Raw genomic sequence first — 56,981 nt, forward strand, 5'->3', positions numbered from 1 at the left:
CAACCCCTTCCGGGCGTACAAGATCGCGGACGCAGGGCTTGACGCGTTCGCCGTGGACGAGGACACCCACACGCTCGACCTCGTGCAGGCCGCCCTCGTGTTCAACAGCGCGCGCGGCAGCGGAGCGGTCACCGGCACCCCGCCGATCGCGAGCATGAACTACCGCGTTGGCGGCCAGTCGACCGTCCTGCTCGACCCCGACACGATCGACTCCTTCTGGGACAAGATCGCGAACGGCGAGTTCGAGGCCGGCAGCGAGGTCGGCGGCGTCGAGTAGGTCCTCGTGGGTGGCCGCCGGTCGGTACGATCGTCGGGTCCACTTCGACACGTGGCCAGCGAGCCTGATCCGAGAGGACCCTCCACGACGATGACAGCCGACGCTTCGCGCGGATGGCGCGCGAGCCCCGTCTACCTCGTGGTCTCCGTCCTGCTGATCGCGTCCACGCTCAGGGCCCCCATCACCTCGGTGGGCCCCGTGATCGATCGGATCGGCGAGTCCACGGGGCTCGGCACGTCCGCGCTCGGCCTGCTCGGGACTCTGCCGCTCATCGCGTTCGCGGTCGTCTCCCCGTTCGTGAGCCGCATGGCGCGCAGGTGGGGCGCGGCGCGGGTCGTGCTCGTGGCCCTCGTGACGCTCGTCGCGGCGACGCTGCTGCGCTCGTCTCCTCTCGGCGTGGGCGCGCTGTGGGTCGGCACGCTCGCGATCGGCGCCGCGATCGCGGTGGGCAATGTGCTCGTGCCCGCGCTCGTCAAGCGGGACTTCCCTCGCGAGATCCCGCTCATGACGGGCGCGTACACGACCGTCCTGGGTGGCTTCGCCGCGATCGCGTCGGGGCTCGCCGTGCCGATCACGGTCGCCTATGGATGGCGCGTCGGGATCGGCTGCTGGGCGCTGTTCGGTCTGCTTGCGATCGCCGCGTGGGCGCCGCGTGTCGGACGCGAGGACGCGGGGCGACAGGACGTCACGGCTGCTGAGCCGAACGAACCGCGCTCGGGAGCGTCAGCCGTGCCGTCACGGCTGTGGACGTCACGCGACGCGTGGTGGGTCACCGCGTTCATGGGGTGCCAGTCGCTGACGTTCTACGTGCTGGTCACGTGGCTGCCGTCTATCGACGTCTCGTACGGCGCGAGCTCCGTCACGGCGGGATGGCACCAGTTCGGCTTCCAGCTCGTCGGCGTCGTCGCAGGCTTCGGCATCACCGCGTTCATGCGAGGCCGCGCGGACCAGCGGCTCGTCGCCGCCACGGCGAGCCTCGGTCTCGCGGTGGGCATGCTGGGCCTGGTGCTCGCGCCGTCCTTCGCGCTCGCGTGGATCCTGCTCGCGGGCGCGAGCGGCGGTGCCGCCTTCGTGATCTCGCTGACGCTCGTCGCGCAACGTGCGCGCACGGCCTACACCGCGGCGCGGCTGTCCGGGATGGCGCAGGGCGTCGGCTACACGGTCGCGGCCGTGGGCCCGCTGCTCGCGGGCATCGTGTTCGATCGCGCGGGCACCTGGATGCCGGTCGTGGTCGGCGTCGCCGCGGTCGCCGGCGTGCAGCTGGTCGTCGGGCTGTTCGCGGGGCGCGATCGGTACGTCGACGAGCCCACCGCTGAGGCGCCCGCAGTCGTCGCCTAGGGCCGAGCCTGCTCGACGAAGGCGAACTCGTACGGCGCGAGCGTCATCCGCTCCACCTCGACCCCCGTGATCAGGTTCGTGCCGCTCACTGCGACCACCGCATCGTCCTCGCCGAAGTTGACGAGCGTCACCACGTCCCCCCGACGCGACGCGTCGACGGTGGACGGCGCATCGGGGAGGACGGGCTCGACGCCCGTGGTCTCCGCCAGGTGACGGACGAGGGAGTCGCAGCCGTCATCGTCGAGCACGGTCGCCATGTACCAGGCACTTCCCTTGCCCGCCTGAGCCCGCGTGACCGCGGGGTTGCCGAGTCGCCTACCTGAGGAGAAGGTCGCGACCGCCTCGGCGCCGTCGAGCCAGATCTCCTCCGCGAAGAGCTCGCCGACGGCGTCGCCGAACGCGCCCTCGACGCGGGCCTCGCGCTCGCCGGGCTCGTCGGCGTCGCGGGGAACGAGGGCGCCGAAGTCCTCGAGGGTGATGCCGAGCATCGTCCCGAGGCGCTGGAGGAAGCCGCCGTCCAGGAAGTGGTCGCGCGAGTCGACGATGTCGCTGAACGGGCCCGTCAGCAGGGTGCCGCCGGCCTCGACGAAGCCCTCGAGCGCCGCGGCGCCCTCGTCGCGCATGAGGTAGAGCAGCGGAGCGATCGCGAGGCGGTGCTCACCGCCGACCTTCTCCGGCGGGACGATGTCCACCTGGATGTGCGCCCGCTGCAGCGCCGCGTGCCACCGCATGATGACCGCGAGGTAGTCGAGCCGGTTCTGCGGGTGGTCGGGGTTGTCGAGCGCCCACCAGTTCTCCCAGTCGAAGACCAGGGCGACCTGCGCGGGGGAGCCGGGCTCGAGCGTCGGCAGGGAGTCCAGCATGCCTCCGAGCCGCACGATCTCGCGCCACGTGCGCGTGCCGGTGCCCGCGTGAGGAAGCATCGCGGAGTGGAACTTCTCCGAGCCAGCCTTCGACTGGCGCCACTGGAAGAACAGGATGCCGTCGGCCCCGCGTCCGACGCACTGGGCGGAGAGCGCCTCCATCTGCCCGGGAGCCTTGGGAGCGTTGGACGGTCGCCAGTTGAGCGCGTTCGAGGACTGCTCCATGAGCAGCCACGGCGTGCGGGGCTTGAGCGAGCGCATGAGATCCCGCTGGAACGCCGCGGCGCGGAACGACTGCGGGTCGTTGGGGTCCGGGTAGGCGTCGTCGGAGACGACGTCCAGGTGCGGGGCCCACGCGGAGTAGTCGACGGCGGGCCACGCGCCCATGAAGTTCGTGGTGATCGGCTGGGTCGCGCCGGCGGAGCGGATGATCTCCTTCTCCATGAGCGCGCACTGGAGCAGGGCGTCGTTCGTGAAGCGTCGGAAGTCGAGCATCTGGCAGGGGTTCGAGGACGCGGGCGCGATCCGCGGGGGGAGCACCTGGTCGAACGACGAGTAGCGCTGGGACCAGAAGCTCGTGCCCCACGCGGCGTTGAGCGCCTCGACGGTGCCGTAGCGGTCCTCGAGCCACGCGCGGAAGGCGTCGCGCGCGTTGTCCGAGTAGTCCGCGTGCACATGGCACGCGTACTCGTTGTTGAGGTGCCACATCTGCACGGCTGGGTGGTCCTTGTAGCGCTCGACCATCGCGGTCACGAGCTCCGCGGCGAGGCGCCGATAGACCGGGGAGGACGGCGCGTAGTGCTGGCGGCCGCCCGGGCTCAGCGTGACGCCGTCGCGTGTGACCGGCAGGATCTCGGGGTACCTCTCGTGCATCCACGGCGGGGGCGAGGCGGTCGCGGTCGCGAGATCCACGCCGATGCCGCCCTCGTGCAGCAGGTCGATGATCCGGTCGAGCCAGTCGAAGTCGAACACGCCCTCGGCCGGCTGGATCCGGCTCCACGAGAACACCGCGAGGGTCACGATGTTGACACCGGCCTCGCGCATGCGCGCGACGTCGTCGTGCCAGACCTCCTCGGGCCATTGCTCAGGGTTGTAGTCGCCGCCGTAGTACATCGTTGTGCCTCCTGCTCCCGAGCGTAGTGCCGAGAGGGGGGTGCCCCTTGCGGGACCTTCGGCGGGGGTCGCCACGACCGGGAGCGTTCGCGTGCCCAGGCGTGACCCAGGCCTGGCGCAGGCGAGCCTAAGCCGGGCGAGCGCGCCGATGCTTCATCCGCGTCGTGCGTGGGAGGGATGAGGGTCGTCGACGTTGCTCGCGCGCCTCTCCGCAGAGCCCATCATCCAGCGGATCCCGTGGGTGGCCACGGCGCCCGCGGTCGGGCCGAGGACGCGCGTGGTCCAGCGATCGAGGCCGAGCTCGGCGCGCGCCCAGTCGGGCAGCAGCGCCACCGATCCCGCGGCGAGCAGCGCGTACGGCGGCCGTGTGAACCAGGGCAGGGGCGGCTCCCTGAGAAGGAAGGCGGCGGTGTCGAGGGCTGCGGGAGTTGCGCGCAGCTCGGGCCGGTACCTCGTGAAGGCCTCGGCGAGCTCCGCCGTCGTCCGGGGGACGTCGACCGCGCCGAGCCTCCTGGCGACCTCGCCGGACTGGGCGACGTACTCGTCGGCGCGCTCAGGGGTGAGCGGACGCTCGCCGTAGCGCTGATGCGCGGCGAGGAACGAGTCGGCCTCGGCGATGTGGACCCACGTGAGCAGGTGGGGGTCGGATGCCGCATACGGGCGGCCGTCGGGCGCGGTGCCGCGCACCTTCTCGTGCGCGTCGCGGACCATCTGGACCATGCGCTCGGCGTCGGCCTCCGCACCGAAGGTCGTGAACGCGAGGAACGTCGAGGTTCGCGCGAGGCGACCCCACGGGTCCCCGCGGTAGCCCGAGTGGCCCGCGACGCCGGCCATGGCGAGCGGGTGCAGCGACTGGAGCAGGAGCGCCCTGAGGCCGCCGACGAACGTGGTGACGTCGGCGTGCACGCGGCGGATCGGGGTGCCTGGAGGGAACCAGCGCGGGCCCGGTGTCTCGTGCACGCGGACCCGGGCCGCGTCGCCGTCGGGGCCCGCGATCTTGAGGAACACGGCGTGACCGGCGTTCCTGCGAAGCCGAGCGACAGGACTGGGTGACGGGGGCATGGTGATCGGTGAACGCTGGAGGGAGGGCGGGGGATTCCCCCGTCAGCCCCGCCCGGCGAGCCGTCCGAGCAGCCCGTTGCGCGCCGCCGGCCACTCGTAGTCGAGGATCGAGAAGACGACGGTGTCCCTGCGGGAACCGTTGGGAAGCAGCATGTGGCTGCGCAGCACGCCGTCCTGCTTGGCGCCGAGCCGGGCGATCGCTGCCCGCGACTGGTGGTTGTGCCAGTGCGTGCGGAACTCGACGGCGACGCAGCCGAGCTCGTCGAATGCCCGCGTGAGCAGGAGCAGCTTCGCGGCGGGGTTGATGCCGGTGCCGTGTGCCTCCTTCCCGAGCCAGGTGGAGCCGATCTCCAGCCGACGGTTGGGCTCGTCGAGGTTCATGTACGTCGTCATCCCGAGCGCCTTGCCCGACTCGGTGGAGACCACCGCCCACGGTGCCATGAGGCCCTCGAACTGGAGGGACAGCCGACGCTCGATCTCCTGCTCCATCGCGTGGGGGGCGGGGATCGAGGTGTACCAGGTGCGCCACAGGTCGCCGGCCGAGACGGCCTCGCACAGGTCGTCGTGGTGGCTCAAGGCGAGAGGCTCGAGCCGCACCAGTTCGTGGGTGAGCCGGGGGGTGTCGGCGAAGGTCATGACTTGAGCGTATCGCCGGAGTCGGGATTGACGAATGCAATAACGCGATATATCGTCACTGTGTCGCGATACGCCGCACGGTGCGGCGTCAGGTGCGACGTGAGAGGAGTTCATGATGAGAGATCACGACGACATGGCAGACGAGGGTTCACCCCGGCGCGGACGAGGCCCTGGACGAGGCGGGAGCCGCCAGCGTCACGGAGGCTTCGGCGATCACGGTGGCCCTGGACCCGGTGGCGAGTGGCCCGGACGACGCGGGTACGGGGGCCGACACGGCGGGGGCGGTCGCGGCGGTCGCCGCGGGCCCGGCGGCCGACCGCGCGGCGACGTGCGTGCCGCGATCCTGGTGCTGCTCGCCGAGCAGCCTCGTCACGGCTATGACCTGATCCACGAGATCGAGGAGCGCAGCGGTGGCGCGTGGACCCCGAGCCCCGGCTCGATCTACCCGACGCTCCAGGCGCTCGAGGACGAGGGCCTCGTCGCCATCGCCACCGTTGACGGACGCAAGACGGCCTCGCTCACGGACCTGGGAGAGGCCTGGGTCGGCGAGCACGGCGAGGAGCACGCGCGCCTGTTCGAGGTCAGCGCGGCGGAGGAGAGCGCGGGCGCCCTGCGGGGCGAGCTGCGCGCCCTGCACGAGGCCGCGATCCACGTCGCCCGCGTGCCCGGCGCGGATCTCACGCCTCAGGTGGTCGAGGTCCTGGCCGACGCGCGCAAGCGCCTGTATCGGCTGCTCGCCGACCAGGACTGACGCGACCCGGCACGCTGAGAAGCGTCCCGCGAAGACGGACGAAGGCCGTGACCCCGCACGGGGTCACGGCCTTCGTGTCGTCCGGAGTCCTTACGGAAGCGGCACCTCGGCGAGGTCGGACTCGGGCTCCGAGGTCTCGTCGTCCGCCGATGCGCGGTCGTAGTCGATGTCCTTGGTCTCGCGCGTGAGCACGAGCGCGATGAACGTCAGCGCGCCGGCGGCCGCCAGGTACAGGCCGACGGGCCACGTGCTGTCGGCAGCGGACCAGAGCGCGACCGCGATGATCGGCGCGAGCGCCGCACCGAGGATCGAGGACAGGTTGTAGGCGACCGCGGACCCGGTGTAGCGGACGTTGGTCGGGAACAGCTCGGGCAGCAGGGCCCCCATGGGGCCGAAGGTGAGGCCCATGAGGGTGAAGCCGATGATGAGGCCCGACTGCACCATCGCGCCGGTGAACGACGAATCGGTCTGCGCGCTGAAGAAGAACGGCAGCGCGAGCCCGAACACCACGATGGCGCCCGTGGTCCACAGCAGGGTGAGCCTGCGGCCGATCGCATCGGCGAGTGGGCCCGCGATCGCGGTGAAGATGCCGAAGAAGACGACGGCGATGATCTGCATGAGGACGAAGCTCTTGTAGGTCATGCCGAGGCCCGCAGGGGCGCCGTCGGCGGCGTGGGTGCCGTAGCTGAGCGTGAAGCTCGTCATCAGGTAGAAGAGCACGTAGGTCGCGAGCATGATGAACGTGCCGAGGATGACCTCGCGCCAGTGGTGCTTGAAGGTGTCGCCGATCGGGAGCTTGCGGATCTTCCCGCGCTTCTCGGCCTCGGTGAACGCCGACGACTCGACGAGCCTGAGACGGACCCACAGGCCGATGATGACCATGACGGCCGAGAACAGGAACGGGATCCGCCATCCCCAGCTGAGGAACGCGTCGGACGCGAGGAGCGAGTCCTCGGGGTGGGGCAGCAGCGCGTTGATCGTGAGGAACAGGCCGTTGGCGATGATGAAGCCGATCGGGGCGCCGAGCTGAGGGAACGTGCCGTAGAGGGCGCGCTTGCCCGCGGGGGCGTTCTCGGTCGCGACCAGGGCCGCGCCCGACCACTCGCCGCCGAGCGCGAAGCCCTGCGTCAGGCGCAGCACGAGCAGCAGGAACGGGGCCATGAGCCCGATGTGCTCGTAGGTGGGCAGCAGGCCGATCGCGAACGTCGCGATGCCCATCGTGAGCAGGGAGACGACGAGCGTGGCCTTGCGACCGCGGCGGTCGCCCATGTGACCGAAGACGAGCGCGCCGACGGGGCGCGCGACCATGGCGGCCCCGAACACGGCGAATGACGCGAGCAGCGCCGTGGTGTCGTTGTCGGAGGGGAAGAACAGCTTCGGGAACACGAGCACGGCCGCGGTCGCGTAGACGTAGAAGTCGTAGAACTCGATGGTCGTGCCGACGAGGCTCGCGGTGATGACGCGGCCTGGGCTGTTCAGATTGGTCTGGTTCGTGGATGACATGCGACCTCCATGCATGTGGTCTGGCGTTCGGCGATGGCAATGTGCTGAACGACTGCTCAACACCCTAGCGAGAATCCCACGGATTGAAATCGACGTCTCAACATGCGAGATGCGGCGGGGGTGGGGACGATGCGGTGGCAGGGACGCCATGGGGATGGAGACGATGCTGGGGCAGGGACGACGCGGGGGCAGGGACGATGCGGGGTGGGGACCGCGTGTGCGCGGTCCCAGCGGTCAGCGCACCCCGCCGTAGATGCTCGCGATCACGTCGGCGAAATGGGCTTCGACCTGCGCCCTGCGTACCTTGAGCGAGGCCGAGAGCTCATCGCGCTTCTCGCTCAGCTCGCGCGGGAGAACGCGCCACTCGCGGATGGCCTCGGCGCGCGAGACGAGCAGGTTCGCCTGGTCGACGATGTGCTGGAGGTGCTCCTTCACGAACGGGTGCTCCGCGGCCTCCGCGACCGACATCGACGGCAGGCCCTTCGTCTTGAGCCAGGCGGGAAGCATCGTCTCGTCGAGCGACAGCAGTGCCCCGATGAACGGCTTGCCGTCGCCGACCACGACCACCTCCTGGACGAGCGGGTAGGGCCGGATCGCGTCCTCGAGCGCGGCGGGCTGGACGTTCTTCCCTCCGGCCGTCACGAGGATCTCCTTCTTGCGTCCCGTGATGGTCAGGTGGCCGTCCTCGTCGATCGACCCGAGATCGCCGGTGCGGAACCAGCCGTCCTCCATGGCCTCGGCCGTCGCCTGAGGGTTGCGGTAGTAGCCCACGAACATGTTGGAGCCCTGCGCGAGGATCTCGCCGTCCTCTGCGATCCTCACCGCACCGCCGGGGTAGGGCCGGCCGACGGTGCCGACCTTGACGTGCGACGGCGGATTGCAGGTCATCGGGCCCGCGAGCTCCGTGGCGCCGTAGCCCTCCATCACGTGGATCGCGAGCCCGCCGTAGAAGTGCGCGATCTTCTCCGACAGCTTCGCGCCGCCGCACACGATGTACTTGAGCCTGCCGCCGAGCGCGGCCTGGACCTTGTTCAGCACGAGCCGCTTCGCGATCCAGGCCTTCACGTGCAGGCCGAGGGTGCGATGGCCGGTCTGTCGCGTGCGGTCGATGTCCCGCGAGACCTCGGCCGCCCACCGGAACAGTCGCTGGCGGATCGGCCCGCCGGCGCGTGAGTCGACCACGTTGTAGAACGTCTCGAGCACGCGCGGCACGGCCATGATCCAGGTCGGCTTGAAGGTCGTGAGGTCCTGCGCGAGCGTCTTGGGGCTCGGCGCGAGGCCGAGCACGGCTCCGCAGTGCAGCGCGAGCGTCTCGACGTGTCGCGCGAGCACGTGCGCGAGCGGCAGGAACAGCAGCAGGCGAGCCCCGTCATGCGCGAGCGTCCCGAAGTCGTCATCGGCGGCGCCGTTGATGGTCCACTCGACGAAGGCCCGATGCGGGAGCGCGACGCCCTTGGGCCGCCCTGTCGTGCCCGACGTGTAGACGATCGTGGCGATGTCATCCTTGGTGATGCCGTCGGCGCGGGCGGCGAGCTCGTCGTCCGACACGTGATCGCCCGCGGCCTTGAGGAGGTCGACCGCGGGGGAGTCGGCGTCGTCGATCACGAGGACCCGAGGGCCGCCCTCGATCGCGCGCGCGATCGAGCCGTGACCGTCGTTCTCGACCACGATCAGCGACAGCTCGGCGTCGTCGTTGATGCCCTGGACCTGGTGCTGCGACGACGTGGGGTAGATCGGCACCGTGATGGCGCCTGCGGCCTGGATCGCGAAGTCGACGAGCACCCACTCGTAGCGGGTGTTGCACTGCAGGGCGACGGTGGACCCCTTCTCGACGCCCAGCATCATGAGGCCCTTCGCGACCTGCTCGACCTCCGCGAGGAAGTCGGCGATCGTGACGCCGGTCCATGCCCCCGCATCGTCCTTGTACTCGCAGTACACGTGCGCGGGCGCCTCGGCGGCGCGCGTGCGCAGGAGCGCGATGAAGGTGTGGTCGCGAGGGGTGTCGACTGCGAGCGGGATCGTCGTCGAAGGTGCAGTCAGTGCCATGAAGCGAGTCTAGACCCGTACCTACGGGACCGTAACCTACGCGGACGTAGGCGTGGCGCGCGTCGTCGGGAGGGCGATCAGCCCCGGTCCGAGGCCTTCTCGCCTCGCTTGGCGGCCTTCTTCGCGTTCCTCTCGGCCAGCTTCGCGTTCTCCTTGGCGCGGGCCTTCTCCTTCACGCACTCGGCGTGCGCGGCGGCCGCGGCGCCCACGATGCCGGCGCCGTTGAGCAGCTCTGCCGGCACGATCGGGGCGCGGAGCGTCAGGTGCGGCAGGAACATGTGGCTCTTCTTGGACACGCCGCCGCCGACGATGATCATGTCCGGCCAGAACAGCCGCTCGATCTCCGAGTAGTACTTCTGCAGCTCCGCGATCCAGCCGTCCCAGTCGAGGCCCAGGCGCGTTCGCGCGGACTCGGCGGCGTACTCCTCGGCGTCGTGGCCATCGATGATGATGTGCCCGAGCTCGAGATTCGGGACCAGGGTGCCGTCGACGATCATCGCCGTGCCGATGCCCGTGCCGAGCGTCGACATGAAGATCGACCCGTCGCGGCCGTGCGCGGCGCCGTAGCGGTACTCGCCGAATCCCGCGGCGTCCGCGTCGTTGAGGACGTGCACGTCGTGACCCGCGTAGTCACGGATGAGCTCGCGCAGATTCACGCCGATCCACGAGTCCTCGACGTTCGCCGCGGTCTTGACGACACCGTGCTGGATCACGCCGGGGAAGGCGACCCCGATGGGTGTCTTGCGAGACGGCTCGAACTTGGCGATGCACTTGGCGACGGTCTTGCCCACGGCCTCGGGCGTCGACGGCTGCGGCGTCGGGATCCGATAGCGCTCGTCGGCGAACTCGCCGGTCTTGAGGTTCACGGGCGCGGCCTTGATGCCCGAGCCGCCGATGTCGACGCCGATCGCGATGTGCTTGCTCATGGTGCTGTCAGTACCTCCGGGCCGTCCTCGGTGATGAGGATCGTGTTCTCGAACTGGGCCACCCAGCCGCCGTCGTCCGTGACGACCGTCCAGCCGTCGTTCCACTCGTGGTTCTCCTCCGAACCGTCCACGAGCATGGGCTCGACCGTGAAGACCATGCCGACCTCGATGACGTCGTCGTGGTACGGCGCCGCGTCGTAATGGGGGATCACGAGCCCCGTGTGGAAGGCGGGTCCCACACCATGCCCGGTGTAGCTGCGGACGGACTCGTAGCCGAAGCGTGCGGCGTACTTCTCGATCACCCGCCCGATGACGTTGACCTGACGCCCGGGCACCGCCGCCTTGATCCCACGCATCATCGCCTCGTGCGTCACCTCCACGAGCTGCTTCGCGCGGTCCGAGCCCTCGCCTGCGATGAACGACGCGCAGTTGTCGCCGTGCACGCCGTTCTTGTACGCGGTGAGGTCGACCTTCACGATGTCCCCCTCCTCGATCACGGTCGAGTCAGGGATCCCGTGGCAGATGACCTCGTTGATCGAGGTGCACAGCGACTTGGGGAACGGCGGCCGGCCCGCGGCGCCCGGATAGCCGAGCGTCGAGGGGTACGCGCCATGGTCGAGACAGAACTCGTGCCCGATGCGGTCGAGCTCGTCGGTCGTCACGCCAGGGCGCACCGCCTTGCCGATCTCCACGAGGGCCTGCGCTGCGATCCGGCCGCTCTCGCGGATGTGCTCGACGGTCTCGGCGTCGTAGACGTCACCACCGCTCCACCGAGGGGCGCGCTTGCGGCCCACGTACGGAGGGCGGCCGATGTCCTTGGGCACGTCGCGCAACGGCGACACGACCCCCTTGACGATGCTCTCGCGGGCATGGCTCATACCTGGCAGTCTATTCATGGAGGCGAGGCCGATGCCGTACGAGGGTCCCGAACGCGTGGAGTACTACTTCAACGCCCGCACGGGTGAGGTCGAGGAGGGGCGCCAGAGCTCCTGGGACGACCTGATGGGTCCCTACGCGACGCGCGAGGACGCCGCCCAGGCCTTCGAGATCGCCCGCAAGCGCAGCGCCGCGTGGGACGACGACGACGCCGACTGGGGCGGCAGCAAGGACTGATCCGCCGGCGCGCTCGTGCGCCGATCCCTCCCGCTGGCGAGTCGCCCGTTCCGGGCGGACGATGGAATGACAGGGCCAGCAAGGAGGCCGCGTCATGAGCGTCCACGTCAACATCGACAACTTCGTGAGGGCCGAGAGCGACCGCATGCTCGTCGCGCTCCAACGGCAGGCGGGCGGCGTCAACCGACTCCATCACAACCGGGTGCCGACGCCGGTCGAGTCGCAGCCGGTGATCCGCATGAACCGCGACACCCTGTACAGCTCCGCGGTCGTGGATCTCGCCAAGCCCGTCGAGCTGGTGCTGCCGCAGGCGGGCGACCGCTACCTGTCCGCGATGGTGGTCAACAACGATCACTACATCCCGCTCGTCCTGCACTCCGCAGGCAAGTACTGGCTGAGCGTCACCGAGGCGGGCACCCGTTACGCGATGATCGGCATCCGCATCCTCGTGGATCCCTCCGACCCGAAGGACGTCGAGGCCGTGCAGGCGCTGCAGGACGCGATCGAGGTCGTCGCCGACGGGGGAGAGGACCTCGTCGCGCCGAACTACGACCTCGCCGATCTCGACGCGACCCGCAAGGCTCTCGAGGTGCTCGGCGCAGGGCTCGACAGCTTCGACGGCGCGTTCGGGGCCAAGGGCAAGGTCGACCCGATGCGTCATCTGATCGGCACGGCGACCGGGTGGGGAGGGCTGCCGACGTCGGAGGCGGTCTACGTGAGCGCCCGCCCTGACGATCCCTCCGTGGACTGCCAGCTGACCATGGTCGATGTGCCCGTCGACGCGTTCTGGTCCGTCTCCGTGTACAACGAGGACGGCTTCTTCGAGCCGCATCCGTCGGGTCGCTACTCCGTCAACAGCGTCACCGCGGTGCCCGACGCGGATGGCGCCGTCGTGGTGCGCTTCGTTCACGGAGCGCCCGAGGGTCCGAACGACATCCCGGTCCCGGAGCGATGGAACATGGTCGCCCGGCTCTACCAGCCGCACGACCCGGTGCTCACCGGTGCATGGCGGGTTCCCCCGCTCGCGAGGACCCACCCCGCGCACGCGTGAGGAGGCGCGGTCCGGAGCAGGCTCAGCTCTCGAACGTGTGCTCCGCCGCGGGGAACTCGACGCCCTTGACGGCCTGCACATAACCCGCGGCGGCGTTCGTCATCTCCGCGCCCACCGCGCCGAACTGGCGCGAGAACCGCGGGTGCCAATCGCCCACGCCTGCCATGTCGAGCCACACGAGGACCTGACCGTCGGTCGACGATCCGGCGCCGATGCCGATGGTCGGGATGTCGAGCGCCTTCGTGACGGCCTCGGCAGCGGGCGCCGCGACCATCTCGAGCACGACGGCGAAGGCCCCGGCCTCCTGCAGCGCGAGCGCATCGTCCAGGAGATCCTGGAGGCCCTGCTCGCCGCGCCCCTGGACGCGGTGACCGCCGAGCGCGTTCTCACTCTGCGGCGTGAAGCCCAGATGGCCGCAGAAGGGGATCCCCGCGTCCGTGACGGCCTTCACCTGCCGTGCGACGCGTCGGCCGCCCTCGAACTTGATCGCCTGCGCGCCGGAGAGCTTCATCATCCTGATCGACGACTCGACGGCCTGCTCGGGCGAGACCTCGTACGTCCCGAAGGGCAGGTCCGCGACCACGAATGCCCGCTCGGCGGCGCGCGACACGGCGCGCGCGAACGGGATCATCTCGTCGAGCGTGACCGGGACGGTCGAGTCGTAGCCGAGCACGTTGTCGCCCAGGGAGTCGCCGACGAGCAGCATGTCGACGCCCGCTGCGTCGAAGGCCTTGGCCGTCGGGAAGTCGTAGGCCGTCAGCATGGTGATCTTCTCACCGCGCTGCTTCATCTCCTTGAAGTGGTGGATCCGCACCTTCTTGAGGCTCATGGATTCACTTTCTCACGTGGAGCGCGCTACTTCTCACGCCAGCGAGACGTCACGGGAAGCCTGCGGTCCCGCCCGAAGGCGAGAGCAGTCACCTTGGGTCCGAGCGGGTACTGCCTGCGCTTCCATTCGGCGCGGTCCACGAGCGAGAGGACCTTGTCCACGACGGCCTCGTCGAAGCCGCGCGCGAGCAGCTCCTCTCGGCCCTCGGCGTGCTCCACGTACGCGTCGAGCACCTCGTCCAGGAGCGCGTAGTCGGGCAGCGAGTCCTGGTCGGTCTGGCCAGGGCGCAGCTCGGCCGACGGCGGCTTCTCGATCGAGCTCACCGGGATCGGCTCGACCTCGCCCCTCGACCGCGCGAGGGCGTTTCGCCACCGCGCGAGCGCCCACACGCGCGTCTTGTCGAGGTCCTTGAGCGGCGCGAAGCCGCCGATCGAGCCCGCGTCGTAGATGGTCGCGTAGCCCGTCGCGAGCTCCGACTTGTTGCCAGGGGCGATCACCAGGTGGTTCTCGCGGTTGGAGATCGCCATGAGGATCACGCCGCGCACGCGCGCCTGCAGGTTCTCCTCGGCGACGCCGGTGAGCGCGAGCTGCGCCTGGAACGCGTCGACGAGCGGCGCGATGGGCTGGACCCGGTAGTCGGCGCCGATGCGCTTGCACAGGTCGGCCGCGTCGTCCTTGGAGTGCTCGGAGGAGAACTCCGACGGCATCGAGACGCCGACCACGTTCGAGCCGCCGATCGCGTCGGCGGCGATCGCGGCGGTGAGCGCCGAGTCGATGCCGCCCGAGACGCCGAGCACGATCGAGGAGAAGCCGTTCTTGTTCACGTAGTCGCGCAGCCCTGTGACGACGGCCCGATACGCCTGCTCGTCCTCGGAGGCGAAGTCCACTACCTCGCCCTGGACCGGGACGGTGCCGCGCGCGGGCACGTCCCAGGTGACGAGGGAGTCCTCGAAGCCGGGGGAGTTCGCCATCCACGAGCCGTCGGCCGCGACGATGAACGAGTGGCCGTCGAACACGAGGTCGTCCTGTCCGCCCCACATGTTCACGTACGCGAGCGGCGCGCCGACCTCGGCCGCGCGACGGCGCGCGAGCTCGGTGCGGACGATGCCCTTGCCCTCCTCGAACGGGGAGCCGTTGAGCACGAGCAGCAGGTCGAGGTCCTCGGAAGCGAGTGCGGCCACCGGCCCGCCGTCCTGCCAGATGTCCTCGCACACGACGATGCCGATGCGCGCGCCGTCCACGGTGATCAGGCAGGGCTCATGGCCGGGGGCGAAGATGCGACGCTCGTCGAACACGCCGTAGTTGGGGAGGTGGTGCTTGGAGTAGCGCGCGGTAATCTCGCCTCCGTGCAGGACGACGGCGTCGTTGGTCGGGCGTCCGTCGCCGTTGGTGCCCAGCGTTCCCAGGACGACGGTGAGGTCGCCGAGGCCCGCATCGTTCAGGTCCGCGGCGATCTGGTGGACGGCGCGCTCGGCGGCGCGTTGGAAGCTCGCGCGCAGCGCGAGGTCCTCGATCGGGTAGCCCGTCGTCGTCATCTCCGGGAAGGCGACGAGGCGCGCGCCCTTGTCGGCCGCCGCGCGGCAGCCCTCCACGATCAGGGCGGCGTTACCTGCGATGTCGCCCACGCAGGTGTTGATCTGTGCCATCGCGATGCGCAGGTCCGTCATGCCGTCAGCCTACGACGGAACCGGAAGGTGCCAGCGCGCGTTCGCTGGCCGTAGGAACGGTTCAACCAGGTAACACGAACGTCATGCGGATGAGGCAGGATGAGGTCTATGGACAAGCAGCAGGAATTCGTGCTCCGCACCGTCGAGGAGCGTGACATCCGGTTCGTCCGACTGTGGTTCACCGACGTCCTCGGTGTGCTGAAGTCGGTCGCGATCGCCCCCGCCGAGCTGGAGAACGCGTTCTCCGAAGGCATCGGCTTCGACGGCTCGGCCGTCGAGGGACTCGCCAGGGTCTACGAGGCGGACATGATCGCCCGCCCCGACCCGAGCACTTTCCAGGTGCTGCCGTGGCGAGGCGAGCGCCAGGGCGCCGCGCGCATGTTCTGCGACATCGAGACGCCCGACGGCGCCTCAGCGCTGTCCGATCCGCGCAACGTGCTCAAGCGCACGCTCGACAAGGCCAGCGAGAAGGGCTTCACCTTCTACACGCACCCCGAGATCGAGTTCTACCTGTTCGAGTCGCTCGTTCCCGGTCAGCCGCCGGTGCCCGTGGACCAGGCGGGCTACTTCGACAACGTGCCTCGGGGCGCCGCGCACAGCTTCCGTCGCGACGCGATCACGATGCTCGAGTCCATGGGCATCTCCGTCGAGTTCTCGCACCACGAGATCGGCCCTGGCCAGAACGAGATCGACCTGCGCTACGCGGACGCTCTGACGATGGCGGACAACATCATGACGTTCCGCTCGGTGATCAAGGAGGTCGCGCTTCAGCAGGGCGTGTACGCCTCCTTCATGCCGAAGCCGCTCGCGCAGGCTCCGGGGTCGGGCATGCACACCCACCTGAGCCTGTTCGAGGGCGACCGCAACGCCTTCTACGAGGCTGGCAGCGAGTACGACCTGTCTCCCGTGGCGCGTCAGTTCGTCGCGGGCCTCCTGAAGCACGCTCCCGAGATCACGCTGATCACGAACCAGCACGTCAACTCGTACAAGCGCCTGTGGGGCGGATCCGAGGCCCCGAGCTATGTGTGCTGGGGCTCGAACAACCGCTCGGCGCTCGTGCGCATCCCTGTGCACAAGCCCGGCAAGAGCCAGTCGACGCGCATCGAGTACCGCGGCCTGGACTCCGCGACCAACCCGTACCTCGCGTTCTCGGTCATGCTGGCCGCAGGGCTCAAGGGCATCGAGGAGGGCTACGAGCTCCCCGCCGGCGTCGAGGACGACGTGTGGGAGCTGTCGGACAAGGAGCGCAAGGCGATGGGCTACGAGCCGCTGCCGCAGTCGCTCAACGATGCGATCGGCGTGATGGAGAGGTCGGAGCTCGTCGCCGAGACCCTCGGCGAGCGCGTCTTCGACTTCGTCCTGCGCAACAAGCGCGCGGAGTGGCAGGCGTACCGCGAGCAGGTCACCCCGTTCGAGCTCGAGACGAACCTGCCGGTCCTCTGACCGGTCTCGGGGTGACCCGATGAGCTCACGCGAGGTCTCGCTCTCGACCCGCCTCAGGCGCGCGGGGGTGCTGGACGCCGGCCGTGCGGAGGCGTTGCTCGAGCAGATCGCCGAGGTCTCCGGCATCCGCTTCGACGACCCGGTCGTCGCGCTCTCCTACTACGCGGATCCCGACAAGGGGCTGCTGCAGCTGCTTCGCGTATGCGAGGCGGCGCGCGACGCGGGCGAGCTGGACACGCTCCTGACATTGGTCAGCATCCCGCAGGGCGAGCTGCTCGCGGCGGTCCTGGGCGGCTCGGAGGCGCTTGGCGACTTCCTGGTGCGTCACCCCGAGCTGCTCCAGGACTTCACGACGATGGACGCGGAGCAGCCCGTCGACGGGGTCGATGTGCGAGCGCGCCTGGTCGAGGCCGTCGGCGGCGATCCTGGCTCGCCCGCGCCGGTCGCGACCGTAACCGGCACGGAAGGCGTCGTCGCGATGCGCGTCGCGTATCGACGCGAGCTGCTGCGGGTCGCGGCGATCGACCTTCATCAGCGCGACCCGCTCGTGATCATGCCTTCCGTCGGGATCGCGCTCGCCGACCTGGCGGGGGCGGCGCTCGAGGCGGGCCTCGCGATCGCCCGCGCGGACGAGCCCGACCACGCGATCACCAGGCTTGCCATCCTCGGCATGGGCAAGTGCGGCGCACGTGAGCTCAACTACGTGTCCGACGTCGACGTGATCTACGCGGCCGAGCCGGTCGACGGGGCCGATGAGCACGCCTCCCTGAAGGTGGCGACGCGGCTCGCGGCGGCCGCGGCGCGAGCGTGCGATCGGTTCGCGGCGGAGCCGCCGCTGTGGCAGGTGGACGCCAACCTGAGGCCTGAGGGCAAGGACGGCGCGCTGGTCCGGGGCCTCGCGTCGCATCGTGCGTATTACGAGCGCTGGGCGCAGGGGTGGGAGTTCCAGGCGCTGCTCAAGGCGCGGCCTATTGCGGGCGACAAGGAGATCGGCGACCGCTACGTCGAGATGCTCGCGCCCTTCGTGTGGTCGGCTGCCGAGCGCGAGGGATTCGTCGAGGCGGCGCAGGCGATGCGTCGCCGCGTCGAGCAGCACGTCCCTGCGCGCGAGGCCGACCGACAGATCAAGCTCGGGCCCGGCGGCCTGCGCGATGTCGAGTTCACGATCCAGCTGCTCCAGCTCGTGCACGGTCGGGCCGACGAGTCGCTTCGCACCCGCTCGACGCTCACCGCTCTCGCCGCGCTGCGCAACGGGGGATACGTGGGCCGTCCCGAGGCGGCCGCGATGGACAGGGCCTACCGGCAGCTGCGCGTCTGGGAGCACCGGCTCCAGCTGCGCAAGCTCTCGCGCACCCACCTGATGCCGGAGCGCGAGGAGGATCGTCGGATCCTGGCCCGCGCGTCGGGCTTCGCGACGGTCGACTACATGGATGAGGTGTGGCACGACGTCAGGCGCCGCGTGCGCGCGATGCACCTCGAGATGTTCTACCGGCCGATCCTGCCCGTGGTCGCGCGCCTCAGCACGGGCGAGGCCCGCCTGGACAACGCGGCCGCGCGCGATCGCCTCAAGGCGGTCGGCTTCAAGGACCCGGATGCGGCCCTGCGCCACATCGTCGCGCTCACCGGGGGAGTGTCGCGGTCCGCCGCGATCAGGCAGCAGCTCCTGCCGGCGATGATCGGCTGGTTCGCGGAGGGGCCCGAGCCCGACGCGGGCCTTCTTGCCTTCCGCACGCTGTCCGAGCAGATCGGCTCGGCGCAATGGTTCCTCAAGCTCCTGCGCGACTCAGGAACCGCGGCGGAGCGTCTCGCGCGCCTCCTGTCGACGTCGGGCTACGTCACGAAGGCGCTGCTGTCGAGCGCGGAGCAGGTGCGGTGGCTCGACTCGGATGAGGCGCTCGAACCTCGCACGTACGAGCGGCTGTGGACAGAGGCCGACGCGATCCTGCGCCGAAGCGACGACGCCGAGCAGGCCATCACCGCGATGCGTGGCCTGCGCCGGCGCGAGAACGCCCGCGTGGCCGCAGCCGACACGCTCGGGATGATCAACGCGTCGTGGGCTGCCGGCGCGGTGTCGGACGCCGCCGACATGCTCATCGAGGGCGCGATGCGCGTGGCGGTTCATCTGGTCCGCGAGGAGATCGGGGAGGAGCCGCCCCGGCTGCTGGTGGTCGCGATGGGCCGTTACGGCGGTCGCGAGATGAGCTACGCCTCCGATGCCGACGTGCAGTTCGTCTTCGACGGAGGCGGGGAGAATGCGGCGGCCCACGCGCAGCGCTTCGCGGCGGTGATCAGGAACCTCCTGCAGAAGGTGGGCCCGCAGCCGTCGCTCGAGATCGATGCCGACCTGCGGCCCGAGGGCAGGAACGGGCCGCTGGCGCGCTCGTTCGACTCGACTGTCGGCTACTACGCGCGCTGGTCGGACCCGTGGGAGGCGCAGGCCTTGCTGCGGGCCAGGCCCTGCGCGGGAGACCCCGATCTGCGCACCCGGTTCATCGAGGCGGTCGCCCCGGTGAGGTACCCCGAGACGCTGAAGCCGGATGCGCTCGCCCAGATGCGCCGCCTCAAGGCGCGGATGGAGTCCGAGCGGCTGCCGCGTGGCGTCGACCCGCACCGCCATCTCAAGCTCGGTCCGGGCGGGCTGTCCGACGTGGAGTGGACGATCCAGCTCGTCCAGCTCCAGCACGCGCACCGAGTCGAGGGTCTGCGGACCACGGAGACGCTGCGCGCCCTGCGGGCGGCGGAGGATGCGGCCCTCATCTCGTTCGACGACGGCGCGACGCTGCGCGAGGCCTGGGTGCTCGCGACGGATCTGCGCGGCGCGATCGCGCTGCGGGGGCGCCAGGGCGATTCGAACATCCTTCCGCCCGACGCGCGCGAGCTCAAGGTGCTCGCCGAGATCATGGGCACGGATGACACCGGCCCCGAGCTGGAGGACCGCTACATCCGCGCTGCTCGCCGGGCGCGCGCGGTGTTCGAGCGCCTGTTCTTCGGCTGGGACGAGGGGGTCTGATGAGGCTGCTGCGCACGGTCCTGTCGGCGTTGTGCATCCTCGCGGGGGCCGTGTCGATCCTCGGGTGGGCCGTCGGTGGGATCGCGGTCGACGCGGTCGAGGACGGCACCGCGGTGGTGGGTTTCACCGAGCGGGCCGTGAGCGCGGAGCCCGTTCAGGAGGCGCTTGCCGGAACGGTCACCGACGAGGTGCTCGGGTGGCTCGAGGAGCAGGGCGTCTCGTTCGCATCGTCCGATCTCGAGGACACGCTCGACTCGCTGTTCGAGTCGCTCGTCGGCTCCGACCTGTTCCAGGATCTCGTGGTCGCGCAGGCGGAGGACTCCCGTCGGCAGATCGCCGAGGCGCTGACGGACGAGTCGCGCGAGGCCGCGCCGCTCGTGCTGGAGGTCGAGGTGGACAGCCTCCTTGCCGACCAGCTGACGCCCGTCGTCGGCTCGCTGGCGAGCCGCATCGACATCGCTCCCGTCGAGATCGTCGTGATGGATGCCGACACGTTCGAGCACGCGCGCACCGCGTACAAGATCCTGGCGTTCCTCGCGCAGTACGGACTGTGGCTCGGGATCGGCCTCGTGGTCGCGGGCCTGCTGGTCTCGCCGCGACGCGCGTGGTTCCTGCCCAAGCTGCTGCTCGCGGTCGGCGTGATGTCGCTGCTCGCGTGGGGCGCGCTCACGTTCATGGGCGTGGACGCGGTCGTCGCGCTCGTGCCCGGGGGAGACGACGGCGCGCTCACGGCGCTGGTGTCGGGGGTGCTGTCGGAGGACTCGCTGCCGACGCTCGAGCAGCGGACGCTGTGGGTCGGGCTCGGCGCGCTCGCCGGCGCGGTGGTCCTGGGGCTCCTCGCGCGTGCGCTGAGCGGTCGTCGCTGACCGGGACGATGCGGTGGTCCCGCGGAGGGACGATGCGTCACTCGCCCCAGGCCGGGAGCCCGGGAGTGAGCCCGGGGCTTGAGATCGCGCGCGCCGCTTGAGCGGCCCCCGCTGCCATGCATCGACGCAGCTCGTCCGCGGTCATGGGCCGGTCCGCGCACCCCTCCTCGAGCGCGCGCAGCAGCATGCCGACGGCGAAGGCGTCGCCGGCACCGTTCGTGTCGATCACCCGGGTGGGCACTGCATCGACCCTCACGGGCGTGCCGTCGCCCGCGATCCCGAGCGCGCCCTCAGGCCCGAGCGTGCAGACCGCGGCATGACGGCCGTCGCGCACGGCAGCGTCGAGGAAGGCCTCGGCGTCGCCGATCCGGTCGCCGTTCATGAGGATCACGTCCGCCGCCGCGAGGAACGGCGCGTGGAACGGGTCGGCGCCGTCGTAGTCATGCACGTCGACCCAGACGGGTCTGTCGGTTCGCGTCACCACGGGCTCGAGGGCCAGCGCGAGGGGGGCGAGGTCGAGGAACACGGCGTCGACGCCGGGGAGCTCCGCGTCGAGCACGGCCCGAGCCTGTGCGACGCCGCCGGGGTCCGGCTCGCCCGCGGGCTGGAGGTAGATCGAGAGGCGCCGGCCGGGTGGTGCCACGAGGTTGAGGTGACGCTCGGCGGGACCGTCGGTGAGCACCGCCTGGACGCGCACGCCCCTGTCCGTGAGCATCCGGGTGGCGTGCCTGCCCTGCTCGTCGTCCCCCTGGGTCGTGACGAGCAGGACGTCGGTTCCCGCCTCGGCGAGGTGGAGCGCCTTGCCGGCGGACGTGCCGCCGAGCTGGGTCGACCACCGGCGTGCCATCACGGTGTGGGGTGCGGGCTCGGGCAGCTCGTCGAGATCGACGATCGTGTCGATCGACGTGGGCCCGATCACGACGACGTGAGGCGCGCCAGGCCTCGGCGCGCCGGCGACCACGCTCAGGCTCCCACGCGGGGCGCCGCGGTGGACTGCCGTGCGATCAGCTCGAAGGGGAGCCTGGCGGGAACCGGCGCGTGCTCGACCTCCGGTTCGAGCGCGTGAAGGAGGGCCCGCGCTCCGACCGCGCCCTGCTGCGCGGGGTGCTGATCGATCGTGGTGAGTCCCAGCACGGATCCCGTGGGGTGGCCGTCGATGCCGATGATCGAGAGATCCTCGGGGACGCGCAGGTCGAGCTCGCGCGCCGCCATGAGGACTCCGTAGGCGATCTCGTCGGAGGCCGCGAACACCGCGGTGGGTCGATGCTCGCGGTCGGAGAGGATGCTGCGCGCCGCCGCGTAGCCGCCTTCGCTCGTGTACTCGGACTCCTCGATCCAGTGCGGGCGGACCGGGATCCCCGCCTCCGCCATCGCCGTGTCGTAGCCGGCGCGGCGGAGCACGGGCACCTGGAAGTCGAGGTCGTAGGGGATCACCCCGCCCACGTACGCGATGTCGCGATGGCCGAGCTCGAGCAGGTGGCTCACGGCCGCCTTCGCGACGGCCAGGTTGTCGACCGCGAACGTGGGGACGTCGGGCTGGGGACGATCGATCGCGACGACGGGCTTGTCGAGGCTGCTGAGGCGCGCCCGCTCGGCGGGCGCGAGGGAGAGCGTCACGAGCAGAAGCCCATCGACGCGTCGCCGCAGGAGCGACTCCTCGAAGAGCCTCGCGCGCCTGGGATTCGCCGTGCCGTCGGGGTCGTTGAGCCGGTGCGGCTCGCAGTGGTAGAGGGTGACGTCGTAGCCCGCATCGGTGAGCTCCCGGTGAGCGCCGGCCATCACCGTGGTGAAGAACCAGCGATCCAGGTACGGGAGCATGATCCCGACCGCACGCGTGCGACCGCTCGCGAGGCCCGATGCGGTGGCGGACACGACGTAGCCGAGCTCCTTCGCCGCGGCCTCGACCTTCTCGCGCGTCTGAGCGGAGACGCTCTGCTTGCCCGCGAGCGCCCTCGATACCGTCGCCGTCGACACCCCGGCGAGCTCGGCGACCTTCTGAATGCTCACGTCACCCATTGTCGTGGTCCGGACCGGTCGCCGCGAGGCAGGAATGCCGCAGGGTGCCGTCACACATCATGCGCTCACGCATGGCTCAGCCAGACGGTGGCGTCGGCGGGTAGGACGTCCCCGAGGGGGCGCGAGGCGAGCAGCACCTCGCCCCCCAGGTCGGCGAGCGGGAGGTCCGCCCCTGAGATGTTCGCGACGACGCGCACGCCGTCGTTGTCCAGCATGAGCACCCCGTCGGGGGCCTCGATCCACGTGAGGGTGCCCGTGCCGAGGCCGTGCCGCTTGCGCAGCGCGAGGGCGGACCGGTACATGTCGAGCGAGGAGCCGGCGATGCCGCGCTGCGCGTCGCGCGCGTAGGGTGCCCAGTCGGCCGGCTGGGGCAGCCAGGTCGACGCGCTCGGGCCGAAGCCGTAGGCGGGGGCGTCCGCCTCCCAGGGGATCGGCACGCGGCATCCGTCGCGACCGAGCCGCTCGCCGTTCGTGCGCGCCCAGGTCGGGTCCTGCCTCGCGTCGCCGGGGATGTCGAGCGCCTCGGGCAGTCCGAGCTCCTCGCCCTGGTACAGGTAGGCCCCGCCGGGCAGTGCGAGCATGAGCAAGGTCGCCGCACGCGCCCGCAGGATGCCGTGCTCGACGTCGGGCAGCCCGGCCGAGTCGGTGGCGAGCCCGTGCCCCTGGGGGTTGGGCTCCGTGAGGGCGAGGCGAGTCGCATGGCGGACGACGTCGTGGTTGGAGAGCACCCAGGTGCTCGGCGCGCCGACCGCGCCGAACGTCGCGAGCGAGTCGTCGATGATCCGGCGGAGCTCCGCGACGTCCCATGCGGCCATGAGGTAGCCGAAGTTGAAGGCCTGGTGCATCTCGTCGGGTCGGACCCAGTCCGCCATCCGCTCGAGCGGATGCACCCAGGCCTCGGCGACCAGGATGCGGTCGGGTCCGTAGGCGGCGACCACGTCATGCCAGCGACGCCAGATCTCGTGCACGCCCTCCTGGGCGAAGTGCGGGCTCGACGTCTCGGAGTCGAGGCTGGACGCGTCGAGCTGCTCCGGCGTGTAGTCGGGCAGTCCGTCCTCCTTGACGAGTCCGTGCGCGACGTCGACGCGGAAGCCGTCGACGCCACGGTCGAGCCAGAAGCGCAGGGTGTCGTCGAAGTCGGCGCGGACTCCCTCGTTCGTCCACTCGAGGTCAGGCTGGGACGAGTCGAACAGGTGCAGGTACCACTGGCCGGGCGTGCCGTCGGGCTCGGTGACGCGGGTCCACGCGTCGCCGCCGAAGACCGACTCCCAGTTGTTCGGGGGCAGCTCGCCGGACTCGCCGGTGCCCTCGCGGAAGATGTAGCGCGCGCGCTCGGGAGAGCCCGGCCCGGCGGCCAGCGCGGCCTGGAACCACGCGTGGTCGCTGCTCGTGTGGTTCGGGACGATGTCGACGACGACACGCATCCCCAGGTCGTGCGCGCGTGCGGTGAGCGCGTCGAAGTCCTCGAGCGTGCCGAACAGGGGATCGACGTCGCAGAAGTCGGCGACGTCGTAGCCGGCGTCGCGCTGAGGGGAGCGGTAGAAGGGCGAGAGCCAGATCGCGTCGACCCCGAGGTCCGCGAGCGCGTCGAGCCGATGCGTGATGCCGGGCAGGTCGCCCACGCCGTCGCCGTTCGAGTCCGCGAACGAGCGGGGATAGATCTGGTAGATGACGGCGGAGCGCCACCAGTCGGTGGGGGCCGCGACGCCCAAAGAATCAGTCATAGCGACATTTGTAAGCGCTTGCACGTGGGTTGGCAAATCGGACACGGCGGGGCGCGAGGCACGGTGCTCTCGTCGTGCTCGGGGAATGACCCGGAGGCGCCGGGGCGATGGGCTGGCCCCCCGAGCCTGGGGAATGGCCCGCATCGTCCTGGCGTTCTGTCCCCAGTCGCACCGCAGGTGCCCGGAAGGAGACGCCTCATGGCCGCATCGATCCGTTCTCGTGTCACGGTCCCCCTGACGTTCGCCGACGGCTACTCGACCGTCGCCGAGGTGATGACCTTCCGGGGGCTGGACGACGACTCCGAGCATCTGCTGCTCGCGCTCGGGGACTGGGAGGACGCCGTCGTGTGCGCCGAGATGGGTGGCGAGGCGCCTCTCGTGAGGCCCCACAGCGAGTGCCTCACCGGGGACGTGCTCGGGTCCGAGCGATGCGACTGCGGCCCTCAGCTGCGTGAGGCGGTCGAGAGGATCGCCGACGCGGGAGGATTCCTGCTGTATCTGCGTCAGGAGGGGCGGGGGATCGGCCTGTACGCCAAGCTCGACGCGTACGCGCTTCAGGACTCGGGCCTCGACACGTATGAGGCGAACGTCGCGCTCGGGCACGGCGAGGATGAGCGCGACTACACGGCCGTCGCGCAGATGCTCGATGCCGTTGGTGTGGGCCGGATCCGGCTGCTCAGCAACAACCCTGACAAGGCGTCCCAGCTCGCGGCGCTCGGGGTGCAGGTCGACGAGCAGGTGCCGACGCGGGTGCACCTCACGGATGCGAACGCGCGCTATCTGACGGCCAAGGTGGAGCACACCGGGCATCTCATCGCGCTGCCCTGACTCATCGGGATATGCTCACTGTGTGGAACTGCAGTTCTCACAGTGAGATCAGGTCGTGCGTGGCTCGGACCCGCTCGACGCGACGAAGGAGTCCCGTGAAGCTCACCCATCTCGGCCACGCGTGCCTGCTCGTGGACAGCGGCGATGCGCGCCTGCTGATCGACCCTGGCGTCCTGTCGAGCTTCGCCGACGTGCGTGACCTCGACGCGATCCTGATCACGCATCAGCACGCGGACCACGTCGACCTCGGCCGACTCGCCGAGCTCCTCGAGGCGAACCCCCGCGCAGCGCTCGTGGCCGATCGTGACACCGCGCCGGCGCTGACAGGGCTGACGCGGCCCGTCGTCGTGGCGGGACCGGGCGACCGCCTCGAGCTCGCCGGCGCGGTCGTCGAGGTGCTCGGGGGACTGCACGCGGCCGTGTTCGGTGACGTCCCCGGCTGCACGAACGCCGCGTACCTGATCGATGGTGCGCTCCTGCACCCGGGGGACTCGTTCGTCGTTCCCGACTCGCCCGTCGAGGTGCTCGCGGTGCCGATCGACGCCCCCTGGCTCAAGCTCTCCGAGGCCGTCGACTACGTGCGCGCCGTCGCTCCGCGGGTCGCCGTGCCCATCCATGAGGGAGAGACGACGGACCCGGGCAAGCTCGCCGGGATGCTCGAGGCCTTCAGCGACGAGGGTGTCGTGCGGAGGCTCGCGGTGGGCGAGGCCGTCGCGCTGTGAGCTCGACGGCCTCGCCTGTCACACGAACATGGAGGGACGGGCGCCCGTGATCCAGCCGACGATCTCGTCGTTGTCGGTGTCCGCGGTCGCGACGTCCGCGACCTTCTGACCGCGGTTGAGGACCGCGAGCCGGTCGCAGACCTCCATCGCGAGCGCGAGGTTGTGCGTGACGAGGACGATCGCGATGCCCTGATCGGCCATGCGTCGGATGAGCGCCTGCACCTGCTGCGTCTGCTCGTACCCGAGCGCGGCCGTGGGCTCGTCGAGCAGCAGGACGCCGTTGCGGTCGCCGGTGACGCGCGTCGCGCTGCGCGCCAGCGCCACGACCTGACGCTGGCCGCCCGAGAGCATCTCGACCGGCCTGGTCATCGCCGCGGTGCGCACGCCGAGCCTGTCGAGCTCCGCCTCCGACCTCTTCCGCTGCGCCTTGTGGTCCACGAATCCCAGGAGTCCGAAGATCCCCTTGCGGAGGATCTCGCGACCGATGTTGAGGTTCGTGGCGATGTCGAGCGCGTCGACGAGCGCGAGGTCCTGATAGACCATCTGGATCCCGGCCTCGGTCGCGTCGCTGGGGGAGTCGAACTCGACCTTCTCGCCGTGCACCATGACGGTGCCGCCGGTGGCCCGGTGCGCGCCCGACATCACCTTGAGGAGGGTCGACTTGCCCGCGCCGTTGTCGCCGAGCAGTCCGACCACCTCGCCAGGTCCCACGTGGAAGTCGATCGAGTCGAGCGCGCGGACGTAGCCGTAGTGCATGTCGATCCCCGAGAGCTCGAGCACCGGTGCAGCGTTGGAGTCGTTCATCGTCCTCACCTCGTTCCCGTGTGCACGGAGGCCTGCGCGGTGGCCATGAGCCGCTTGGACACCGACTTCGACACCCACCGCTCGAGGGTGAGCGAGCCGATCAGCAGGACGCCCGTGACTCCTGTGGCCCAGTAGGGCTGGATCCCCTTGATCGTCAGGCCGTTGGAGATGGTGGCCAGCACGAGAGCGCCGACGAGCACGCGCGGCAGGCTGCCTCGCCCTCCCGCGAGCGAGACACCCGCGAGCGCCACCGCGGTCAGCGCGGTGAAGATCAGCGCGGGGCTCGCGCTGGGGTTCGCCTCGGTCACGACCGCGGTCGTCACGAGGCCGCCGAGACCCGCGCACGTGCTGCTGATGATGAACGCGAACACGATGTAGCGGTCGCTGTGGATGCCCGAGCGACGCACCGCCTCGGCGCTTCCTCCGACCGCCATGAGACGGATGCCGTCGCGCGTCTTGGTGAGGAACACCGTGCCGACGAGGAACACCCCCGCGCAGATCCACACCGGCGCAGGGACGCCGAGGTAGCGGTGCGTGCCCATGAAGTCGAGCATCGACAGGCCGGGGAAGGTGTATCCGCCAGCGACGATCGACGCGATCGCCGAGGTGATCGAGAGCATCGCGATCGTCACGATGATCGGGTTGAAGCCCCGCAGCGAGATGAGACCGTTGACGAGCCCCACTCCGGCCGCGAGGACGATGCCGGTGGCGAGCGCGAGCCAGATGGGAAGCCCGTTCACGAGCATCCAGCCGGCGACGCAGCTCGACAGGGCGGCGACCCCCGGGATCGACAGGTCGAGCGCACCGCAGATGATTCCCACGGCGACTCCCGCCGCGAAGATCGCGCTGATGGATGCCGCGTTGGCGATCAGCACAGCGTTGTTGAGCGTCGCGAAGTACGGGTTCGCCCAGATCGCGAAGGCCAGGATCAGCGCGATCCAGAGCACGAAGATGCCGCGATCGCGCAGGAAGATCATGCCGCGGATGCCGGCGCTGTCCTTCGCGGGGGCCGCGGCGCTCGGCTGGGGGGACGGTGCGGGCACGGCGGGCGCCGTGGCCCCGGAGACTCCGGGGGCCACGGCGCCGTCAGCCGCGGTGGGGCTGGCGGTCCTCATGTCTCGTCGCTCCACCGCTCAGCTTCCGGAGGTGGTGACCTTGATGGGCACGGTCAGGACCGGTCCCTCCGCGGTCGGGTCCGCCTGCATCTCCACGAGCGTGTTGAACGACTGGACCATGTCGTCCTGGAACTGTAGGGCGACGGTGGCGTACATCGTGCCGTCCTCGACCAGCCCCAGCACCTCGTCGTTGCCTCCGAAGTCGGTGACGCAAGGAAGGTCGGTTCCTGCCGACTTGAAGGCTCCGATGGCTCCGAGTGCGCCCTCGTCGTTCGCCGCTGCCACGACGTTGACGCCGGGGTTGGCGCCCAGGATGGTGCTCACGTCGGTCTGCGAGGCCGCCCGGTCGCTGATCTCCCAGGTCTGCACGACGGTGGCGTTCGGCGCGGTCGCCTCGAGCGCCGCCATGAAGGCGTCGTCGGACTCCTGCTTGCCGGCCGTGCCGGGCGCGGACTCCCCGTAGATCACGGTCGCCTCTCCGCCGAGCTTCTCGTTGATGCACTTCCCGGTCTGCTCGCCGAGAGCGGTGCCGCCCTCGGCGTAGTCGATCGTGTCGAAGCTGATGCCCGCCTGAGCGCCGTCGAAGCCGTAGTCCGCGGGGACGCCGTTGATGAGGACGGGCACACCCTTCTCCTGCGCCGTGACGAGCACGTCGGACATCGACTCGGGAGCGATCGCGATGATCCACAGCGCGCCGGCGCGTCCGGACTCGAGGACCTCCGTGACCTGCTGGACCTGGGTGCTCGGATCGAGGTCGGGATCCTGCACGATCACCTCCCAGCCCTGGTCGCCGCCGTAGTGGGTGACCCCGTCCGAGAGCCCCTGCATCGCGGGGATCTGCAGCGCGATGGGCGAGAACACGAGGGTCTGCGGAAGGTCGCTCATCTCCTCGCCCGCCGCCATGGCGCTTGCTGAGGCGGTGGCCTCCATGGTGTCCGAGGAGGCGCTCGCATCGTCTCCGTCGGAGGACGAGCATGCGCTGACGAGGAGCAGCATCGTTGCTGCGCCGGCGCCGAGGGCGGCGCGGGAGAGGGGGTGGGAATGACGAACGGTGCTCACGGGGATCTCCTTTGATATCCGCGACAGGGGACTTGCTACCTTGTGACTTTCAATGAGTGAAAGCGGTTTTCGTCGGTGCGAACCATGCTAGGCCCGCTCCCGTATGGTGTCCACAGCGACGCTCCCGGTATCGGGAATCGCGATGGGCGTTATTCCTGGGCTCACGGGTGCGAGACCGGGAAGTCGGAGTAGGCGGCCGCGCGTGCGGCGACCGTCTCGGACTGTGCAGCGTGCGCACGGGCGGTCTCGACGATCTCGCTGTAGTGCGCGCGCCGCTCCGCCATCGATATCACCGAGGTGTCGAGGTCGGTCCACTCGACGCGACCGTCGGCGAGGTGGCCGCGCGCGCCGCACGACGCGCACTGGACGCCGTCGCCCTCGAGCACGACCACGTCGAGGTGGCACATCGGGCATGCGCCGGGCGACCCGAGGTACGTGGCGTCCTCGAGCCCCTTGCCGAGCTGGCTCGCGACGTGATGCCCGAGCGCCCCCGAACGCTTGACCGCATCCTGGTCCAGCACGACGGACCGGGGAGTGCCCGCGCCCTCGACGACCATCTGGTCCACGACCGCGATGCTCATGGAGAACGTCAGCGTGTGCATCACGGGAAGCGCGAGCGCCTTCCACTGCGTGGTCAGCGCCCCTCCGCAGGCGATGAGACCCGCCACGCGGGGACGGAGCACGCGCTCGTCGACACGGAAGGGCACCGCCGGCTCTCCACCGTTCCTGCGCACCTCGAGAAGGCCTTCGATGATCGCGGCGTCCGCGTTGGGTCCGAGCAGTCGGTCGCCAAGCATCTTGAGGCGTCCGGGCACGGTCCTGCTGATGATCGGCGAGCTGACGATCCACCCGTCGCACGCGAGCAGGCGCTCCCAGAACCACTCCGCGTCGTCCTCGCCCGGCGTGGCATCGAACCTCAGATCGTCGAGTCGCACGAGCTCGACGCTCGCGCCGTCGTCCTGCGCGGCGCGCAGCGCCTCGATGAGGAGGATCTCCGCGCTCCCGCCGGGATTCCCGCACGAGAGCCCCAGCACCTGTCCCGTCGTCATGACTTCCTTCCTTCCTCGCCTCGCCAGCCGGCCTCGAGGCCGTGCACGAGCGCGACCATCGCCTCATGAAGCGGGGTCGGGACGCCCAGGCGTGCCGCCTCCGCGACGATCCCGCCGTTAAGGACGTCGATCTCCGTCTCGCGACGCGCCTCGACGTCCTGGAGCATCGACGGCCTGTGGTGGAACGCCTCGTCGATCGCCTCCTGCACCGCGAGCTCCGGGTCGCGGTCGAGCTCGATGCCGGCCGCGGCGCACACCGTGCGCGCCTCGCGCAGCAGCGCGTCCACGAGGACCCGGAGGCCGGGGTCCGTGCACACGGGGCCCACGGCAAGACGCGTGAGAGCAGACAGGGGACTCGTCGCGGCGTTGAAGGACACCTTGGCCCACTGCGCGCCGCGCGCGTCCGGCACCGCATGGGTGCTCAGCCCGCCCGCGGAGAGCAGGCTTGCCAGGTGCTCCACCTGACCGGACGATGCGGGGGCGGGCTCGAAGGGGCCTAGCCACGTGTCGCCTGGGGCGTCGTAGCGCACCCTGCCGGGCGCGGTGACCGCGCCCGCGGTAACCACGCTCCCGCGGATGACGCGAGGCACGACCGTCGCGATCGCCTCCTCGTTCCCCAGCCCGTTCTGGACGCTCGCCACCGCCGCCTCCGCGAGGGCGTCGCGCGCGGCGGTCACGGCGGCCACGGTGTGCTGCGACTTCGTCGCGACGACCGCGAAGTCGCATGGCGGGAGGGCGGACGCGTCGGTGACCGTCTGGAGTGTGGCGGTGAACGCGGCCGCCCCGGTGACGTGGAGCCCTCCGCTCGCGATCGCCTGCATGTGCGCGGCCCACGGGTCGACGGCCCAGACCTCGACCTCGGGCACGCGCGCGAGATGCGCGGCGTAGATGCTGCCGATCGCCCCGCAACCCAGGACGGCGATCCTGGTCGGGCCCGTCATGCGGCGGCCTCCGCTGCGAGCCGCGCGCACAGGTCGGGAGACGCGCCCCCGACCCCGAGGCCGCCGACCACCCGGCCGCCCTCGACGAGGGGAACGCCGCCCGGCGCCGCGAGGAATGCCGCCGGACCGAGCGCGCCGAGGGTCGCGGTCGCGTCTCCATAGCGCTCGTGGAGGGCGCCGCTGGCCACGCCGAATCGCGCGGCCGTCGAGGCCGTGGCCCGGGCGATCTCCACCCCGGCGGCCACCGCATCGTCCATGCGGTCCTCGCGGACAGGGTCGCCGCCGCCGTCCACGACCGCGACCGACACCCGCTCCCCGAGCCGAGACGCGGCGGCGATCACGGCATCGCACAGCCGCGTGGCCCACGCGAGCTCGCGCTGCGCGCTCGCACTCGGTGCGGCGCGCATGCCCAGGCTCTGCTCGGGGGTCACCACGAGCTCGCCGAATCGTTCCCTCCAGCGGGCCGTGTCGTCGCCGTGCTGACCGTCGTAAGGGATTCCGAGCGCGTAGGCGATGAGCAGGTCCTCAGGGTTGGCGGGCGACCCATCGGCGCTGACGACCTCGGGGGACACCCCTGCCGGGAGGAAGGGGCTCACCGTTGCACCGGACGCGGCGATCCCTCCCACGACGTGACCGTCCTCGGTCACCGGGAGGCCTCCCGCCCCGGGGAAGAGCGCCTCCGGGGAGGCCGCCACGAAGCCGGCGGAGATCGGGGCCGGCAGGGTCGTCATCCGCCGCAGGTGCTCGGCGCTCGGAACCTGCTGCGTCGCGCAGATCCACGCCTTCGAGCGAGCCCTCGCCATGCCTCCGGCGCCCCCGCGGTCGAGCCTCGACGCGGTGACGAGCGCGCCGCTCGCGCCGACCACCGCGATCGCGCCGCGGAGCCCCAGCTGCTCGGCCTTGTCGACGGCGCGCTCGACGAGCCTGCGTGCGTCGGCGAGGGGGAGGTCGCGCGGGTGGGTGCTCATACGAGGGTCCTGCCGCCGTCGACGTAGACGCACTGCCCGGTGATGAATCCGGCGCGGTCCGACAGGAGGAAGGTCGCGGCGTCGGCCACCTCGGAGGGCACGCCGAGCCTGCGTGCGGGCACGAGGGACTCGAGCGACTCGCGGTGACCGTCGCGGTCGAGGTAGGCGCGCGTGAGGTCGGTCTCGATGTATCCGGGACCGACGGCGTTGACGGTGATCCCGTGGGGAGCCCACTCGCGCGCCATCACCCGCATCAGCTGGTTGATCCCGCCCTTGGACGCGGCATAGGGCGCATGGTGGGCGTGCGCGAGCAGCGCGGAGACGGACGACACGAAGACGATGCGTCCCTCGCCCTCGGCGATCATGCGGCGCCCGACCTCCTGGCCGAGCCACCAGGCGGTCGAGAGATTGAGCCGGAGGATCGACTCCCAGTCGTCGTCGCCGAGCTCGACGATCGGGCGCCGGTCGTTGCGTCCCACGGCATGCACGAAGGCCCGTGGAGTGCCGATCAGGTCAACGCATGCGGCGACCACGGCGCGACATGCCTCCGGTGTCGAGATGTCGGCCTGCAGGGTCAGGATCTCGAGGTCCGCGGCGCGCGCGGTGCTCGCCGCGGCGTCGAGGGTGCGCTCGTCGCGGTCGACGACCGCGACCCTTGCTCCTGCCGCGGCGAGGCTTTGCGCGGTCGCGCCGCCAAGTCCGCCCGCGCCGATGACGAGGGCGCCTTTGCCCTCCAGGTTCAACCAACCTGCCATGAGTGCACTCTTCCTTGAGTTCTCACATGCTGAAAGTAACTTTCACACACCGTAGGGGAGGATCGCGAGCCTGTCCAGACGGCGCCCAGAAGACCGGCGTGTCGCTCGAGAGGGTGGAGCCGGCGCTTGACACGGGCTAGCATCTCGATGAAAGTCACTTTCAAGAAACGAAAGTCGCCCGATCCCTGGGCGGCGCCCCGCACAAAGGAGTGCATCCGTGACTGTTCGCTCACGTCGTCTGTCCATGCCGGGCCCGAAGCGGCCCGGCCCGGCCCCTGTCACCAGGGGGAGGCCGCCGAGCGCGAGCTGGGCCTCCTGCGGCTCGGCGCCACTGGTCCCGGAGGGTTCGCGATGACGGGCCGACTCGAAGGCATGGTGGTGCTCGTCACCGGCACCGGTGGCGGCATCGGGCGCGCGACCGCGATGCTGTGCGCCCGCGAGGGCGCCCACGTGGTCGGCTGCGATCTCAACCCCGGGCCGTCCGAGGAGACCGTCGCGCTCGTGCGCGCCGAGGGTGGCAGGATGGACGCGATCGCGCCCGTCGACCTGGCGACGCCCGACGGGGCCGCCGACTGGGTCGACAGGGCGGCGGCGCTCGCGGGCCGGGTTGATGTGCTCGTCAACAACGCGTCCGCGATCCGCTTCGGACCGATCGACACGCTGTCCTATGAGGACTGGACCTTCACGATGCGCAACGAGCTCGACATCGTCTTCCTCGTCACGCGAGCGGCCTGGCCGCATCTGGTTGCGGCGGGAGGCGGCTCGATCGTGAACATCGCCTCGATCACCGCGTCGCGCGGCGCGTGGTTCATGCCGCAGAACGCGCACGGCGCGGCCAAGGGCGGGGTCCTCGCGCTGACGTACCAGCTCGTCGTCGAAGGAGGGCCCCACGGCATCCGGGTCAACGCGGTGTCTCCGGCGATGACCCAGACGCCGCACACGACCCCCATGCTCGAGGACCCGGACGGCCCCGCCGAGCAGATCCTGTCCCGAGTGCCGCTGCGTCGCTGGGGCCAGCCGGAGGACGTCGCCAACGCGATCCTGTTCCTCGCGAGCCCGGAGGCCCGCCACATCTCGGGGGCGAACATCCCCGTCGACGGCGGCGCGGCGGTCGTCGGATGAGCGCCGCGGAGACCGTGCGAGGGAGGCTGTTCCTGAGGGGCGAGCCCGGCTACGAGGAGGCGCGCGTGGGGCGAGTGTTCAACGCCCGCAAGCCGGACCGCTGCCCGGCCGCCGTGCTTGAGGCCGCGGACGCCGAGGACGTCGTCGCGGGCGTGCGTCTCGCGATCGAGCGCGGCTGGAGGCTCAGCGTGCGCTCGGGCGGGCATTCGTGGGCTGCCTGGAGCGTCCGTGATGAGGCGCTGCTGCTCGACCTCGGAGCGCTCAGGTCCCTCGAGTATGACGACGCGACGGGCATCGTCTCCGCCGGCCCCGCGACGATGGGGGCGCTCGAGCTCGCGCCGTTCCTCGCCGAGCGCGGCCGCGCGTTCCCGGGAGGGCACTGCGCGACCGTTGGCATCGGCGGCTACCTGCTTCAGGGCGGCCAGGGGTGGAACGGGCGCGCCAAGGGGTGGGCGTGCGAGAGCGTCGTCGCGGTCGACGTCGTGACGGCCGACGGCGAGCATGTGCGCGCCGACGCCGAGCAGAACTCAGACCTGTACTGGGCGGCGCGGGGCGCGGGGCCGGGATTCCCCGGCGTGGTCACCCGCTTCCATCTGCAGACCTATCCTCAGCCCGGCGCGATGTGGCATGACACCTGGACGTTCAGCCTGGATGACGCGGAGGCGGTCGTGCACTGGCTTCACGACGTCCTGCCGAGCCTGGACCGGCGTGTCGAGCCCGTCATGGCGGCGACGAGGCTTCCCGATGTGCCGCTCTACGACGGCATCGAGCATCCGGGAGGCACGGTGCTGCTGCTGCACGCCACGTGCATGGCCGACTCGGACGACGAGGCGCGCGACCTGCTGGGCGGGCTCGGCGAGTGCCCCGTCGCTGGGCGCGAGCTGGGTCGGGTCACGGGGCCGACCACGGTCGCTCAGGAGAGCGTCGCGCAGATGGACCAGAACCCCGACGGCTACCGCTACGCGGTCGACTGCGCGTGGACGAACGCCTCCGCCGATGTCCTCGCGCCCCTGCTGCTGGACATCTGGCGCGAGCTCGACACCGAGCATTCGTTCTCGATCTGGTACGGCTGGGCTCCCACGCGCGAGCTTCCCGACATGGCGTTCTCGATCGAGGGCGACGTCTATGTCGCGACGTACCTCATCTACGAGGACGCCGCGGACGATGCGCGGTACAGGGAGCGCGTCCACTCGCGCACCGCGGCGATCGCTCGCGACGGGGGAGTGGGCGTCTATCTCGGCGACACCGACTTCACGGCTCGCCAGGATCGGTTCCTGGCGCCCGAGAACTACGCCCGCCTCGAGGAGATCCGGGACCGGCGCGACCCTAGCGGGCGGATCGCGGGGTATCTCTGCGCGGCCAAGGAAGGGCTGAACGTCCATGCCTGACGCGTCGCGGCTCGACCACGTCGGGCTCAACGTCCACGATCTCGCCGCGGCCGCTCGCTGGTACGCGGACGCGTTCGGGTACGTCGTGGAGCTCGAGCTGCGGGTCGCGCCGATCGATCTCGACATCGTCATGCTCGCGCATCCCGACGGCACCAGGCTCGAGCTGCTGCGTCGCGACGGGGCATCATCGGGGCCGCGGCCGGCGAACCCCGCCGAGGCCGCGCTCGTGCCTGGCTACTCGCACCTGGCGTTCGACGTGCGCGGGCTCGACGAGGAGTTCGCGAGGATCGTCGCGCTCGGAGCCCGACCCGTCATGGCGCCCCAGCCCTCGCCGGAGGACGGCGTCCGCATGGCATACCTCGCCGACCCCGAGGGCAACCTGATCGAGCTGGTCGAACGGCCGGAGCGCACGTGAGGGAGGCCCGCACGTCTACCGCGCCGCGCCACCTGATGCCGCTCCTCGCGGCCTTCACCGCGCTCGTGGTGCTCACGACCGACGTGTACCTCCCCGTGCTGCCGGAGCTCGGCGCGGATCTCGGGACCACCGAGGCGGGAGCCGCCGCGACGGTCTCCGCCGTGCTCATCGGCATCGCGGTCGGACAGCTCGTGCTCGGCCCCGTGAGCGACGCGGTCGGTCGCAGGCTGCCGTTGCTGATCGGAGGGCTGACCTACGCGCTCGCCCACGTTCTCGGAGCGCTCGCACCGACGCTCGGGGCGCTGCTCGCGCTGCGCGTGGTCGCCGGGCTAGGGACGGCAGCCTGCCTCGTCGTGTCCCGCGCGATCGTCGCGGACGCCTACCCGGGCGCTGAGGCGGGCCGCGCGTTCGCGACGCTCGGCGCGGTGGTCGGGATCGCGCCTGTGCTCGCGCCCATCGCGGGCGGCGGGCTCGCGCGGGTGATGGACTGGCGTGGGATGTTCCTCGTTCTCGCCGCCGCGGCGGCAGCGCTCACCCTTGTCGGCCTTCGCGCGCTTCCTGAGACTCTTCCACCGTCCCGTCGCATCGCCCCGCGGCCGCCGGCAGTCGTAGCCGAGCTGCGTGAGGTCCTCTCCCACCGCGAGTTCCTCGCGTACCTCGCCGCGCTCGGGGCGGTGGGCGCGGTCCTCTTCGGCTACATCGGGGCCTCGTCGTTCGTGCTTCAGGACGGCTTCGGCCTCTCGCCGTTGCAGTACAGCCTGGCCTTCGCCGCCAACGCCGTCGGCATCGTGGGCGCGTCGCTCGCGAGTCGGCAGCTGGTCGCGACGGCGGGGTCGTGGCGCCTGCTTCGCGTGGGCCATCTGCTGTCGGCATCAGGCGTCGTGGTGCTGGCGTTCGGTGTCGGCCTCGACCTGCTCCCCGTCGTCCTCGCGGGGCTGTTCCTTGCCATCGCGAGCATCGGCCTCGTCATCCCGGCCGTCATGACGCTGGGGATGGAGGTCGAGCGCGAGCGCGCGGGCGCTGCCTCCGGCCTGCTCGGGATCTGCCAGTTCGCCGTCGGGGCCGTCGCGTCTCCGCTTGCCGGAACCGCGGGATCGCCCTGGTCGCTCGTCGCGGTGATGGGTGCAGGCGTGGTCGCGGGACCTCTGCTCGTGCGGGTGATCCCGGAGCGGTCGACCTCGCGCTAGCCCTGCGGCCGTGGTCGACGCGACGAAGCCCCCTCTCGGATCCAGGAGGGGAGAGCGAGAGGGGGCGACGCGCGCCACGCACGCACCCACGGAGCTTGTCGGCGAAGGCGGTGCATGGACTTGTCGTGCCCGGCGCCGGCGGTGTCCCTGCCGATCGGTGCCGTTGAGATCCCCATCGGACGGCGCGCGGCCGACGAAAGGGTTCTGGGGGATGATTCGCGATGTGGGCTTGCACATTACTTCACGAACGGTGTACATTCGTGACACTACATTCTCAAGTTTGGTAGCGACTCGCGCAGGTGCGAGCGAACATCAAGCCTGGGAGGATGGTGCAAGGGTCCTGCGAAGTCGTCGTAGATTTTGTCTAGCGTTAACACCATGCGCGGAGGCCCCTGCGCGCCACAGTCTTTTTCACGAGGAGCACCGATGGTCCACGACATCCCGAACCCGATCGTCCTGCAGCGCGCCGACCCGTGCGTCCTGCGCGAGGGCGGTCAGTACTACTTCACGGGTTCGTACCCGCTGTACGACCGCATCGTCCTGCGCCGTGCCGAGCGGCTTGAGGACCTCCAGGCGGCCGAGGAGGTCACGATCTGGACCAAGCCGGAGACCGGACCGCAGTCGTCCCTGATCTGGGCTCCCGAGATCCACCGCGTCAACGGCGCGTGGTACATCTACTACGCGGCCGCTCCCGACATGTCGGTCACGCGTCCCGAGCCCGACGTCGACGACACCTTCAACCACCAGGTCTACTGCCTCGAGTGCACCGACGAGGACCCGATCACGGGCACGTGGGTCGAGAAGGGCAAGGTCGACACCGGCTGGAGCGACTTCGCGCTCGACGCGACGAGCTTCGTGAAGGACGGCGTGCAGTACCTGGTCTGGGCGCAGCAGGAGGCCGCGATCAAGGGCCACTCCAACCTGTACATCGCGCGCATGGAGAACCCCTGGACCCTCGCGACCAAGGCCGTCATGCTGACGAAGCCCGAGTACGACTGGGAGATCCAGGTGTTCTGGGTCAACGAGGGCCCCTCCGTGCTGCAGCGGAACGGAAAGGTCTACCTGACCTACTCCGCGTCGGGCACCGGCATCGAGTACGCGATGGGTCTGCTCACCGCGGACGCCGACGCCGACCTCCTCGACCCCGCGAGCTGGACCAAGTCGAAGGACCCGGTCTTCACCTCGGCGCCCGAGAACGGCATCTACGGCCCGGGCCACAACTCGTTCACCGAGACCGCTGACGGCGAGCCCGTCATCGTCTACCACGCCCGCACGTACACCGAGATCGTCGGGGACCCGCTGTGGGAGCCGAACCGTCAGGCATGCGCCCAGGTGCTGCCGTTCGACGAGGAGGGCAACCCTGTGTGGGGCGAGCCGCAGCCGATCACGCGCCCGGCCCCGACCTCCGTCGAGGTCCTCCCGCCTGAGGGCATGAGCGCATGAGCGGTGGCACCACCTCGACTCCCACGGAGTCGAGCGTCCTCGAGTCGCTGAAGCGCAGCGTCGTCTGGAACTACGGCGGCACGTTCTTCTTCTACTTCGTCGTCTGGCAGTTCGTCTTCACCTTCATGGGCCTGTGGCTCGAGAACGAGGGGATGAGCTCCACCAACATCGGCCTTGTGAGCACCGTCATGGCGCTCGTGGCCATGGGGCTCCAGCCGATCTACGGCTACACGCAGGACCGGCTCGGCTTCCGCAAGCCGCTGTACGCGTTCGTCGTCGTGTGCGCCGCCCTCATGGGGCCGTTCTTCCAGTTCGTCTTCAAGCCGCTCATCGGCGTCAACGAGACCCTCGCGGCCGTCGTCGGCGGTGTGTTCCTCAGCCTCGTCCTCATGTCGGGCGTCTCCGTGGTCGAGGCGTTCAACGAGCGCGCGAGTCGCGCCAACGGCTTCGAGTACGGGCACGCACGACTGTTCGGCTCGCTCGGCGGCTCGTTCGCGTCCGCGATCGGCGGCGTCATCTGGGCCTCCAACCCGGACAACATCTGGTGGGCCGCCTCGGTGTCCGCCCTGGTCCTCGGCACGCTGGTGTTCGTCGCGAAGGTGCCGCACCAGGCGCCGGAGAAGCACCACGAGGAGGGCGAGGCCCACGCGCACAAGATCGGCAAGGAGACCATCCTCAAGCTGCTGAGCGACCGCAGCTTCCAGGGCTTCGTGGTGCTCATGTTCGGCACCGCCGCGCTCTACGACGTCTTCGACCAGCAGTACTCGATCTACTTCGCGGACCACGTCCTGCACGGCGACCCCGAGGGCCTGTTCGGCACCGTCGTGTCGGTCCAGATCCTGTGCGAGGCCGTGGTGATGGTCTTCACCCCGTGGATCGTGAACAAGATCGGCGCGAAGCGCGGCCTTCAGATCTTCGCGGGCATCCTCGTGCTGCGTGTCCTGGGATCCGCCATGGTGACGACGACCGAGGCCCTGATCGCCTGGCGCCTGCTCGCCGCGATCGAGATGCCGTTCATGCTGGTCTCCGTCATGAAGTACATCACCAGGATGTTCGACGTGAAGATCTCGGCGACGGCGTACACGCTCGGCTTCGGCTTCGCGAAGGCGCTCGGCGTCGCGATCTTCTCCCTGACGTTCGGCTACGCGTACGACACGATCGGCTTCTCGAGCGCTTACATCATCATGGCGGTGGCGATCGGTGTCATCACCGTGATCGCGAGCTTCCTCATGGCGGACGACAAGGGACGCGAAGCGCCCACCGGCGAACTCGCGGACGGCGTCGACGACGACGACGAGGCGATCGCCAAGGCGTAGCGTCGCCCTCCGTATCGCACGAGGCCCGACCGGCAGCAGCCGGTCGGGCCTCGTCGTGCGAACGTGGCGCTCAGGAGGAGCGGAAGCTGGCTCGCGATCGTGCAGGGCTTCGGTGGCATGCGGGCGACCGAGGACGGGCTGCGGTTCGCGCCCTTCTGCCCCGCTCCGTGGACGAGGTTCCGGTTCTCGATCCGATACCGCGGACGTCTGCTGCGGGTGACGGTCGGCACCGACGCCACCGAGTACCTCGTGGTCACGGGCCACGACCTCGAGGTCATGGTCAACGGGGATCGCGTCATGCTCAAAAGCGGAGAGGCGAGGGTCGTCCCCAACGTCGCGTAGGCGTCCAGGGGACGCCGCCCCCGCTGGGGTGGCCCTCGCATCGTCCCCGCGACGGACGGTGTCACGTCACCTACAGTGGGAAGGATGAGGCTCGGTCGTGCGACCGAGAGGTCGTGGGGTTCGAGGGGGACCGCATGGACGACGCTGCAGTCACCTCGGCGCGGATCCAGCAGGCCCGCGTCGGTGTCACGGTCTTCTTCGGCGGGGTCGGGGTGCTCGCCGCCACGTTCGTGTCCCGGGTGGCGAGCGTGCGTGCCGACCTCGATGTCTCCTCCGCCGAGTTCGGCACGGTGCTGCTGATCGGTGCCTGCGGCGGTCTCATGGCGTTCTGGTTCACCGGCGGACTCGTCGCAAGGCTGGGATCGCTGGCAGTGGGCAGGGGCTGCGCAGCCGGCATCGTCGCCGGGATCCTCCTGATGGCGGCGGCGACGATCATCGGCGCGCCATTCCTGTACGGGCTCGGGTTGTTCCTCGCGCTCGGCAACACGGAGATCCTCATGGGGACGCTCGGCGCGCAGGCCGCCGCGATCGAGCGGCTGGTCGAACGCCCGATCATGTCTCAGTTCCACGCGACCTTCTCGCTCGCGATGCTCGCCGGCCTGGCGTGGGGAGCCGGCAACTCGGCCCTCGGGGTCTCGGCAGCGATGCACTTCGTCGTCAACGGCGCCGTCGTGGGCGCGCTGTGGCTGACCGTGTCCCGCTGGGCGTTCCTCGGCGGGCGCGGCGTGGCGAGCCGGGAGGGCGCGAGTCCGCGAGGCGGATTCTTCGACGGGATCATGGCAGCCGTGCGCGAGCCCCGCACGCTCGCGCTGGGCTTCATCCTGCTGTTCGCCTTCACGACGGAGCTCGCGGCCGGCAACTGGATCCCGCTGGCCCTCGTGGACGACTTCGCCAGCACCGAGAGCGTCGCGACCGTGGCCTACGCCGGGGTGGTGCTCGCCCAGAGCCTCACCCGAGTGATCGGGGTGCCGACGTTGCAGCGCCTGGGGCGGGTGAGCACCCTGCGGGCATCAGCGGTACTCATCTGCGCGGGCGCGGCCGTATTCGCTCTGACGCCGGCGTTCTGGGCAGTCGTGCCGGCGCTGGTCGTCTGGGGCGTCGGGACGGCATTCGCCTTCCCCGTGGCCTTGTCTGCGGCGGCGGATGAGCCCACGGACGCGACGTCCCGGGTCGCGGCGGTGAACGTCTTCGGGACTGCGGGAGGGCTGGTCGCTCCGCTCCTCGTAGGCGTGATCGCAGAGTCCGTCGGCGTGCGTCAGGCGTTGCTGCTCGTGTGCGCGGCTGCCGCGGCGATCTTCATCCTGGCACCCGCGACGCGCGTGCCGGACTCGGTTCGCGATCACGTTCGCGCGAGTGAGGAGCCTCACTGACGTCGGGATCGGGCGCGTCCTCGTCGGCGAGGTGGACCACCGCATGCTCGTCCCAGGCGTCGACCTTCGCTGACTCGAGGGTGAGCTCGTACACGACCTCGCGCCACTGCGCGTCCTCGGTGATGCCGTCCGTGCAGCCGGGCACCTGCTCGTCGTACAGCCCCACGATCGAGGTGAATGGGACGTCGGCACCCACCTCGAGGTGGCTGTCGCGCGCCCGACGGGCGCGCGATCGGAGCGCTCGCAGATACATTCTTGAAGATGCGAATAACATGTGATGTGACACCCAGCGACCGCGGTGCGGAGTGAACCCGCGCGGAACACAAGAAGAGCCCCCGGCACCTTGGGGTGCCGGGGGCTCTCGCGAGCTTCTAGGACTTAGCAGTCGTAGTAGAGCTCGAACTCGTGCGGGTGCGGACGGAAGCGCAGCTGGTCGATCTCGGCCGAGCGCTTGTAGTCGATCCACTCCTCGATGAGGTCCTCGGTGAACACGCCGCCCTCAGTGAGGTAGGCGTGGTCGGCCTCAAGGGTGTCGAGCACCGCGGGAAGCGAGTCCGGAACCTGCGGGATGAGAGCGTGCTCCTCGGGGGGCAGCTCGTACAGGTCCTTGTCGACCGGGGCCGGCGGCTCGATCTTGTTCTTGATGCCGTCGATGCCCGCCATGAGCAGCGCCGCGAACGCGAGGTACGGGTTGCCGGACGAGTCGGGGGCGCGGAACTCGATGCGCTTGGCCTTCGGGTTCGAACCGGTGATCGGGATGCGGACGGCAGCCGAGCGGTTACGAGCCGAGTACACCAGGTTGACCGGAGCCTCGTAGCCCGGCACGAGGCGGTGGTACGAGTTGACGGTCGGGTTGGTGAAGGCGAGCAGCGACGAGGCGTGCTTCAGGATGCCGCCGATGTACCAGCGGGCCATGTCGGACAGGCCGCCGTAGCCGTTCTCGTCGTAGAACAGCGGCTCGCCGTCCTTCCAGATCGACTGGTGCACGTGCATGCCCGAGCCGTTGTCGCCGAAGAGCGGCTTCGGCATGAAGGTGACGGTCTTGCCGTTCTGCCATGCGACGTTCTTGATGACGTACTTGAACTTCATCAGGTCGTCACCGGCGTGCAGCATGGTGTTGAAGCGGTAGTTGATCTCCTGCTGGCCGGCGGTGCCCACCTCGTGGTGCGCGCGCTCGACGGACAGGCCGACCTGCTCGAGGACCTGGACCATCTCGTCGCGGAGGTCGGCCATCTGGTCGCCGGGGGAGACCGGGAAGTAGCCGCCCTTGATGCGGGTCTTGTAGCCGAGGTTCGGGCCACCGTCCTGCTCGGTCTCGACGCCGGTGTTCCACCAGGCCTCGGACGAGTCGATGTGGTAGTAGCCCTCGTGCTGGTTCGTGTCGAAGCGAACCGAGTCGAAGATGAAGAACTCGGCCTCGGGCGCGAAGTACGCGGTGTCGCCGATGCCGGTGGACTTCAGGTACTCGATGGCCTTGGTCGCGACGTTGCGCGGGTCACGGGAGTACGGCTCGTTCGTGAACGGGTCCACGATCGAGAAGTTGATCACCAGGGTCTTGGCGATGCGGAACGGGTCGATGAACGCGGTCGCGACATCCGGCAGCAGCTTCATGTCGGACTCGTTGATGGCCTGGAAGCCACGGATCGACGAGCCGTCGAACATGGCGCCATCGGTGAAGACGTCCTCGGTGAACTGCGATGCAGGAATGTTGAAGTGCTGCATCTGGCCGGGCAGGTCGCAGAAGCGGATGTCGACGAACTCGACGCCCTCCTCCTTGACGTACGCAATCGCCTCTTCGGCGGTCTTGAACATCCGATTGCTCCTTAGGAGAGACAGGTTGCTAGGACTAGCAACTCACACCCTAGGGCCACGCTGTTGCCCCCGCATTCACCTGTTGTTTCCGGCGTGTTACATCCGTGTGAAAGGTGATGGCGAACCAGGGAATTCTGTCTCCTGAGAATCGCATAATCTTGTCTTCATGCCCCAGGACGACACCGCAGCTGCCGATGCTCCGCGCGCTCCCCTGGGGCGCAGGGTCCTCGGCCTCGCCATCGACTGGTCACTGTCGCTCCTGGTCACGTCGGCATTCCTGCGCGCGCCGGGCATCGATGTCGCCGACCTGACGATGCTCGAGAGGGTGTTCTTCGCCGGCAACCAGTGGGCGACTGTCGCGGTGTGGGCGGTCCAGCATCTGGTGCTCGTCGCGACACTGGGCACCACGATCGGACACAGGGCCGCCGGCCTGCGCGTGGTGCGCGAGGACGGGGCCCCCATCGTGGGGCTGCGCGCCGCCGCGATCCGCACCGTGCTGACGGTGCTCGTGCTGCCCGCGCTCTTCACGGACGCGACCGGGCGGGGATATCACGACTCGATCGCGGGTACCCGGCTCGTCCCGACGCGCTGAGCCGCCCGCTCAAGGCGGCCACCGCATCGTCCAAGTGCGGTCCGAAACCGTCCACTGGGTGACGAACCGGCCCTCGAGGCGACCACCAGTGTCCACTGGGGCGCTCGACGCCAGTGCCGCGTCCCATCGGACGCTCAGCGTCGTTTCTGCGCCCGTGCCGCGTCCCAGTGGACGATTCAGTACCGCAGGCGCGCGGCGACGACGTCAGGGGAGAGCACGACGCCGGGGCCGCCAGGACGATGCGGTGGTCGCGCAGACGGGACTTCGCCAGCATCGTCCAGGAACGACGAAGCCGACGTCCCCCGGAGGGGACGTCGGCTTCGTGACAGCAGAACGGCTCAGCGGCCGCGCATGCCCTTGCGGTCGGCACGTGCGCGCATCGGGTCGACGCCCTTCGGCATCGGCAGCTGAGCGCCGCCCATGGCCTTGAGACGCGCGTGCACGGCGGCCTGCTCGTCCTTGTTGAGCCCCTTGGTGAGACCACGGCCGTAGGTCTGCTTCTTGACGCCGCGGATCGCCTTGGAGATGTCCTTGATCGCGACCTGGCCCTCGCCATCGCCCGCGTAGATCGGCGTGACCTTGACGCCAGAGGCCACCTTGGCCGGGCGCGCCTTGACCTTGTCGACCTGCTTGCGGGCCGCGGGGCCCTCGGCGAGCAGCACGATGCCGCCGACGCCGACGCCGTAGAACACGATGCCCTGGCCGCGCTGATCCACGGCGATCGGGTTCTCCTCGAACTGCCATCCGCGGCGGATCGACTGGGCGACGTACAGGGACCCGCCCATCTGACCCTCCATGCGGGCGAAGGCGGCCTTCTCGAAGCGGCGCGTGAGGAAGAAGAGGTCCGCGAGCACCGCGAGCAGCACGCCGAGGATGATCGCGTAGACCATCACGATGGTGCTGTCCACGACCAGCCCGGTCACGACGGCGGCACCGATGATCACCACCGGGATGAGGATCAGCGCGGGCAGCAGCATGCTGTCCTGCGGCTTGGTGAACTTGTACGCCTGCGCGATCAGGTGATACCAGCGCTGCTTCTTCTCGGGCTGCTCGTTCTTCGCCATAATGCGGCCAAGTCTAGTGGGTGCGTCAGGCGCGTCGGGCCCGCCGAGCCGTCAGCTCCTGGCGAGCAGGGACGACGCCTCCTGGCGGGCCTCGACGGGCTCGCCCAGATGCTTGAGCGCCTCGGGGATCGGGCGTCCCTTGCTGGTCATCGCCTGGCCCCACAGCCGGCCGGCGCGGTACGACGAGCGAACGAGCGGTCCGGACATGACGCCGAGGAATCCGATCTCCTCGGCGGCCTCGGACAGGTCGACGAACTCCTCGGGGCGCACCCACCGGTCGACCGGGTGGTGGCGCGGGCTCGGACGCAGGTACTGCGTGATGGTGAGCAGATCGCAGCCCGCGTCATGGAGGTCCTGGAGCGCCTGGAGGACCTCGTCCATCGTCTCGCCCATGCCGAGGATGAGGTTCGACTTCGTGACGAAGCCGTCGGCCTGCGCGCGCGTGATCACCTCGAGCGACCGCTCGTAGCGGAACGCGGGGCGGATGCGCTTGAAGATCCGGGGCACGGTCTCGACGTTGTGCGCGAGCACCTCGGGGCGGGAGGAGAAGACCTCGGCGAGCTGGTCGGGATCGGCGTTGAAGTCGGGGATCAGCAGCTCGACGCCGGTGCCGGGGTTGAGCGCGTGAATCTGCCGTACGGTCTCGGCGTACAGCCAGGCGCCGCCGTCCTCGAGGTCGTCGCGCGCGACGCCGGTGACGGTCGAGTACTTGAGGCCCATCTCCTTGACCGACTGCGCGACCTTGAGCGGCTCGGCGCGGTCCAGGGGAGAGGGCTTGCCCGTGTCGATCTGGCAGAAGTCGCACCGGCGCGTGCACTGGGCGCCGCCGATGAGGAACGTCGCCTCGCGGTCCTCCCAGCATTCGAAGATGTTCGGGCAGCCCGCCTCCTCGCACACCGTGTGCAGGCCGCCGCCCTTCACGAGCGACTTGAGCTCGTTGTACTTGGGGCCCATGGTCGCCTTGGTGCGGATCCACTCGGGCTTGCGCTCGATGGGGGTCTCGGCGTTGCGGGCCTCGATGCGCAGCATCTTGCGGCCCTCGGGTGCGGGGGTCACACGGTCTCCTTGAGGGGGGCGGTCGCGGCGGGAGCGCCTGCGGCAGGGGTCGGGTGGAATCGTACGTCGGCCAGCGCCCGCTCGAGCGCGGGCAGGACGTGGGGGACGGCCTCCTGGATGGTGACCTCGCGCCCGAGCTCGGCGCTCAGGGACGTCACGTCGGCATCCGAGATGCCGCACGGGACGATGCGGTCGAACTCGGTCAGGTCGGGCGAGCAGTTCAGGGCGAAGCCATGCATCGTCACGTCCTTCGCGACGCGCACGCCGATCGCGCAGATCTTGCGCTCCCTGCGGCCGTCCGAGGCGGGCAGCCAGACGCCTGAGCGCCCCTCCACCCGCATCGTCTCGAGGCCGAAGGCCGCGCAGGCGTCGATGATCGCCTGCTCGAGCGCGCGCACGTACCGGACCACGTCGACAGGCTCGGCGAGGCGCACGATCGGGTAGCCGACCAGCTGGCCGGGGCCGTGCCACGTGATCTTGCCGCCGCGGTCCACCTCGACCACGGGCGTGCCGTCGAGGGGGCGGTCCCACGACGCGGTGCGTCGGCCCGCGGTGTAGACGCTATCGTGCTCCACGAGGACGATGCTGTCCGGGCTGGTGCCGGCGACGACGCCGTCGTGCAGGGCACGTTGGCGGGCCCAGACGTCCGTGTAGTCGAGCGGCCCGTCGGGGAGCAGGTTCAGGATCTCCACCGCACAAGGCTAACCCGGTTTCCTGAACACCAAGGCGACGTGTCAAATACCGGGAATGGGGCCGCATCGCAGTGCGTTGCCTGGGTCATCGACGCTGTGCCACGTACGAGCCTTGAAGGAGAGACCCGCTGTGAAGCACGCCTGGATACGACCAGTCCTCGTCGTCCTCGCCATCGTCGGATGGCTCGGAGTCGGCGGCGTGGGAGGACAGACCTTCGGGAAGCTGTCGGACGTGCAGGAGAACGACTCGGCCGCGTTCCTGCCCGCGAGCGCCGAGTCGACCGAGGCTGCCGAGGCACATGCGGGCTTCGTGCAGTCGGACTCCGTCCCCGCGCTCCTCGTCGTCGAGGGAGGCTCCGCTGAGGACGTCGCCGCGGTGCAGGGCTTCGTCGACGACCTGCTTGAGGAGCCACTCGAGGGCGACCCCGACGGCAGGACGGTCGGCGATGTGATCCTCACAGGACCGGGCGGGCTCGGGCCGCAGGCCACGGCGTCGGACGACGCGGAGGCCACGCTCGTGACGTTCGCCGTCGATGCGGACGTCTTCGCGGAGCAGGTGGGCGAGGATTCGTTCGCGACCGTGTTCGTCGACACCGTGCGTGCCTCGTGGGAGGAGGCCGACCTCGGCCTCGCGGGGTACCTGACCGGGCCTGCGGGACTCGTGGCGGACCTGTCAGAGGCCTTCGCGGGCATCGACGGCATCCTGCTGCTCGTCGCCCTCGCGGTGGTGCTCCTCATCCTGCTGATCGTCTACCGCAGCCCCGTGCTGCCGTTCCTGGTCCTCGCGACGGCGATGCTCGCCCTGACGGGGGCGATCATCGCGGTCTTCGCCCTCGCGGACGCGGACGTGATCACGCTCAACGGCCAGAGCCAGGGCATCATGTTCATCCTCGTCGTCGGAGCGACCACCGACTACTCGCTGCTGCTCGTCGCGCGCTACCGCGAGGAGCTGCTGCGCACCAGGTCCCCCTACGCCGCGCTGGGGACCGCGTGGCGTCGGTCTCTCGAGCCGATCGCGGCCTCCGCGGGCACCGTCGTGCTCGGACTGCTCGTGCTGCTGCTGAGCGACCTCAAGTCCAACTCGTCGCTCGGCCCCGCCGGAGCGATCGGCATCGTCGCATCGTTCCTCGCCGCGCTCACTCTCCTGCCCGCGCTGCTGCTGATCGGAGGGAAGCACGCGCGAGGTGTCTTCTGGCCGGCCATGCCTCGCTATCGAGGGGACGACGCGCCGGCCGACCCCGTGCACGCCGACCTGTCTCCCGAGGAGCGCGAGAAGGTCACGGCCGCGCTCGAGACCAAGGCCGGTGTGTGGGGCAAGGTGTCCCGCATGGTCGATGCGCGTCCGCGCGTCGTCTGGGCCGCGGCCGCGGTGGGGCTCGCTGTCTTCGCGGCGATGCTTCCCACATTCCAGTCCGGCGGGCTGGGGGAGCGGGACGTCTTCCTAGGCGAGGTCGAGTCGATCGAGGGCTTCGACGTCCTCGAGGCGCACTTCGACGCGGGAGCGACATCACCCATCCGCGTGATCGCCTCCGTCGACGAGGCCGATGCCGTGCTCGCCGCCGTGTCCGATGTCGAGGGCGTCGACGAGGCCTACCTGCTCACCGCGTCCGTCGCGGCGGGAGCGCCCGCAGGCGTCGTGCCCGGCGAGGAGCCGCTCGTGGTCGACGACCGCGTCGAGATCGTGGCGGTCACCCAGGTCGCCGCGTCGTCCGTCGAGGCCACCGAGATCGTCGCCGACGTGCGCGAGGAGGTCCACGCGATCGACCCGTTCGCGCTCGTGGGCGGTCAGGCCGCGGAGACGCTCGACACGCGACTGACCTCGGAGCGCGACCTCCGCGTGATCCTGCCCACGATCCTCCTGGTGATCCTCGTGGTGCTGATGCTCCTCCTGCGCGCGGTCGTCGCGCCGGTGCTGATCATCCTCGCCAACGTGCTGAGCTTCGCCGCCACGATGGGGCTGTCGGCCGTGGTCTTCAACCACGTGTTCGGGTTCCCTGGGACCGATCCCGCGGTCCCGCTGCTCGGCTTCGTGTTCCTCGTCGCGTTGGGCGTCGACTACTCCATCTTCCTGATGTCCCGTGCCAGGGAGGAGTCGCTCGTGCACGGCAACCGGGAGGGCATGAGGCGCGCGCTCGCGGTGACGGGCGGCGTGATCACCTCGGCGGGCATCGTCCTCGCGGCGACCTTCGCGGCGCTCGGAGTCATCCCTCTGATCTTCCTCGCGCAGATCGCGTTCATCGTCGCGGTAGGCGTCCTGATCGACACGTTCGTCGTGCGATCGCTGCTGGTACCTGGGTTGGTCACCGACGTAGGCCGGGTCTCGTGGTGGCCCTTCCACAAGGGCATCGCCGACTGAGCGAACCCGATCCGCCCTGTGGAGAACCGACGCCGCAGGACACGCGGTGACAGCCTGGCCCCATGGACAACGGGGGCGAGGTCACTCAGCTCAGGCGCATCGTCGGGGTCGGCGAGGCGGCGTACGTCGCTGCCGGCGCCCGTGCCGAGGTGGTGCGCGCGCTTGCCGTGCCCGAGCTGCGAGCTCCCGACAAGGTGCTCATGCAGGGCGAGGCGGTGGTCGCGCTCATGCCCCTCACCGAGGGCGCCACGCTCGGGGACGTCATCCGCGCGACCGGACCGCTGTCCGCGGGCGGCTGCGTGTGGGTCGGCACCCGGGTGGCGAGGGCGCTCGCGCGTCTTCACCGCGCTGGCATGGCCCACGGCGCCGTCGAGGCGGACAACGTCGTGATCGAGTTGGGCCACGCGGTGCTTCTCGACACCGGCTCGGGAGTGACGTCCGCGACCCAGTCCGACGACGTCGCGGCCCTCGGACGCCTGCTGCGCGTGTCCGTCAGGGACGGCGACGCGGATGTCATGACTGCGTGGACGAATCCGATGTCCGCCGCGGACCCGGCGGCCAGGCCGACCGCGGCCATGGTCGCTCGGGCGCTGCCAGGCGCCGCGCAGGAGCGTCCCGTCGCGTTGCCGGGGCCGTCCGTCGCGTCCCGCATGCGCGACAGCGTGGGCGGGGTGGGTCGGGACGACGTCATGGGTCCGGGAGCAGCGGGCGCCCCTGCGCGATCGGTCGAGCGGGACGTTCGGGCGCCGGCTGCCGCCGCGCGGAGGGGTCCGGGGGCGCGGCGCGACCCTCGCTCCGACCACGCGGGCGCGCCGTCGGCGCCGCCCTCAGGCCCGTGGGCACGGCTTGCAGGGAGCCTCGAGACGACTCCTCGCCGGCTCGCCGGCCTGACGGGGCTGGCGGGCGCGGCGGTCGTCGCGAGCGGAGCGGCCGTGTGGCTGCTCATGGGCGCGGGCGCCGCCACCGCGGAGGATGCCTCGGCGGCGGCCGGGGCTGCCTCGAGCGCGACTGCTGTGCCCTCGGCGTCTCTCGATGTGGGTCAGAGCTCCGCGGCGAAGGGGGCGGCGGAGGAGGTCGAGGAGGCGCGCGCCCAGGCCGTCGATGACGGCCAGGCGACGATGGAGGATCCCGCTGACGCCGCGAGCACGCTCACCGAGCAGCGCTTCGCTGCGCTGGCCGACGGCGATGCGGCGGCCCTCATCGCCACCACGGCGCCAGGATCGACGGCGCGGGCCAGGGCCGAGGATCAGGCGGCAGCCGTCGAGGCGGGAGGGCTTGCCTACGAGGGCCTCTCGGTCAGGGTCGAGTCCGCAGAGGTCGGAGACGCCGATGAGGATTCCGCGACGGTCGTGCTCACGTACATCGCGTCGCCGCACACGGTCGTGATCGACGGGGAGCGAAGCGACGTGGAGGCCGCCCGCGAGACGGTCGAGCTCACGATGGAGGCGATCGAGGGGAACTGGCTTGTCAGCTCAGTGAGCGAACGATGACGCGATCCACTGCGCGGCGTCCTCGATGCGCGGGTGGTTCCACTCGAATCCGAGCCGAGTCAGGACGTCAGGCACCGCGCGCTGCGAGGACAGCAGGTCCTCGGCCGCGGGCCCCGCGGCGAGGCGCATCGTCCACGCGGGGACGGGGAGCCCCGGCGACCTGCCCAGCGCCGTCGAGAGCGCCGTGATGAGGTCGCGGTCGCGCACGGGGCTCGGTGCGACGATGTTGGAAGGCCCGTGGTGGTCGGACGTGAGGTGGAAGACGATCGCGCGCACCGCATCGTCCAGCGAGATCCACGAGTGCCAGGTGCTGCCCGCGCCCAGCTGCGAGATGAGTCCTCGGCGCACGAGCGGGAGCAGGCGTTGGGCGAAGCCACCGGTCGGCGCGAGGACGAGCCCCGTCCGCAGCGCGACGACGCGGGCACCTGCGTCCGCTGCGGGCGTCGCCGAGGACTCCCACGCGGTGCAGATCTCGGACAGGAAGGTATCGCCGGGCTCCGATCGCTCGGAGAGCCGCTCCTCGCCTCGCGAGCCGTAGTAGCCCATCGCCGACCCCTGAAGCAGGGTCGCGGAGGGGTTGGCCTCGGCGACCGCCTTGGCGATCGTGGTCGTCGAGTCGACGCGGGACTGGAGGACGACCTTCCTGTAGGCCTCGGTGAGTCGACGGTCACCGATCGAGGCGCCGGCGAGATTGACGATCGCGTCGGCGGAGGCGACGACGTCCAGGTCGATCGCGCCGCCTGCGGGGCTCCAGGACGACTCATGATCGCCCCGGGCCTGACGCCGCACGAGGGCGACCACATCGTGGCCGCCCTCGTGCAGTGCAGAGGTGAGCGCCGTCCCGATGAGGCCCGAGGCCCCGGAGATGACGACTCGCATGGTCGGTTAGAGGTCGAGCTCGGACTCGAACTCGCCGGCCTCCACGATCTTCTTGACCGTCTGCAGGAAGCGAGCGGCGTCCGCGCCGTCGACGATGCGGTGGTCGTAGCTGAGCGGGAGGTAGGCCATCGGGCGGATCGAGATGACGTCCTCGCCGTCCGGGCCCTTGACGACGACCGGCTTCTTGACGATCGCGCAGGTGGCGAGGATGCCGACCTGGGGCGCCGGGACGATCGGGGTGTCGAACAGCGTGCCGCCCGAGCCCGTGTTGGTCACCGAGAAGGTGCCTCCGGAGATCTCGTCCGAGCTGAGTCCGCCGTCGCGCGCCTTGGTGGCGAGGTCGACGATGCCCTTGGCGTGGTCGACGATCGTCTTGGAGTCGGCGTCCTTGAGCGTCGGGAGCATGAGGCCCTTGGGGGTGTCCACCGCGAGCGACAGGTTGACCGTCGGGTGGTAGACGATGGTGTTGTCCACGACCGACGCGTTGAGGAAGGCGTGCTCCTGCAGCGCGATCGAGACCGCACGGGTGAAGAACGGCAGGAACGTGAGGTTCACGCCGTGCTTCGCGGCGAAGGCGGACTTGCTCTTGGCGCGCAGCGCGAAGATCTTGGTGCAGTCGACCTCGACGACGGAGGTGAGCTGCGCCATGCCGTGCAGCGACTCCATCATCTTGTCGGCGGTGATCTTGCGGATGCGGGTCATCTTGACCGTCTGACCGCGCAGCTCGGATACCTCGACCTCGTTGGCCGAGGATGCTGCGGCGGGAGCGGCCGCGGAGGCTGCGACAGGAGCGGCAGCCGCGGGCGCCGGGGCGGCCTCGGCTGCGGCGATCACGTCCTCCTTGCGGATGCGTCCGCCCACGCCGGTGCCGGCGACGGCGGCCAGGTCGACGCCGCGCTCGGCCGCGAGCTTGCGGACGATCGGCGTGACGTAGCCCGAGCCACCGACCGGGGCGGCCGCGGCAGCGGGAGCCGCAGGAGCTGCGGGGGCGGGGGTGGGAGCAGCAACGGGCGCCGGAGCAGCAACGGGGGCCGCCGCGACAGGCGCGGCGGGAGCCGGAGCAGCAACGGGAGCGGGTGCGGGTGCGGGTGCGGCAGGCGCGGGGGCCGGGACTGCCGAGGCGTCACCGATGCGGGCGAGGACCGCGCCGACCTCGGCGGTCTCGTCCTCGGGGACGACGATCTCGAGGAGCGTGCCGGCGAACGGCGCGGGGACCTCGGTGTCGACCTTGTCGGTGGAGACCTCGAGCAGCGGCTCGTCGGCCTCGACGGTCTCGCCGACCTCCTTGAGCCAGCGGGTGACGGTGCCCTCGGTGACGGACTCGCCGAGTGCGGGCAGCGTGACCTCGCGGCCACCGGCGGCGGGTGCGGCGGCAGGAGCGGCAGCGGGCACCGGTGCGGCGATGGGCGTCGGGGCGACGGCCATCGGCGCGGGCGCGGCCGGGGCCGGAGCGGCCTCGGCGACGGGAGCGGCAGGCGCCGGCGCGGCGGCCTCGGAGGCGTCGCCGATGCGGGCCAGGATCGCGCCGACCTCGACCTCGTCGTCCTCGGCGGCGAGGATCTCCAGGACGGTGCCGGCGACGGGCGACGGGATCTCGGTGTCGACCTTGTCGGTCGACACCTCGACCAGGGGCTCGTCGACCTCGACGGTGTCGCCGACGTTCTTGAGCCAGCGGGTGATGGTGCCCTCGGTGACGGATTCGCCGAGCGCGGGGAGCGTGATGTCGTTGCTCATGAGTGTGGGGTTCCTTCTGTCGAATCAGTCGTGGGCGTGCAGCGGCTTGCCGGCGAGCGCGAGGTGGGCCTCGCCCAGGGCCTCGTTCTGGGTCGGGTGCGCGTGGACCAGCGGTGCCACGTCCTCCGGGTGCGCGTCCCAGCTGACGATGAGCTGAGCCTCGCCGATCTGCTCGCCGACGCGGGCGCCGAGCATGTGGACGCCCACGACCGGGCCGTCGACCACGCGGATCAGCTTGATGAAGCCCGTGGTGCCCAGGATCTGGCTCTTGCCGTTGCCGCCGAGGTTGTACTCGACGGTCGCGATCGCGTCCGCGCCGTACTTCTCCGCTGCCTTGGCCTCGGTGAGGCCGACCGAGGCGACCTCGGGCTCGCAGTAGGTGACGCGGGGGATGTTCGACTCGACGATCGGCTGGGGGTTCAGGCCCGCGATCTGCTCGGCGACGAAGATGCCCTGCTGGAAGCCGCGGTGCGCGAGCTGGAGGCCGGGGACGATGTCGCCGACCGCGTAGATGCTGCCGACGCCCGTGTGCAGGCGCTCGTCGGTGAGGACGAAGCCGCGGTCCATGTTGAGGCCCTGCTGCTCATAGCCGAGCGAGGCGGTGCGGGGGCCGCGACCCACCGCGACGAGCAGGATGTCGGCCTGCTGCGTGGTGCCGTCCTCAAGGGTGACGGCGACGCCGTTGGCGTCCTGCGTGACGGACTGGAAGCGCTTGCCGACGGTGAAGCCGATCTTGCGCTTGCGGAACGCGCGCTCGAGGCCCTTGCTCAGGGACTCGTCCTCGTTCGGGGCGAGGTGCGGCAGCGCCTCGATGATGTGGACCTCGGAGCCGAAGCTCTTCCACACGGACGCGAACTCGACGCCGATGACGCCGCCGCCGAGCACGATCGCGGAGCCGGGGACGTAGTCGAGGTTGAGGGCCTGGTCGGAGGTCATGACGCGGCCGCCGATCTCGAGGCCGGGGAGGGAGCGCGCGTACGAGCCCGAGGCGAGGACGATGTTCTTGCCGGTGTAGCGCTCGCCGCGGACCTCGATAGCGTCGGGGCCGACGAGCGTGCCGTGGCCCTCGATCATGGTCACCTTGCGGGACTTGATGAGGCCCTGGAGGCCTTTGTAGAGGCGGTCGATGACGCCCTGCTTGTAGGCGTTCACGCCGTTCATGTCCACGCCGGTGAAGGTGGTGCTCACGCCGATCGACGGGCCGTGCGCGGCGGTCTCCGCGACCTCGGCCGCGTGCAGCAGCGCCTTGGTCGGGATGCAGCCGTTGTGGAGGCACGTGCCGCCGACCTTCGACTCTTCGACGAGGCCGACCGTGAGGCCGAGCTGGGCGGAGCGCAGCGCCGCGGCGTAGCCGCCGGAGCCGCCTCCAAGGATCAGTACATCAAACGAGCGCGGGGTCAACTCGGACACTATTCGTTCTCCTTGTAAGGATGTCGGTACGCCCCATCTTGCCACCTGGCGCGCTTCGTGCGAACCGGGGACGCGGTGACCTAGTCTGGGTGCATGTCCTTCCTGTCCAGGATCTTCGGCTCGCGCAAGGCGGCGAGTCCCGAGTCGGGTTCACAGTCCCGCAGCGCTCAGGCGCAGACGATCGCCCATTTCAAGGAGTTCGCGGCCTCTCGCGAGGGCTGCGAGGCGTTCATCGAGCCCGCGACGCGTGTGACGCAGACGACGATGGTCCTGGTGGCAGGCTCGGGGGAGTGGACGCGTCGCAAGGTGCCGGACGAGGTCGCCGCCCGCAAGGTCGCCACCCAGCTCGGAGTGCCCGCGTTCGACGTCAACCTCTCCGGTTATCCGTCGCGCATGCGGGAGTGGAACGAGACGCATCGCAAGCCGCTGTAGCGGTCGCGGGATCGGCTCGGGGAGGGCAAAGCCCTTCAAATCTCCCGGTGATGGTCGATTACCAGGTCACACGGGGTTCGCGAGTAGCATGGCGGACACGACACCCGTCGATCGGAGCGAGTCGCCATGGATGCGCGCGAGCAGCGGTGGGATCGCGATGGGCTGGGGGCGTTCTCGTTCGCCTGGCTTGACGCGGTGCCCGACCTTGTCGCGTGCGTCGCCCCGGATCTGAGCCTGATCTACACGAACCGTTCGTTCGAGGACGCCACCTCCTGCGCGTTCCTGGACGATGCGGGCCGGAGCCTCGCCGACCTCCGCCCGTTCGGCGACGCGACGGCCGAGGTCGTCGCCTTGATCGAGGAGGCCAGGGACGCCTGGGGCCGCGACTCTGCGGAGGGCGAGATCCACTGGCAGGTGTCCTCGCTGGTCGATCGCTGGTTCGTGATCAGGGCCCGTGCGGAGAGGGACCCGGCCCAGGCGATCCGACGGGTGGTGGTCACGGCCCGTGAGATCACGAGATTTCGCAGGACCGAGCGCGCGCTGCGCGAGCGGGAGGCGGAGTTCAGGGCGCTCGTCGAGAACACCCCGGACAACATCGTCCGCTACGACGCGGACGGGATCGCGACCTACTGCAACCAGGAGATCGCCCTGTCCACAGATCTCGATGCCAGGGAGATCATCGGCAAGCGGCCCACAGAGTCGGCCGCGTCCTTCATGACAGGCATCGAGGAGTACGAGCGGGTGCTCATGCGCACGCTCGCCACGGGCGACCGCGGTCACGCGGAGCTCGTCTTCTCCCGCGGCGACCGCGGCGGCGATCAGTCGGTCCACAGCATCCTGTTCACCGCCGAGCGTGACGAGACAGGTGCAGTTGTCGGCGCGCTCGCCGTGGGCCGCGACGTCACCGAGCTGATCGAGTCCCGCCAGCGGGCCCGCGAGGGCGAGCGCGAGTTCCGCACGCTCGCGGAGAACGCCGAGGATCAGATCGCGCGCTGGGACGTCGATGAGCGGTACACGTACGCGAACCCTCGCATGCTGGGCATGCTCGGCAAGCCCGCCGAGGAGGTCATCGGCGAGCACGCGTTCACCACAGCGCTCGGGGGCGACATGGTCGGTCGAGAGGCGGTCAGGCGCATCCTCGACGGAGGGCCCGCGGAGACCATCGAGGCGGCGTTCTTCGACCCGCGCGAGGGAACGCATCGCGTGCACGAGATCCGCTTCGTCCCGGAGCATGACGACGCGGGGCGACTCATCGGCGTGCTCGGCATCGGTCGCGACATCACCGACTCCGTCCGCGTGCGTGAGGACCTCGACCGGCTCGCGCACACCGACGCGCTCACGGGCCTCGCGAACAGCCAGGCCTTCCACGAGCAGGCGCCTCGGATGCTCGCCTCGGCCTCTCGTGCGGGACATGAGGCAGCCATCCTGCTGCTGGATCTCGACGGCTTCAAGGCCGTGAACGACACGCTGGGACACGCCGGCGGCGACAGGGTGCTGCAGGCCGTGGCCGACAGCGTCGCGCGCAGACTCAGGCCCTACGACCTCTTCGCGCGGCTCGGCGGTGACGAGTTCGCGATCCTGATCGAGGACATCGGCCACGAGCACGACCTGGGCGCGATCACCGCGAAGATCCAGCGCGCGCTGTCCGAGCGCGTGACCGATCACGGGACGGGGATCCGTGCGAGCATCGGCGTCGCGCTCTTCCCCGAGGACGGCGAGACGGTCGAGGAGCTCGTCCAGCACGCGGACATGGCGATGTACCAGGCCAAGCGTACGGCGCACTCGGCCGTCGAGTACTTCCGTCCCGAGCTCGCCGAGACGCTGGGCCGCCGCACGACGATCGAGAAGGCGCTCGAGGGTGCCGACCTGTTCGCGCAGCTGAGCGTGCACATGCAGCCGATCCACACGCTGAGCGTCGAGTGGGGCCCCACGTATGCGGAGGCGCTGCTGCGGTGGCGGCATCCGACGCTCGGCGACGTCTCACCCGCGGAGTTCATCCCCATCGCCGAGGAGATGGGCGCGATCGGACGGATCGGGCGCTGGGTGCTCGAGCAGGCGGCCGCGGCGGTCGTCGCGTGGAACGCTGGCAGGCCCGAGTCCCGGACGATCGCCGTGTCCGTGAACGTGTCCACGAGCCAGTTCGCGCTCGACGACATGGACCTCGCGGTCGAGGCCGCGCTCGCCGCGACGGGGTGTCGACCGGAGTGGCTGGTGCTCGAGATCACGGAGAGCCTGCTGCTCGAGGACTCCGACGCCGTCCAGGGCGCGCTCACGCGGCTGCGGGCGCGCGGCGTGCGCATCGCGATCGACGACTTCGGCACGGGGTACTCCGCGCTGCACTATCTCGCACGCTTCCCGCTGGACGCGCTGAAGATCGACCGCAGCTTCGTGAGCGGGCTGGGGCTC

General features: G+C 70.3%; 50 protein-coding genes (2 of these 50 cut by a window edge). 23 read left to right on the forward strand and 27 right to left on the reverse strand.

Annotated elements, in window-relative coordinates:
- Positions 1-277: the end of an LCP family protein gene (locus AOP78_RS04630; RefSeq protein WP_236685295.1), read on the forward strand. The gene continues 1,058 nt to the left of window position 1, outside the view; 277 of the gene's 1,335 nt are visible here — the last part of the coding sequence; the start codon falls outside the window, past its left edge; it ends in the stop codon at positions 275-277.
- 90 nt (positions 278-367) lie between these two features.
- Complete coding sequence (locus AOP78_RS04635; RefSeq protein ID WP_062202053.1) at positions 368-1,615, forward strand: CynX/NimT family MFS transporter; 1,248 nt, start codon at positions 368-370, stop codon at positions 1,613-1,615.
- Here the strand turns inward: AOP78_RS04635 and AOP78_RS04640 are convergent.
- The 3 genes from AOP78_RS04640 to AOP78_RS04650 form a co-directional block, all read right to left on the reverse strand.
- On the reverse strand, positions 1,612-3,591 hold the full coding sequence (locus AOP78_RS04640) for a beta-galactosidase (RefSeq protein WP_062202054.1): 1,980 nt from the start codon (positions 3,589-3,591) through the stop codon (positions 1,612-1,614). The two genes, AOP78_RS04635 and AOP78_RS04640, sit on opposite strands and share 4 nt — an antisense overlap.
- Positions 3,592-3,744: 153 nt before the next feature.
- Positions 3,745-4,599, reverse strand: coding sequence for an oxygenase MpaB family protein (locus AOP78_RS04645; protein WP_369401077.1), 855 nt, complete (start codon positions 4,597-4,599; stop codon positions 3,745-3,747).
- Positions 4,600-4,695: 96 nt separating this feature from the next.
- Entirely contained in the window at positions 4,696-5,289 is a 594-nt protein-coding gene (locus tag AOP78_RS04650) for a GNAT family N-acetyltransferase (protein ID WP_062202056.1), read from the reverse strand.
- A gap of 328 nt (positions 5,290-5,617) precedes the next feature.
- Between AOP78_RS04650 and AOP78_RS04655 the strand changes: the two genes are divergently transcribed.
- Positions 5,618-6,040: a PadR family transcriptional regulator gene (locus AOP78_RS04655; protein WP_062202057.1), complete on the forward strand. Its 423-nt coding sequence runs from the start codon at positions 5,618-5,620 to the stop codon at positions 6,038-6,040.
- A gap of 90 nt (positions 6,041-6,130) precedes the next feature.
- Here AOP78_RS04655 and AOP78_RS04660 read toward each other — a convergent pair whose 3' ends face one another.
- From AOP78_RS04660 to map, 4 genes are all read right to left on the reverse strand, one after another.
- Positions 6,131-7,543, reverse strand: a complete 1,413-nt coding sequence (locus AOP78_RS04660; protein WP_062202058.1) for an MFS transporter — start codon at positions 7,541-7,543, stop codon at positions 6,131-6,133.
- Between the two features lie 234 nt (positions 7,544-7,777).
- Positions 7,778-9,589, reverse strand: a complete 1,812-nt coding sequence (locus AOP78_RS04665) for an AMP-dependent synthetase/ligase (RefSeq protein WP_062202059.1) — start codon at positions 9,587-9,589, stop codon at positions 7,778-7,780.
- 77 nt (positions 9,590-9,666) lie between these two features.
- Entirely contained in the window at positions 9,667-10,515 is an 849-nt protein-coding gene (gene ppgK, locus AOP78_RS04670) for a polyphosphate--glucose phosphotransferase (protein ID WP_062202060.1), read from the reverse strand.
- Complete coding sequence (gene map, locus AOP78_RS04675) at positions 10,512-11,393, reverse strand: type I methionyl aminopeptidase (RefSeq protein ID WP_062202061.1); 882 nt, start codon at positions 11,391-11,393, stop codon at positions 10,512-10,514. The genes ppgK and map overlap by 4 nt, the downstream gene beginning before the upstream one ends.
- A 16-nt stretch (positions 11,394-11,409) precedes the next feature.
- On the opposite strand from map, the gene AOP78_RS04680 reads away from it, so the two are divergent.
- The gene (locus tag AOP78_RS04680) at positions 11,410-11,628 is read left to right on the forward strand and encodes a hypothetical protein (RefSeq protein ID WP_066730237.1); all 219 of its coding nucleotides are present in this window, start codon (positions 11,410-11,412) and stop codon (positions 11,626-11,628) included.
- A 94-nt stretch (positions 11,629-11,722) separates the two neighbouring features.
- Positions 11,723-12,679 (forward strand): DUF1214 domain-containing protein, encoded by a 957-nt coding sequence (locus AOP78_RS04685; RefSeq protein WP_062202063.1) that lies wholly within the window; start codon positions 11,723-11,725, stop codon positions 12,677-12,679.
- Between the two features lie 22 nt (positions 12,680-12,701).
- Here the strand turns inward: AOP78_RS04685 and panB are convergent, their stop codons facing one another.
- On the reverse strand, positions 12,702-13,508 hold the full coding sequence (panB, locus tag AOP78_RS04690) for a 3-methyl-2-oxobutanoate hydroxymethyltransferase (RefSeq protein WP_062202064.1): 807 nt from the start codon (positions 13,506-13,508) through the stop codon (positions 12,702-12,704).
- A gap of 26 nt (positions 13,509-13,534) precedes the next feature.
- Entirely contained in the window at positions 13,535-15,175 is a 1,641-nt protein-coding gene (locus AOP78_RS04695) for an NAD+ synthase (protein ID WP_062202065.1), read from the reverse strand.
- A gap of 108 nt (positions 15,176-15,283) precedes the next feature.
- Between AOP78_RS04695 and AOP78_RS04700 the strand changes: the two genes are divergently transcribed.
- From AOP78_RS04700 to AOP78_RS04710, 3 genes are read left to right on the forward strand one after another with little or no spacing between them, the layout of a single operon-like run.
- Positions 15,284-16,618, forward strand: coding sequence for a glutamine synthetase family protein (locus AOP78_RS04700; protein WP_062202066.1), 1,335 nt, complete (start codon positions 15,284-15,286; stop codon positions 16,616-16,618).
- 19 nt (positions 16,619-16,637) lie between these two features.
- On the forward strand, positions 16,638-19,628 hold the full coding sequence (locus AOP78_RS04705; RefSeq protein WP_062202067.1) for a bifunctional [glutamine synthetase] adenylyltransferase/[glutamine synthetase]-adenylyl-L-tyrosine phosphorylase: 2,991 nt from the start codon (positions 16,638-16,640) through the stop codon (positions 19,626-19,628).
- Positions 19,628-20,494, forward strand: a complete 867-nt coding sequence (locus AOP78_RS04710) for a hypothetical protein (RefSeq protein WP_062202068.1) — start codon at positions 19,628-19,630, stop codon at positions 20,492-20,494. Before AOP78_RS04705 ends, AOP78_RS04710 begins: the two co-directional genes overlap by 1 nt.
- A gap of 37 nt (positions 20,495-20,531) precedes the next feature.
- On the opposite strand, the gene AOP78_RS04715 is transcribed toward AOP78_RS04710, so the two are convergent.
- From AOP78_RS04715 to AOP78_RS04725, 3 genes are all read right to left on the reverse strand, one after another.
- On the reverse strand, positions 20,532-21,455 hold the full coding sequence (locus AOP78_RS04715; RefSeq protein ID WP_062202069.1) for a carbohydrate kinase family protein: 924 nt from the start codon (positions 21,453-21,455) through the stop codon (positions 20,532-20,534).
- 2 nt (positions 21,456-21,457) lie between these two features.
- A complete protein-coding gene (locus AOP78_RS04720) occupies positions 21,458-22,510 on the reverse strand; it encodes a LacI family DNA-binding transcriptional regulator (RefSeq protein ID WP_062202070.1) in 1,053 nt (350 codons plus the stop codon).
- A gap of 65 nt (positions 22,511-22,575) precedes the next feature.
- The gene (locus AOP78_RS04725) at positions 22,576-24,234 is read right to left on the reverse strand and encodes a glycoside hydrolase family 13 protein (protein ID WP_062202071.1); all 1,659 of its coding nucleotides are present in this window, start codon (positions 24,232-24,234) and stop codon (positions 22,576-22,578) included.
- Between the two features lie 198 nt (positions 24,235-24,432).
- Between AOP78_RS04725 and AOP78_RS04730 the strand changes: the two genes are divergently transcribed.
- Positions 24,433-25,062, forward strand: coding sequence for a GTP cyclohydrolase II (locus AOP78_RS04730; RefSeq protein ID WP_062202072.1), 630 nt, complete (start codon positions 24,433-24,435; stop codon positions 25,060-25,062).
- A gap of 95 nt (positions 25,063-25,157) precedes the next feature.
- A complete protein-coding gene (locus tag AOP78_RS04735) occupies positions 25,158-25,784 on the forward strand; it encodes an MBL fold metallo-hydrolase (protein ID WP_062202073.1) in 627 nt (208 codons plus the stop codon).
- 18 nt (positions 25,785-25,802) lie between these two features.
- Here the strand turns inward: AOP78_RS04735 and AOP78_RS04740 are convergent, their stop codons facing one another.
- The 7 genes from AOP78_RS04740 to AOP78_RS04770 form a co-directional block, all read right to left on the reverse strand.
- The gene (locus tag AOP78_RS04740; protein WP_062202074.1) at positions 25,803-26,588 is read right to left on the reverse strand and encodes an ATP-binding cassette domain-containing protein; all 786 of its coding nucleotides are present in this window, start codon (positions 26,586-26,588) and stop codon (positions 25,803-25,805) included.
- A 5-nt stretch (positions 26,589-26,593) separates the two neighbouring features.
- On the reverse strand, positions 26,594-27,703 hold the full coding sequence (locus AOP78_RS04745) for an ABC transporter permease (protein WP_062202075.1): 1,110 nt from the start codon (positions 27,701-27,703) through the stop codon (positions 26,594-26,596).
- An 18-nt stretch (positions 27,704-27,721) separates the two neighbouring features.
- Positions 27,722-28,762 (reverse strand): sugar ABC transporter substrate-binding protein, encoded by a 1,041-nt coding sequence (locus AOP78_RS04750; protein WP_062202076.1) that lies wholly within the window; start codon positions 28,760-28,762, stop codon positions 27,722-27,724.
- A 161-nt stretch (positions 28,763-28,923) separates the two neighbouring features.
- The gene (locus AOP78_RS04755) at positions 28,924-29,811 is read right to left on the reverse strand and encodes a flavodoxin family protein (RefSeq protein WP_062202077.1); all 888 of its coding nucleotides are present in this window, start codon (positions 29,809-29,811) and stop codon (positions 28,924-28,926) included.
- Entirely contained in the window at positions 29,808-30,752 is a 945-nt protein-coding gene (locus AOP78_RS04760) for a ketopantoate reductase family protein (RefSeq protein ID WP_062202078.1), read from the reverse strand. The genes AOP78_RS04755 and AOP78_RS04760 overlap by 4 nt, the downstream gene beginning before the upstream one ends.
- The gene (locus AOP78_RS04765) at positions 30,749-31,720 is read right to left on the reverse strand and encodes a GlcG/HbpS family heme-binding protein (RefSeq protein WP_062202079.1); all 972 of its coding nucleotides are present in this window, start codon (positions 31,718-31,720) and stop codon (positions 30,749-30,751) included. The genes AOP78_RS04760 and AOP78_RS04765 overlap by 4 nt, the downstream gene beginning before the upstream one ends.
- Positions 31,717-32,475, reverse strand: a complete 759-nt coding sequence (locus AOP78_RS04770) for an SDR family NAD(P)-dependent oxidoreductase (protein ID WP_152659404.1) — start codon at positions 32,473-32,475, stop codon at positions 31,717-31,719. The genes AOP78_RS04765 and AOP78_RS04770 overlap by 4 nt, the downstream gene beginning before the upstream one ends.
- 351 nt (positions 32,476-32,826) lie before the next feature.
- Here AOP78_RS04770 and AOP78_RS04775 point away from each other — a divergent pair, with 351 nt between their 5' ends.
- From AOP78_RS04775 to AOP78_RS04810, 8 genes are all read left to right on the forward strand, one after another.
- Positions 32,827-33,597: an SDR family NAD(P)-dependent oxidoreductase gene (locus tag AOP78_RS04775; protein WP_062202080.1), complete on the forward strand. Its 771-nt coding sequence runs from the start codon at positions 32,827-32,829 to the stop codon at positions 33,595-33,597.
- Positions 33,594-34,985 carry an FAD-binding oxidoreductase gene (locus AOP78_RS04780; RefSeq protein ID WP_062202081.1) on the forward strand — a complete coding sequence of 464 codons (1,392 nt, stop codon included), beginning with the start codon at positions 33,594-33,596 and terminating at the stop codon, positions 34,983-34,985. The genes AOP78_RS04775 and AOP78_RS04780 overlap by 4 nt, the downstream gene beginning before the upstream one ends.
- Entirely contained in the window at positions 34,978-35,400 is a 423-nt protein-coding gene (locus tag AOP78_RS04785) for a VOC family protein (protein WP_062202082.1), read from the forward strand. The genes AOP78_RS04780 and AOP78_RS04785 overlap by 8 nt, the downstream gene beginning before the upstream one ends.
- Complete coding sequence (locus tag AOP78_RS04790; RefSeq protein ID WP_152659405.1) at positions 35,397-36,587, forward strand: multidrug effflux MFS transporter; 1,191 nt, start codon at positions 35,397-35,399, stop codon at positions 36,585-36,587. Before AOP78_RS04785 ends, AOP78_RS04790 begins: the two co-directional genes overlap by 4 nt.
- A 426-nt stretch (positions 36,588-37,013) precedes the next feature.
- The gene (locus AOP78_RS04795; RefSeq protein ID WP_062202084.1) at positions 37,014-38,030 is read left to right on the forward strand and encodes a glycoside hydrolase family 43 protein; all 1,017 of its coding nucleotides are present in this window, start codon (positions 37,014-37,016) and stop codon (positions 38,028-38,030) included.
- Positions 38,027-39,346 (forward strand): oligosaccharide MFS transporter, encoded by a 1,320-nt coding sequence (locus AOP78_RS04800; RefSeq protein ID WP_062202085.1) that lies wholly within the window; start codon positions 38,027-38,029, stop codon positions 39,344-39,346. The genes AOP78_RS04795 and AOP78_RS04800 overlap by 4 nt, the downstream gene beginning before the upstream one ends.
- Positions 39,347-39,409: 63 nt before the next feature.
- The gene (locus AOP78_RS04805) at positions 39,410-39,688 is read left to right on the forward strand and encodes a glycosyl hydrolase family 65 domain-containing protein (RefSeq protein ID WP_062202086.1); all 279 of its coding nucleotides are present in this window, start codon (positions 39,410-39,412) and stop codon (positions 39,686-39,688) included.
- A gap of 134 nt (positions 39,689-39,822) precedes the next feature.
- A complete protein-coding gene (locus AOP78_RS04810) occupies positions 39,823-41,058 on the forward strand; it encodes an MFS transporter (protein WP_152659406.1) in 1,236 nt (411 codons plus the stop codon).
- On the opposite strand, the gene AOP78_RS04815 is transcribed toward AOP78_RS04810, so the two are convergent.
- Positions 40,985-41,254, reverse strand: a complete 270-nt coding sequence (locus AOP78_RS04815) for a hypothetical protein (RefSeq protein WP_152659407.1) — start codon at positions 41,252-41,254, stop codon at positions 40,985-40,987. The two genes, AOP78_RS04810 and AOP78_RS04815, sit on opposite strands and share 74 nt — an antisense overlap.
- Before the next feature lie 182 nt (positions 41,255-41,436).
- Positions 41,437-42,870: a type I glutamate--ammonia ligase gene (gene glnA / locus AOP78_RS04820; protein ID WP_062202089.1), complete on the reverse strand. Its 1,434-nt coding sequence runs from the start codon at positions 42,868-42,870 to the stop codon at positions 41,437-41,439.
- A 166-nt stretch (positions 42,871-43,036) separates the two neighbouring features.
- On the opposite strand from glnA, the gene AOP78_RS04825 reads away from it, so the two are divergent.
- Complete coding sequence (locus AOP78_RS04825; protein ID WP_062202090.1) at positions 43,037-43,462, forward strand: RDD family protein; 426 nt, start codon at positions 43,037-43,039, stop codon at positions 43,460-43,462.
- Between the two features lie 338 nt (positions 43,463-43,800).
- On the opposite strand, the gene AOP78_RS04830 is transcribed toward AOP78_RS04825, so the two are convergent.
- The 3 genes from AOP78_RS04830 to lipB are packed head-to-tail and all read right to left on the reverse strand — an operon-like array spanning position 43,801 to position 46,274.
- The gene (locus AOP78_RS04830) at positions 43,801-44,526 is read right to left on the reverse strand and encodes a DUF4191 family protein (RefSeq protein ID WP_062202091.1); all 726 of its coding nucleotides are present in this window, start codon (positions 44,524-44,526) and stop codon (positions 43,801-43,803) included.
- Between the two features lie 51 nt (positions 44,527-44,577).
- On the reverse strand, positions 44,578-45,582 hold the full coding sequence (gene lipA / locus AOP78_RS04835) for a lipoyl synthase (RefSeq protein ID WP_062202092.1): 1,005 nt from the start codon (positions 45,580-45,582) through the stop codon (positions 44,578-44,580).
- Positions 45,579-46,274 carry a lipoyl(octanoyl) transferase LipB gene (lipB, locus tag AOP78_RS04840; protein WP_066730243.1) on the reverse strand — a complete coding sequence of 232 codons (696 nt, stop codon included), beginning with the start codon at positions 46,272-46,274 and terminating at the stop codon, positions 45,579-45,581. The genes lipA and lipB overlap by 4 nt, the downstream gene beginning before the upstream one ends.
- A gap of 130 nt (positions 46,275-46,404) precedes the next feature.
- Between lipB and AOP78_RS04845 the strand changes: the two genes are divergently transcribed.
- Together AOP78_RS04845 and AOP78_RS04850 are read left to right on the forward strand one after the other, a co-directional pair.
- Entirely contained in the window at positions 46,405-48,630 is a 2,226-nt protein-coding gene (locus tag AOP78_RS04845) for an MMPL family transporter (protein ID WP_062202093.1), read from the forward strand.
- A 62-nt stretch (positions 48,631-48,692) separates the two neighbouring features.
- Positions 48,693-50,120, forward strand: a complete 1,428-nt coding sequence (locus tag AOP78_RS04850; RefSeq protein WP_062202094.1) for a serine/threonine-protein kinase — start codon at positions 48,693-48,695, stop codon at positions 50,118-50,120.
- Here the strand turns inward: AOP78_RS04850 and AOP78_RS04855 are convergent.
- Genes AOP78_RS04855 through lpdA form a run of 3 tightly spaced genes read right to left on the reverse strand, consistent with a single transcriptional unit; the run spans position 50,103 to position 54,143 of the window.
- A complete protein-coding gene (locus tag AOP78_RS04855; RefSeq protein ID WP_062202095.1) occupies positions 50,103-50,999 on the reverse strand; it encodes a TIGR01777 family oxidoreductase in 897 nt (298 codons plus the stop codon). The two genes, AOP78_RS04850 and AOP78_RS04855, sit on opposite strands and share 18 nt — an antisense overlap.
- A 6-nt stretch (positions 51,000-51,005) precedes the next feature.
- Entirely contained in the window at positions 51,006-52,733 is a 1,728-nt protein-coding gene (gene sucB, locus AOP78_RS04860; protein WP_062202096.1) for a 2-oxoglutarate dehydrogenase, E2 component, dihydrolipoamide succinyltransferase, read from the reverse strand.
- 24 nt (positions 52,734-52,757) lie between these two features.
- Positions 52,758-54,143 carry a dihydrolipoyl dehydrogenase gene (gene lpdA, locus AOP78_RS04865; protein ID WP_062202097.1) on the reverse strand — a complete coding sequence of 462 codons (1,386 nt, stop codon included), beginning with the start codon at positions 54,141-54,143 and terminating at the stop codon, positions 52,758-52,760.
- A gap of 93 nt (positions 54,144-54,236) precedes the next feature.
- Here lpdA and AOP78_RS04870 point away from each other — a divergent pair, with 93 nt between their 5' ends.
- Positions 54,237-54,575 carry a hypothetical protein gene (locus AOP78_RS04870; RefSeq protein ID WP_062202098.1) on the forward strand — a complete coding sequence of 113 codons (339 nt, stop codon included), beginning with the start codon at positions 54,237-54,239 and terminating at the stop codon, positions 54,573-54,575.
- A gap of 126 nt (positions 54,576-54,701) precedes the next feature.
- On the forward strand, positions 54,702-56,981 hold the 5' portion of the coding sequence (locus AOP78_RS04875; protein ID WP_062202099.1) for a sensor domain-containing protein. The gene runs 210 nt beyond the window's last position; 2,280 of the gene's 2,490 nt are visible here — the first part of the coding sequence; it begins with the start codon at positions 54,702-54,704; the stop codon falls past the right edge of the window.

Origin of the sequence: Demequina salsinemoris (genome assembly GCF_000974805.1) — a bacterium.
Classification (GTDB): domain Bacteria; phylum Actinomycetota; class Actinomycetes; order Actinomycetales; family Demequinaceae; genus Demequina; species Demequina salsinemoris.

Excerpts from the sequence above, each read along its gene's own strand:
- AOP78_RS04635 (WP_062202053.1), top strand. The coding sequence starts at position 368 with ATGACAGCCGACGCTTCGCGCGGATGGCGCGCGAGCCCCGTCTACCTC.
- AOP78_RS04640 (WP_062202054.1), bottom strand. The coding sequence starts at position 3,591 with ATGTACTACGGCGGCGACTACAACCCTGAGCAATGGCCCGAGGAGGTC.
- AOP78_RS04650 (WP_062202056.1), bottom strand. The coding sequence starts at position 5,289 with ATGACCTTCGCCGACACCCCCCGGCTCACCCACGAACTGGTGCGGCTC.
- AOP78_RS04660 (WP_062202058.1), bottom strand. The coding sequence starts at position 7,543 with ATGTCATCCACGAACCAGACCAATCTGAACAGCCCAGGCCGCGTCATC.
- AOP78_RS04665 (WP_062202059.1), bottom strand. The coding sequence starts at position 9,589 with ATGGCACTGACTGCACCTTCGACGACGATCCCGCTCGCAGTCGACACC.
- ppgK (WP_062202060.1), bottom strand. The coding sequence starts at position 10,515 with ATGAGCAAGCACATCGCGATCGGCGTCGACATCGGCGGCTCGGGCATC.
- map (WP_062202061.1), bottom strand. The coding sequence starts at position 11,393 with ATGAGCCATGCCCGCGAGAGCATCGTCAAGGGGGTCGTGTCGCCGTTG.
- AOP78_RS04680 (WP_066730237.1), top strand. The coding sequence starts at position 11,410 with ATGGAGGCGAGGCCGATGCCGTACGAGGGTCCCGAACGCGTGGAGTAC.
- AOP78_RS04685 (WP_062202063.1), top strand. The coding sequence starts at position 11,723 with ATGAGCGTCCACGTCAACATCGACAACTTCGTGAGGGCCGAGAGCGAC.
- panB (WP_062202064.1), bottom strand. The coding sequence starts at position 13,508 with ATGAGCCTCAAGAAGGTGCGGATCCACCACTTCAAGGAGATGAAGCAG.
- AOP78_RS04695 (WP_062202065.1), bottom strand. The coding sequence starts at position 15,175 with ATGACGGACCTGCGCATCGCGATGGCACAGATCAACACCTGCGTGGGC.
- AOP78_RS04700 (WP_062202066.1), top strand. The coding sequence starts at position 15,284 with ATGGACAAGCAGCAGGAATTCGTGCTCCGCACCGTCGAGGAGCGTGAC.
- AOP78_RS04705 (WP_062202067.1), top strand. The coding sequence starts at position 16,638 with ATGAGCTCACGCGAGGTCTCGCTCTCGACCCGCCTCAGGCGCGCGGGG.
- AOP78_RS04710 (WP_062202068.1), top strand. The coding sequence starts at position 19,628 with ATGAGGCTGCTGCGCACGGTCCTGTCGGCGTTGTGCATCCTCGCGGGG.
- AOP78_RS04720 (WP_062202070.1), bottom strand. The coding sequence starts at position 22,510 with ATGGGTGACGTGAGCATTCAGAAGGTCGCCGAGCTCGCCGGGGTGTCG.
- AOP78_RS04725 (WP_062202071.1), bottom strand. The coding sequence starts at position 24,234 with ATGACTGATTCTTTGGGCGTCGCGGCCCCCACCGACTGGTGGCGCTCC.
- AOP78_RS04730 (WP_062202072.1), top strand. The coding sequence starts at position 24,433 with ATGGCCGCATCGATCCGTTCTCGTGTCACGGTCCCCCTGACGTTCGCC.
- AOP78_RS04740 (WP_062202074.1), bottom strand. The coding sequence starts at position 26,588 with ATGAACGACTCCAACGCTGCACCGGTGCTCGAGCTCTCGGGGATCGAC.
- AOP78_RS04745 (WP_062202075.1), bottom strand. The coding sequence starts at position 27,703 with ATGAGGACCGCCAGCCCCACCGCGGCTGACGGCGCCGTGGCCCCCGGA.
- AOP78_RS04755 (WP_062202077.1), bottom strand. The coding sequence starts at position 29,811 with ATGACGACGGGACAGGTGCTGGGGCTCTCGTGCGGGAATCCCGGCGGG.
- AOP78_RS04760 (WP_062202078.1), bottom strand. The coding sequence starts at position 30,752 with ATGACGGGCCCGACCAGGATCGCCGTCCTGGGTTGCGGGGCGATCGGC.
- AOP78_RS04765 (WP_062202079.1), bottom strand. The coding sequence starts at position 31,720 with ATGAGCACCCACCCGCGCGACCTCCCCCTCGCCGACGCACGCAGGCTC.
- AOP78_RS04770 (WP_152659404.1), bottom strand. The coding sequence starts at position 32,475 with ATGGCAGGTTGGTTGAACCTGGAGGGCAAAGGCGCCCTCGTCATCGGC.
- AOP78_RS04775 (WP_062202080.1), top strand. The coding sequence starts at position 32,827 with ATGACGGGCCGACTCGAAGGCATGGTGGTGCTCGTCACCGGCACCGGT.
- AOP78_RS04780 (WP_062202081.1), top strand. The coding sequence starts at position 33,594 with ATGAGCGCCGCGGAGACCGTGCGAGGGAGGCTGTTCCTGAGGGGCGAG.
- AOP78_RS04785 (WP_062202082.1), top strand. The coding sequence starts at position 34,978 with ATGCCTGACGCGTCGCGGCTCGACCACGTCGGGCTCAACGTCCACGAT.
- AOP78_RS04795 (WP_062202084.1), top strand. The coding sequence starts at position 37,014 with ATGGTCCACGACATCCCGAACCCGATCGTCCTGCAGCGCGCCGACCCG.
- AOP78_RS04800 (WP_062202085.1), top strand. The coding sequence starts at position 38,027 with ATGAGCGGTGGCACCACCTCGACTCCCACGGAGTCGAGCGTCCTCGAG.
- AOP78_RS04810 (WP_152659406.1), top strand. The coding sequence starts at position 39,823 with ATGGACGACGCTGCAGTCACCTCGGCGCGGATCCAGCAGGCCCGCGTC.
- glnA (WP_062202089.1), bottom strand. The coding sequence starts at position 42,870 with ATGTTCAAGACCGCCGAAGAGGCGATTGCGTACGTCAAGGAGGAGGGC.
- AOP78_RS04825 (WP_062202090.1), top strand. The coding sequence starts at position 43,037 with ATGCCCCAGGACGACACCGCAGCTGCCGATGCTCCGCGCGCTCCCCTG.
- AOP78_RS04830 (WP_062202091.1), bottom strand. The coding sequence starts at position 44,526 with ATGGCGAAGAACGAGCAGCCCGAGAAGAAGCAGCGCTGGTATCACCTG.
- AOP78_RS04850 (WP_062202094.1), top strand. The coding sequence starts at position 48,693 with ATGGACAACGGGGGCGAGGTCACTCAGCTCAGGCGCATCGTCGGGGTC.
- AOP78_RS04855 (WP_062202095.1), bottom strand. The coding sequence starts at position 50,999 with ATGCGAGTCGTCATCTCCGGGGCCTCGGGCCTCATCGGGACGGCGCTC.
- sucB (WP_062202096.1), bottom strand. The coding sequence starts at position 52,733 with ATGAGCAACGACATCACGCTCCCCGCGCTCGGCGAATCCGTCACCGAG.
- AOP78_RS04870 (WP_062202098.1), top strand. The coding sequence starts at position 54,237 with ATGTCCTTCCTGTCCAGGATCTTCGGCTCGCGCAAGGCGGCGAGTCCC.